The 57671-nt window shown below is 46.8% G+C and carries 48 protein-coding genes (2 of these 48 cut by a window edge); 27 read left to right on the top strand and 21 right to left on the bottom strand.

Features of this window, described 5'->3' with window-relative positions; translation table 11 throughout:
- The 6 genes from ACO08K_RS01315 to ACO08K_RS01290 form a co-directional block, all read left to right on the top strand.
- On the top strand, positions 1–683 hold the 3' end of the coding sequence (locus ACO08K_RS01315) for a VCBS repeat-containing protein (protein WP_421794581.1). Its footprint begins 2644 nt before the window's first position; only the last 683 of its 3327 coding nucleotides appear in the window; the start codon falls outside the window, past its left edge; its stop codon occupies positions 681–683.
- Between the two features lie 46 nt (positions 684–729).
- Positions 730–1353, top strand: coding sequence for a hypothetical protein (locus ACO08K_RS01310; protein WP_421794580.1), 624 nt, complete (start codon positions 730–732; stop codon positions 1351–1353).
- A gap of 1 nt (position 1354) precedes the next feature.
- Entirely contained in the window at positions 1355–4684 is a 3330-nt protein-coding gene (locus ACO08K_RS01305) for a VCBS repeat-containing protein (RefSeq protein WP_421794579.1), read from the top strand.
- A gap of 15 nt (positions 4685–4699) precedes the next feature.
- The gene (locus ACO08K_RS01300) at positions 4700–6664 is read left to right on the top strand and encodes a gliding motility-associated C-terminal domain-containing protein (protein ID WP_421794578.1); all 1965 of its coding nucleotides are present in this window, start codon (positions 4700–4702) and stop codon (positions 6662–6664) included.
- Positions 6665–6727: 63 nt separating this feature from the next.
- The gene (locus ACO08K_RS01295; protein ID WP_421794577.1) at positions 6728–7921 is read left to right on the top strand and encodes an outer membrane beta-barrel protein; all 1194 of its coding nucleotides are present in this window, start codon (positions 6728–6730) and stop codon (positions 7919–7921) included.
- 22 nt (positions 7922–7943) lie between these two features.
- Positions 7944–8381 carry an OsmC family protein gene (locus ACO08K_RS01290; protein ID WP_421794576.1) on the top strand — a complete coding sequence of 146 codons (438 nt, stop codon included), beginning with the start codon at positions 7944–7946 and terminating at the stop codon, positions 8379–8381.
- Positions 8382–8514: 133 nt separating this feature from the next.
- On the opposite strand, the gene ACO08K_RS01285 is transcribed toward ACO08K_RS01290, so the two are convergent.
- Positions 8515–9033, bottom strand: coding sequence for a DinB family protein (locus ACO08K_RS01285; RefSeq protein WP_421794575.1), 519 nt, complete (start codon positions 9031–9033; stop codon positions 8515–8517).
- Between the two features lie 81 nt (positions 9034–9114).
- Here ACO08K_RS01285 and ACO08K_RS01280 point away from each other — a divergent pair, with 81 nt between their 5' ends.
- Positions 9115–9972, top strand: coding sequence for a Cys-Gln thioester bond-forming surface protein (locus ACO08K_RS01280; protein ID WP_421794574.1), 858 nt, complete (start codon positions 9115–9117; stop codon positions 9970–9972).
- Here the strand turns inward: ACO08K_RS01280 and ACO08K_RS01275 are convergent.
- Positions 9969–10544 carry a thymidine kinase gene (locus ACO08K_RS01275; RefSeq protein WP_421794573.1) on the bottom strand — a complete coding sequence of 192 codons (576 nt, stop codon included), beginning with the start codon at positions 10542–10544 and terminating at the stop codon, positions 9969–9971. The genes ACO08K_RS01280 and ACO08K_RS01275 overlap by 4 nt on opposite strands.
- Positions 10545–10818: 274 nt before the next feature.
- Between ACO08K_RS01275 and ACO08K_RS01270 the strand changes: the two genes are divergently transcribed.
- From ACO08K_RS01270 to ACO08K_RS01260, 3 genes are all read left to right on the top strand, one after another.
- Positions 10819–11073 carry a hypothetical protein gene (locus ACO08K_RS01270; protein WP_421794572.1) on the top strand — a complete coding sequence of 85 codons (255 nt, stop codon included), beginning with the start codon at positions 10819–10821 and terminating at the stop codon, positions 11071–11073.
- Positions 11074–11259: 186 nt separating this feature from the next.
- Positions 11260–12831 (top strand): M20/M25/M40 family metallo-hydrolase, encoded by a 1572-nt coding sequence (locus tag ACO08K_RS01265; protein WP_421794571.1) that lies wholly within the window; start codon positions 11260–11262, stop codon positions 12829–12831.
- A 108-nt stretch (positions 12832–12939) separates the two neighbouring features.
- A complete protein-coding gene (locus tag ACO08K_RS01260; RefSeq protein WP_421794570.1) occupies positions 12940–13389 on the top strand; it encodes a hypothetical protein in 450 nt (149 codons plus the stop codon).
- 3 nt (positions 13390–13392) lie between these two features.
- On the opposite strand, the gene ACO08K_RS01255 is transcribed toward ACO08K_RS01260, so the two are convergent.
- From ACO08K_RS01255 to ACO08K_RS01235, 5 genes are all read right to left on the bottom strand, one after another.
- Complete coding sequence (locus tag ACO08K_RS01255) at positions 13393–14163, bottom strand: exodeoxyribonuclease III (RefSeq protein WP_421794569.1); 771 nt, start codon at positions 14161–14163, stop codon at positions 13393–13395.
- A gap of 231 nt (positions 14164–14394) precedes the next feature.
- The gene (locus ACO08K_RS01250) at positions 14395–15141 is read right to left on the bottom strand and encodes a ferredoxin--NADP reductase (RefSeq protein ID WP_421794568.1); all 747 of its coding nucleotides are present in this window, start codon (positions 15139–15141) and stop codon (positions 14395–14397) included.
- Positions 15142–15206: 65 nt separating this feature from the next.
- Positions 15207–16124 (bottom strand): GYDIA family GHMP kinase, encoded by a 918-nt coding sequence (locus tag ACO08K_RS01245; RefSeq protein ID WP_421794567.1) that lies wholly within the window; start codon positions 16122–16124, stop codon positions 15207–15209.
- Between the two features lie 6 nt (positions 16125–16130).
- Positions 16131–17483: a hydroxymethylglutaryl-CoA reductase, degradative gene (locus ACO08K_RS01240; RefSeq protein WP_421794566.1), complete on the bottom strand. Its 1353-nt coding sequence runs from the start codon at positions 17481–17483 to the stop codon at positions 16131–16133.
- Positions 17484–17490: 7 nt separating this feature from the next.
- Complete coding sequence (locus tag ACO08K_RS01235; protein ID WP_421794565.1) at positions 17491–18540, bottom strand: isopentenyl-diphosphate delta-isomerase; 1050 nt, start codon at positions 18538–18540, stop codon at positions 17491–17493.
- 530 nt (positions 18541–19070) lie between these two features.
- Between ACO08K_RS01235 and ACO08K_RS01230 the strand changes: the two genes are divergently transcribed.
- Positions 19071–19832, top strand: a complete 762-nt coding sequence (locus ACO08K_RS01230; protein WP_421794564.1) for an NUDIX hydrolase — start codon at positions 19071–19073, stop codon at positions 19830–19832.
- Here ACO08K_RS01230 and ACO08K_RS01225 read toward each other — a convergent pair whose 3' ends face one another.
- Positions 19833–20345: a hypothetical protein gene (locus ACO08K_RS01225; RefSeq protein WP_421794563.1), complete on the bottom strand. Its 513-nt coding sequence runs from the start codon at positions 20343–20345 to the stop codon at positions 19833–19835.
- 604 nt (positions 20346–20949) lie between these two features.
- On the opposite strand from ACO08K_RS01225, the gene ACO08K_RS01220 reads away from it, so the two are divergent.
- The 5 genes from ACO08K_RS01220 to ACO08K_RS01200 all read left to right on the top strand — a co-directional run bounded on the left by ACO08K_RS01220 (position 20950) and on the right by ACO08K_RS01200 (position 26148).
- Positions 20950–21534, top strand: coding sequence for a GNAT family N-acetyltransferase (locus tag ACO08K_RS01220; protein ID WP_421794562.1), 585 nt, complete (start codon positions 20950–20952; stop codon positions 21532–21534).
- Entirely contained in the window at positions 21527–22723 is a 1197-nt protein-coding gene (locus ACO08K_RS01215) for an argininosuccinate synthase (protein WP_421794561.1), read from the top strand. Before ACO08K_RS01220 ends, ACO08K_RS01215 begins: the two co-directional genes overlap by 8 nt.
- 105 nt (positions 22724–22828) lie before the next feature.
- Positions 22829–23785 (top strand): N-acetyl-gamma-glutamyl-phosphate reductase, encoded by a 957-nt coding sequence (argC, locus tag ACO08K_RS01210; RefSeq protein ID WP_421794560.1) that lies wholly within the window; start codon positions 22829–22831, stop codon positions 23783–23785.
- A gap of 207 nt (positions 23786–23992) precedes the next feature.
- Positions 23993–25138: an aspartate aminotransferase family protein gene (locus tag ACO08K_RS01205; RefSeq protein ID WP_421794559.1), complete on the top strand. Its 1146-nt coding sequence runs from the start codon at positions 23993–23995 to the stop codon at positions 25136–25138.
- A 62-nt stretch (positions 25139–25200) separates the two neighbouring features.
- The gene (locus tag ACO08K_RS01200) at positions 25201–26148 is read left to right on the top strand and encodes an N-acetylornithine carbamoyltransferase (protein ID WP_421794558.1); all 948 of its coding nucleotides are present in this window, start codon (positions 25201–25203) and stop codon (positions 26146–26148) included.
- Positions 26149–26337: 189 nt separating this feature from the next.
- Here ACO08K_RS01200 and ACO08K_RS01195 read toward each other — a convergent pair whose 3' ends face one another.
- From ACO08K_RS01195 to ACO08K_RS01180, 4 genes are all read right to left on the bottom strand, one after another.
- Entirely contained in the window at positions 26338–26931 is a 594-nt protein-coding gene (locus ACO08K_RS01195; RefSeq protein WP_421794557.1) for a YceI family protein, read from the bottom strand.
- 209 nt (positions 26932–27140) lie between these two features.
- Complete coding sequence (locus ACO08K_RS01190; RefSeq protein ID WP_421794556.1) at positions 27141–27713, bottom strand: YceI family protein; 573 nt, start codon at positions 27711–27713, stop codon at positions 27141–27143.
- 210 nt (positions 27714–27923) lie between these two features.
- Entirely contained in the window at positions 27924–30524 is a 2601-nt protein-coding gene (locus tag ACO08K_RS01185; protein ID WP_421794555.1) for a TonB-dependent receptor domain-containing protein, read from the bottom strand.
- A gap of 190 nt (positions 30525–30714) precedes the next feature.
- On the bottom strand, positions 30715–31005 hold the full coding sequence (locus ACO08K_RS01180; protein ID WP_421794554.1) for a TIGR03643 family protein: 291 nt from the start codon (positions 31003–31005) through the stop codon (positions 30715–30717).
- A gap of 87 nt (positions 31006–31092) precedes the next feature.
- Here ACO08K_RS01180 and ACO08K_RS01175 point away from each other — a divergent pair, with 87 nt between their 5' ends.
- Positions 31093–31620 (top strand): ferritin, encoded by a 528-nt coding sequence (locus ACO08K_RS01175; RefSeq protein WP_421794553.1) that lies wholly within the window; start codon positions 31093–31095, stop codon positions 31618–31620.
- A 209-nt stretch (positions 31621–31829) separates the two neighbouring features.
- Here ACO08K_RS01175 and ACO08K_RS01170 read toward each other — a convergent pair whose 3' ends face one another.
- Positions 31830–33410: a glucoamylase family protein gene (locus tag ACO08K_RS01170; RefSeq protein ID WP_421794552.1), complete on the bottom strand. Its 1581-nt coding sequence runs from the start codon at positions 33408–33410 to the stop codon at positions 31830–31832.
- Between the two features lie 69 nt (positions 33411–33479).
- Positions 33480–35906: a T9SS type A sorting domain-containing protein gene (locus ACO08K_RS01165; RefSeq protein WP_421794551.1), complete on the bottom strand. Its 2427-nt coding sequence runs from the start codon at positions 35904–35906 to the stop codon at positions 33480–33482.
- Between the two features lie 105 nt (positions 35907–36011).
- On the opposite strand from ACO08K_RS01165, the gene ACO08K_RS01160 reads away from it, so the two are divergent.
- From ACO08K_RS01160 to ACO08K_RS01150, 3 genes are all read left to right on the top strand, one after another.
- Positions 36012–37664, top strand: coding sequence for an Ig-like domain-containing protein (locus ACO08K_RS01160; RefSeq protein ID WP_421794550.1), 1653 nt, complete (start codon positions 36012–36014; stop codon positions 37662–37664).
- Positions 37665–37891: 227 nt separating this feature from the next.
- Positions 37892–38302: a hypothetical protein gene (locus tag ACO08K_RS01155; protein WP_421794549.1), complete on the top strand. Its 411-nt coding sequence runs from the start codon at positions 37892–37894 to the stop codon at positions 38300–38302.
- A gap of 207 nt (positions 38303–38509) precedes the next feature.
- Positions 38510–41680: a M43 family zinc metalloprotease gene (locus ACO08K_RS01150; RefSeq protein ID WP_421794548.1), complete on the top strand. Its 3171-nt coding sequence runs from the start codon at positions 38510–38512 to the stop codon at positions 41678–41680.
- A gap of 63 nt (positions 41681–41743) precedes the next feature.
- Here ACO08K_RS01150 and ACO08K_RS01145 read toward each other — a convergent pair whose 3' ends face one another.
- From ACO08K_RS01145 to ACO08K_RS01130, 4 genes are all read right to left on the bottom strand, one after another.
- The gene (locus tag ACO08K_RS01145; protein ID WP_421794547.1) at positions 41744–42160 is read right to left on the bottom strand and encodes an OsmC family protein; all 417 of its coding nucleotides are present in this window, start codon (positions 42158–42160) and stop codon (positions 41744–41746) included.
- Positions 42161–42375: 215 nt separating this feature from the next.
- A complete protein-coding gene (locus ACO08K_RS01140; protein WP_421794546.1) occupies positions 42376–43098 on the bottom strand; it encodes a TetR/AcrR family transcriptional regulator in 723 nt (240 codons plus the stop codon).
- Positions 43099–43268: 170 nt separating this feature from the next.
- Complete coding sequence (locus ACO08K_RS01135) at positions 43269–43865, bottom strand: 50S ribosomal protein L25 (RefSeq protein ID WP_421794545.1); 597 nt, start codon at positions 43863–43865, stop codon at positions 43269–43271.
- A gap of 271 nt (positions 43866–44136) precedes the next feature.
- A complete protein-coding gene (locus ACO08K_RS01130; protein WP_421794544.1) occupies positions 44137–45066 on the bottom strand; it encodes a ribose-phosphate pyrophosphokinase in 930 nt (309 codons plus the stop codon).
- 224 nt (positions 45067–45290) lie between these two features.
- Between ACO08K_RS01130 and mce the strand changes: the two genes are divergently transcribed.
- Complete coding sequence (gene mce, locus ACO08K_RS01125) at positions 45291–45695, top strand: methylmalonyl-CoA epimerase (RefSeq protein ID WP_421794543.1); 405 nt, start codon at positions 45291–45293, stop codon at positions 45693–45695.
- Here the strand turns inward: mce and ACO08K_RS01120 are convergent.
- The gene (locus ACO08K_RS01120) at positions 45685–45909 is read right to left on the bottom strand and encodes a hypothetical protein (protein ID WP_421794542.1); all 225 of its coding nucleotides are present in this window, start codon (positions 45907–45909) and stop codon (positions 45685–45687) included. The two genes, mce and ACO08K_RS01120, sit on opposite strands and share 11 nt — an antisense overlap.
- 151 nt (positions 45910–46060) lie before the next feature.
- On the opposite strand from ACO08K_RS01120, the gene ACO08K_RS01115 reads away from it, so the two are divergent.
- The 4 genes from ACO08K_RS01115 (at position 46061) to ACO08K_RS01100 (ending at position 52698) form a co-directional block, all read left to right on the top strand.
- Positions 46061–46333, top strand: coding sequence for an HU family DNA-binding protein (locus tag ACO08K_RS01115; RefSeq protein WP_013766546.1), 273 nt, complete (start codon positions 46061–46063; stop codon positions 46331–46333).
- A gap of 94 nt (positions 46334–46427) precedes the next feature.
- The gene (locus ACO08K_RS01110) at positions 46428–48371 is read left to right on the top strand and encodes an acetoacetate--CoA ligase (RefSeq protein WP_421794541.1); all 1944 of its coding nucleotides are present in this window, start codon (positions 46428–46430) and stop codon (positions 48369–48371) included.
- An 89-nt stretch (positions 48372–48460) separates the two neighbouring features.
- Positions 48461–50686 carry an FG-GAP repeat domain-containing protein gene (locus ACO08K_RS01105; RefSeq protein ID WP_421794540.1) on the top strand — a complete coding sequence of 742 codons (2226 nt, stop codon included), beginning with the start codon at positions 48461–48463 and terminating at the stop codon, positions 50684–50686.
- 188 nt (positions 50687–50874) lie between these two features.
- Positions 50875–52698 carry a T9SS type A sorting domain-containing protein gene (locus tag ACO08K_RS01100; protein ID WP_421794539.1) on the top strand — a complete coding sequence of 608 codons (1824 nt, stop codon included), beginning with the start codon at positions 50875–50877 and terminating at the stop codon, positions 52696–52698.
- A gap of 3 nt (positions 52699–52701) precedes the next feature.
- Here ACO08K_RS01100 and ACO08K_RS01095 read toward each other — a convergent pair whose 3' ends face one another.
- On the bottom strand, positions 52702–53322 hold the full coding sequence (locus tag ACO08K_RS01095; RefSeq protein WP_421794538.1) for a hypothetical protein: 621 nt from the start codon (positions 53320–53322) through the stop codon (positions 52702–52704).
- 118 nt (positions 53323–53440) lie between these two features.
- Positions 53441–55189 carry a family 43 glycosylhydrolase gene (locus tag ACO08K_RS01090; RefSeq protein ID WP_421794537.1) on the bottom strand — a complete coding sequence of 583 codons (1749 nt, stop codon included), beginning with the start codon at positions 55187–55189 and terminating at the stop codon, positions 53441–53443.
- Between the two features lie 134 nt (positions 55190–55323).
- Between ACO08K_RS01090 and ACO08K_RS01085 the strand changes: the two genes are divergently transcribed.
- On the top strand, positions 55324–57180 hold the full coding sequence (locus ACO08K_RS01085; RefSeq protein ID WP_421794536.1) for a gamma-glutamyltransferase family protein: 1857 nt from the start codon (positions 55324–55326) through the stop codon (positions 57178–57180).
- A 141-nt stretch (positions 57181–57321) separates the two neighbouring features.
- Positions 57322–57671, top strand: the 5' portion of a protein-coding gene (locus ACO08K_RS01080; RefSeq protein WP_421794535.1) for a DUF2157 domain-containing protein. It continues 934 nt past the right edge of the window; 350 of the gene's 1284 nt are visible here — the first part of the coding sequence; it begins with the start codon at positions 57322–57324; its stop codon lies off the right edge, out of view.

The raw sequence follows: 57671 nt of genomic DNA, 5'->3' as shown, positions 1-57671 counted from the left end.
AACCTGCGGATGTAGACGGTGACGGTGATCTGGATTTGTTGCTGGGTAATCTGGGCAGCAATACCCGACTCAAGGCAGATGCCAAACACCCACTGAACATGTACGTCAACGACTTTGATGGCAATGGTGCAGTGGAGCAGTTCATTACCATTTTTGAAGGTGAAAAAGCATATCCTTTTGCCTTGTTGCCCGATGTGGTCAAACAAATCCCTTCCTTGCGCAAAAAATACCTCAAACATGCCCAGTATCAGGGGCAAACCATAACTGATATTTTTCCACCCGAAGCCTTGTCCAATGCCATAAAATGGGAAGTGTACACGACCCAAACTTCCGTAGCCATCAATGACGGCAAAGGAAAATTCAGCTTGTTGCCCTTGCCCGTTGACGCTCAAATCTCTTCCACTTATGGCTTGATGGCGGATGATTTGGATCGGGATGGCATAGTAGATCTATTGCTGGCTGGCAATTTTTTTCAGGCCAAACCTGAACTAGGCATCAATGCCGGGAGTTATGGTTTGGTATTGAAAGGCCTCGGCAAAGGAAAATTTTCACCTTTGAACTCAAAACAGTCCGGACTTTTGCTGAAGGGCGCAGTACGGGATGTGGAACTGGTTAAATCGGGCCAACGCAAAATTTTGATCGTGGCCAAAAATGACGATTGGGTAGAAACCTTTGTATATTGATCATAAACCGATGTTTTTTGTTGAAAACTTACACAAATCAAAAGTTATGAAAAAGCGTGGATTGATGCTTTGGAGTTTGATGTTAGCAGGATCAATGTTGATCATGAGCAGCTGCCAATCCGAATACGACAAGATGCGCCGCCGGGAATTGGCCAGTGGAGTGCGCCAGGATAGCCTATTTTTTGGCATTTACATGGGTATGCCCAGCGAGGATTTTTTTGCCCGCTGTCTATCTTTGAACCGCCAGCGCATTTTGACCAATAACAGTGATGGCCGTCGGGTACAATGTTTCATCAAGGGAGAAGACCCGCAGATTGTTATGAATTTTTACCCCAATTTTAAGGAAAATCGAATCCGGGAAATGCCCGTGGATTTTCATTATGCCAGTTGGTCGCCCTGGAACAAACACCTCTGGGCGGATAAATTGCTCCCCAAAATGGTCTCCATTTTTGAACGTTGGTATGGCAAAGGTTTTATCAAAATGGAAGACGAAAAACGCGGGGTGATCTACGTAAAAATTGACGGCAATCGACAAATTGTGATTGGGGCTAAAGATGATCAGTACGTTAAAGCTAACTTTACCGACCTGACCCATCCGATTGAGGCTGAAGAAATTGAAAACGTTCCGGCCAGACCCCAACCCAAAACGACCTCGCAAACCGCGCGATAACATGAAGCAAAATATCCTTTTGGGCTGCATCCTTTTGGTGGGGATGAGCGCTTGTAAAAAAGAATTGCAACAGGCCTCGGAAGTCAAAACCGATACCTTGTTCTCCGAAATGCCTGGAACCGTAACAGGTATTGATTTTGTCAATCAACTGCATTTTGACAACGACTTCAACATCTACACCTACCGCAATTTTTACAACGGGGGCGGGGTGGCCTTGGGTGACATCAACAACGATGGCCTGATCGACATCTATTTTACCGCCAATATGGAAGAGGATCGCCTCTACCTCAATAAAGGCAATTGGCAATTCGAGGACGTCACCCAAAAAGCAGGAGTAAATGGCCGCAAAGCCTGGTCTACCGGTGTAAGTATGGCCGACGTCAATGGCGACGGCTGGCTGGACATCTACGTGTGCAATTCTGGGGATGTCAAAGGGGACAACCGGGAAAATGAACTCTTCATCAACCAAAAGGACGGCACTTTTAAAGAAATGGCCAAGACTTACGGCGTTGCCGACCCTGGCTATTCTACCCACGCGGCTTTTTTTGATTACGATAAAGATGGTGACCTCGATCTGTATTTGTTGAACAATTCCTTTCAGGCCATCGGCAGCTTCAACTTGCGCAAGCAGGTACGCAACACCCGCGATCCACTGGGTGGGCACAAGTTTTTTCGCAATGACGGAGAAAAATTTGTCGACATCAGCGAACAGGCTGGTATTTATGGCAGCATCATCGGTTTTGGTCTGGGCGTGACCGTGGGGGATGTGAACCAGGATGGCTGGCAAGATATATATGTTTCCAACGACTTTTTTGAGCGCGATTACCTCTACATCAACAACCAAAATGGCGGCTTTAGCGAAGTATTGGAGCAATCCATGCGCTCCATCAGCGCCGCTTCCATGGGGGCAGACATGGCCGATATCAACAACGATGCCTTGCCCGATATATTTGTAACCGATATGCTTCCGGGCACTGATCGACGGCTCAAAACCAAAACGACATTCGACAACTGGGACCACTACCGCTCCAACGTCGAAAATGGTTATTGGCATCAGTTTACCCGCAACATGCTGCAAATCAACAATGGCGACGGTACCTTCAGTGACGTAGGCCGTTTGGCAGGTGTGGAAGCAACCGACTGGAGCTGGGGGGCCTTGTTCATGGACATGGACAACGATGGGCTAAAGGATATTTTTGTCGCCAACGGCATCTATCAGGACCTGACCGATCAGGATTACGTTTCTTTTATTGCCGATGAACAAACCAAACTGTCCATCATTTCCCGACGTGGAGTGAATTTTAAAGCCCTAGTAGACTCCATTCCCGTGGAGCCCATTCCCAGTTATGCTTTCCAAAATAAAGGTGGCTTAAAATTTGAAAACCAGGCTGAGGCTTGGGGATTAGGTAAACCCAGTCATTCCAATGGCTCGGCTTACGGTGATTTGGACAATGACGGCGACCTGGACCTGGTGACCAATAATGTCAACATGCCCGCCTTCATTTACCGCAACAACACAGAAAAAATCCACCAGGATCACCATTACCTCAAGTTTGAATTGAGTGGTGAAGGAAAAAATACCTATGCACTGGGTACCAAAATTACCCTAAAGTACGCCGACCAACTACAATACCTGGAGCAAATGCCGATGCGGGGCTTTGAGTCCACGATGGACCCGCGTCCGAATTTTGGTTTGGGAAAAACCAAAACAGTAGATACTGTCCTGGTCGATTGGCCCAACGGCAAACGGACGCTTTTGACCCGGGTTAAAGCCGACCAAACCCTGAAGCTCAAACAAACTGAAGCAACCCTTCAGACCCCCGCCAAACCCACTCCTGGCCCCAAGTTGTTCCGCGAACTCAATGTACTCAATGGGGTAAATTATCGCCATATCGAAAACGATTTTATCGATTTTGACCGTGATCGTTTGTTGTACTTGATGCTCTCGACCGAAGGCCCCAAAATAGCCAAAGGAGACGCCAACGGCGATGGGCAGGAGGATTTTTACGTAGGTGGCGCCAAAGATCAGGCGGGTAAATTGTTTGTTCAAAAACCGGATGGCTCCTTTATTTCCACCAATGAAACCTTGTTTCAGGTCGATGCCATCTGCGAAGACCAGGAAGCCTTGTTTTTTGATGCAGATCGTGATGGAGATCAGGATTTGTATGTATGTAGTGGTGGTAACGAGTTTTCCTCAAGTTCGACGGCCTTGATTGACCGTTTGTACCTCAACAACGGCAGTGGTACCTTCAGCAAATCGCCCCAGGTTTTGCCTACTTTCCGCTTTGAGCCTTCCTCTTGTGTGGACGCGGCGGACTACGACCGCGATGGCGACCTCGACCTTTTTGTGGGTTCACGTTTAGCGCCAATGGTTTACGGAGTGCCCATGAACGGCTATATCCTCAACAACGATGGCAAAGGTAATTTCAGCGACGCCACCCCACAGGTGGCCTCCTTCTTGCAAAAAATCGGGATGATCAAAGATGTACAATGGACCGATTTTGACGGCGACGGGGATCCCGATTTGATCATTGTGGGTGAATGGATGCCGATAAAACTATTGCGCAACGATCGAGGTACTTTCACCGACATCAGCGAACAAGCCGGTTTGGCCAATACCCAGGGTTGGTGGAATTGTATCGAATCAGCCGATCTGGATGGGGACGGTGATTTGGATTACGTGCTGGGCAACCATGGCTTGAACTCCCGATTTAGGGGCAATGCCGAGCATCCAGTGGTCATGCAGGTCAACGATTTTGACCAAAATGGAACTGTGGAACAAATTATGAGTGTATTCAGCGGCAAAGGCACTTATCCGATGTTGCTGCGCCACGATTTGGTCGGGCAAATCCCACAACTCAAAAAGCGTTACCTCAAATACAAGGATTTTGCGGAGCAAACGGTTGAGAATATTTTTACGCCAATGCAATTGCAAAATACCTTGAAGTACGAAGCAAAAGAAATGCGTACCTGTGTGCTGATGAATGAAGGGAAGGGACGATTCAGCTTGAAACCTTTGCCCGTAGAGGCCCAATTGTCCCCCAATTTCGGCATCACCATCAAGGATTTTGATGGTGATAAAAAGCTGGACATCATTCTCGGTGGGAATTTTTATGGCGTGAAGCCAGAAATTGGTAGATTTGATTCCAGCTACGGACTCTTTTTAAAGGGTGACGGCAAGGGGAGCTTTTCATCCATCCCCGCCCGCCAGTCAGGGTTTCGCCTGGAAGGAGAAGTACGTGATTTTCAAGCCATCAAAATTAAAGGGAAAGAAGTGCTACTCGTAGCCAGGAACAATGAGCCTTTGCAATTGTTTGAATGGAATCCATAACCAAACCGTTCCGCCATGACAGCACTATTAAATGCCTCGGCGGCAAGGCTTTTTTTCAGCATTACACTCTTAATTCCTTTACTGGGCTTGGGCCAAAACACCTTTCCCTGCGACGGATCATTCTACCTCGTTAACTTTACCAGCGGTGGCAGCCAGTTGGAGCGCCTTATTCCAGACTCTGGCACTGGAAAATTGATTGCAAGCACCATTCCCCTCAGTGAGCCCCGGCGGAAAATCACCTGCCTGGGGTATAGTGTAAGGGATCAATACCTTTACGCACTGGACTTTGATACCTATGACTTGTTGCGCATCGACAGTCGAGGGCAAATAGAGGTGTTGGGTGTCCCTGCCAATCTGGATACCAAGCTAAAATACCATGCTGGTCACGTAACTCCTTTGGGTCGGAGTTTAAGCATCATCGGCCGAGATCCAGCTACGCAGTTTGATAAAATCATCTACAACATCAATATCCAGGGGCCACCTTATTTTGCTTCCAGTCAGGCTTTGATCAGTGCTTTGCCCGTTCGACTCAACGATTTGGCTACTCACCCTTCATTGGGTGTGACTTATAGTTTTGATGCCAAAGGAAAACGTTTGGTTGATGTGGGCGGAGGCTTGGTCAGCACCTTTAATTACCCTGTCACCAGTGAGTATTTGTCCGCACTGTACTTTGATAAAACAGGGAATCTTTACGCTTACGGGAACCCCATTGCTGAAGATGACGCCCAAACCCATTTTTATGTCGATCGCCGTACGGGCAAAATGCGGTCTTTGGGGAAAGGGTATCAAGGTCGGGAAAGTGATGGCTGTTCTTGCCCCTATTCTCTTGATTTTGGGATGAAAATCACCCCCACTCAAGTTTTACCTTGCTCCGAAATTACCATCGAGTACACCTTTTTTAATGCCACCGGGGCCAATTGGCAGGACTTGGTTTTTCGGGATTCATTCCCTGCGGGTGTGACCATCAAAGCCATCGAAAAAAACTCAGCCAACCTGAGTACCGTCATCGGTGGGGTAGGCAGTAGTGTTTTTAGGCTCATCAACATGAACCTCATTCTGGAGACCAATACGATCCGCCTGAAAGCCTGGGTGGACGACTTACCCCCCGGCAAATACAGTGCCCAGGCCGCCTTGCAGTTTTTGCCCGCTTTGTACGGAGAACCCCTGGTTTCGGACAATTTGTTGAGCATTCAAGCGCGTGATTCCGCTTTTTTCAACGTGATTGAACCCAAATCCTTAAAACTGAATAGCAATCTACGCTTTTCCTGCAATGGTGATACGGCCTACGTTGAAGCTCCCCTCCAAGCACTTAGTTATCAATGGAGCGATGGCAGTACCGGAAAAACCCTGGTGACTACCCGCAATGGCCGGTATTCCCTATTGGCCAAAACACCTTGCCTGGATTATGTGGACACCATCGAAATTGGGGCGCGGCCTGCTGCTTTAGGGGCGACCATCCAATCGCCAGACCGCCTAGAATCTGGCGATCAAAGCACACTCACTTACACCACAACCGGTAAAGGCCCACTTACCGAAAGCTGGTCCACATCCGCAGGGCTTGAGTTGAGTTGTAAAGATTGCGCCAGCCCCGGTTTAAGTGCACTCAGTTCGGGGACAGTCTACCTAAAAGTACGCAATGCACAGGGATGTGTCGCTCTTGACAGCGCCTTTATCGAGGTAGTGCCTGTGCGCAAAGTATACATCCCCAATGCCTTCAGCCCCAATGGCGACCAACTCAACGATCAGTTTTATCTACAAGGCCGGGATGGTGGCCAAATTGTGCAGTGGCACATCAAAGATCGTTGGGGCAACCTTGTTTTTGAAAAAAAAGACCTCGCCATCAATGATCCCAGCCAGGGTTGGGATGGCACTTTCCGCGGCCAACGCTGTGCTGCAGGTACTTTTTTGTATGAGCTAGAAATTGAATTCCCCGATGGGGTGAGGAAACAGTTTAAGGGGGAAGTGAAGTTGTTGCGTTGAAAAATAAATTGTAGCAGTATAAAAACATGAATTTGGATAAGGCGTTAATTATGACAAAACAACATGCGCTACGTTTTCTACACCCTGTTTAATTTTCTTCTGCTAAATTCCGCTTTTGCCCAGAGTAATAAATTCCAGGCTGGCGAAATTTTACTCAAAAACGGCATCCAAAAAACAGGCTATATCCTCGGGCAGTTCCACCTCGATGCACCCAAAGGCGTCTACTTCAAACCCGATGAAGTCACCAAGTCCGAATACCTCGAATTTAGCGACATCCAGGAAGTCCGTTTTGGGGAAACCTTGCGCTACATCACCCATTGCACCCAAAACACCGCCCAGGAGCGTTGCCATTGGTTAAAAACCTTGTTGATAGGCAAAGTCAGTTTGCACCAAAGTGTTGCCGACGAAGGATTGTACTTTATGGAGGAAGGGGGGATTTTTAATGGCATCCGCAGCCCCAGTTTTGAAGGAACGCTTACTTTGCTCAAACGCAAGTGTGAGGGCTTTGTAGCGCCAGCGAATGCCAGGTTTGGCACAGCGAGCCTGATTCAAGTGGTGGCCAATTACGCTAAATGTAAATACCCTCAGGAACAGGTACAATCTTTGCAAAATGCTGAAGAAACTCCTGCCAACTGGTTTCTTGGACCTAAGGTGGGCGTCAATTTCGGTAATGCGTCAATTTTTGAAAATCACTATTATGGTAGAGGGGCCTACCAAGCTTCACCTGCTTTAACCTCCGGTGTAGCCTTACAACTTCAAATTGCTCCAAATTGGTCAGCTTCTATTGAGGTGGTGTATTTTCAACGGAGTTTCAGTGCAGATTCAGTCAACGTATGGCCAGTTGTTTCTCCCAATTATTCAAAAGTAAACCTCGATCTCGCATTTTTGGAGATTCCATTTGCCGGGCAATATTATTTTTCAAAGGGAAAAATTGCTCCCTACATCCAAGCTGGCTTATATCTGGGCGTTCCGATCAAAAGATCACTGGCAGAGGAGCAGTTTAGGGCAAATGCCGATGAACTTGAAGATCAACCCAAGAATAGTTTTCTTGGTCCTGCTTTTGGTTATGGAGGAGGTTTGGGACTTAAACTACAATTGAGTGAAAAAATGACCCTCCAGTTCTCAGGGCAATTCACCAAATTTGCAACCACCCTTAGCTCGAGCTCTAGAGCTTTTGAGTCCAGTGGTTTCGAAGACCGTACACCTATTGACATGCCAAGAATACAGGCTGGAGGGGTGTTGTTTTTTAGATTGTAAACAAACCAAGAATTCCAAACCCATGTCAAAACCCACCATTCTTCATGCCAGCATTGGCCGTGATACCTACAAAACCAGCCTGCAAACCGATGATCACCAACTGATCGGCGACGAGCCACCTTCATCCGGTGGCACCAACCTGGGGCCCGACCCCTACGAATTCATCCTGGCAGGCCTGGCCACCTGCACCGCGGCAACTGTGCGCATGTACGCAGATCGGAAAGCCTGGGATTTGGAAAAAATAGACTTGAGCTTATCCCTTCAAGTTGAAAAACTAAGTGGGACCCAAATCACCCATATCCAGCGCGAGATTCAATTTTTCGGCAACTTGAGTGAAGAACAGACGCAACGCTTGTTGGAGATCGCCGACAAATGCCCAGTGCACCGCCTGCTGACCCACGATGTAAAAATCGTGACCAAAGAGGTGAAAGAGGAAAAAGACATTCCCACCAATTCTTAAAAACCAAAGCGACATGATTTTCACAAAGGAAGCACAAAGAAACACAAAGCGAAGCGTCGTCAACGTCTAACTTTGTGTCCTTTGAGTCCTCTTGTTTTTTCCTTTGTGATAAAAAAATGTCGCTTTAAGAAACCTAAAGAATTGGCCAATATCTTTCCTCCAAAACCCGGAAATGATGCCGCTGATGCCCAGCCACAATAAATCCCAGTGCCAGTGTGGACATGGATTTTCCACTGGTGGTACCAATCCGCAACAACATCGAATCACTAAAACTGCGGAACAGGTGCAGTGTAGCGGTGCGCAAAGCCAAAAATTCAGCCTTTAGGTCCTCCAAACTGCGTTGATTCCCCTGCGCATGGGCAGCATAATCGTCTTCCTCAAAACTGGGCAAATTGGCCAGCTCGCCACGGGAAATGCACAGTGCTCGATAGGTCAATATGCGCTCCGTATCAATCAGGTGTTGTAGCACATCGCCACCTGTCCATTTTCCTGGAGCGTATACCCGATCGCCAAGCGCTTCCAGTTTATCCCAGGCAAAGTTTTGTAGCTCCTCTTGAGCACGGTCCAACATGGTGAGTAAGGCCACATCATCGGTTTGGTTGATGTAGCGGTCAAAGTACTCGGGCATAAAGGGTAGAGCAGATTTAAGCATGGTTTTTATGTTTATTGAGGCCAATAATTTTAAGGGTAAAATAAAGCGATTTTCACGGACGTTTCAGGAAAAAAATAAGACATGCTGCGCCAACCCTTCATTTTTCTCCTCCTGATCAGTCCTTTATTCCTGAATGCACAGAGTAAAAGTTTGTCCCAAGCCCTTTCAGAAGGCCTGGTTACCCTGCAAGCTGAAGGTTTGGGCGGGTACAATGGTGAATCTTTGCAGGCCACCGTCACCAATGTCGGCAAACGCGCGCTGCGCATTGTACTGGGGCCGGGCATGGTGTTTCAGTCCCAGGATACCGCCTTGCAGGACTTGTTGGTCGTTGACAATGAGGAATACGTGCTGGCTGCTAACCAAAAACGCAGTTTTAAACTGGTGGGCTATTGTTGTGAAATGCACCGCAGCGGCCCTGGCGAGGGCGCTGTTTTTCAACTGGTCAACCAAAGCAATGAAAAACTCAGCCAGGTAGCCACCTACCTTTACCGCAATTTTTTGGATAAAAACCCGATGACCCAACAAGCCATTTGGAGTGTAAGTGACAATGCCGACCTATCTGCCGTTTGGGACCGCAACCAGCCCGAAAAATCAAAAAAACTCATCGAATTCCTGGCACAACTGACTGGCCGCCCAGTACCCTGGTACCGCTCTGAATACGCCAAAGCCGCCCCCGGCCCTCAAATGGCCAAACGCCCGATGATGATGATTGAAGCGGATTGGGAATTTACCCTGCCTGAAAATGATTCCTTGACCCTGGCCGTTTTTAACGACGCTGGCGAACAGGTGGACGTGCTGATGACGAACAAGTTGTACAGCTCGGGGATTTATACTTTTACGTTTTCCTACAAAACCAATCGGCTGCCGAAGGGGGTATATTGGTTTCGGATGAGAGGGAAGAAGTTGGGCTTGGTGAAAGAACGGAAGTTGGTGTTTTAAATCACCTTCCCCAAATGATAACAAGTCCGACACCGTGGCTCGTACACATTTTTTTCGCCCAACACCACGGTCGCTTCCTCTTCTGACAAGCGATAGGAGTGGGTGGCTAAATTTCCGCAATGTGGGCAAATCGCATGCACCTTGGTGATGTACTCCGCCATGGCCAATAAATCAGGCACAGGCCCAAAAGGCATTCCCCGGAAGTCCATGTCTAGCCCTGCCGCGATGACCCGGATGCCCCGCATGGCCAGTTTTTCACAATTGCGGGGCAAGTCCATGTCAAAAAACTGGGCTTCATCAATCCCTACCACACTCACTCTTTCCGACAAGGCCAGGAGCTGATCCGAATGTTCGATGGGGGTGGAATGAATGGAATTGGCATCGTGTGACACCACCTTGGTATCATCGTAGCGGGTATCCACTTTGGGCTTAAAAATTTCGACTTGTTGGTTGGCAATTTTTGCCCGGCGCAAACGCCGGATCAATTCTTCCGTTTTGCCAGAAAACATGGAGCCGCAAATGACTTCAATCCAACCGCTGCGGTGGCCTTTAAAATGTGGTTCGAGAAACATGGTGCACTTGTCTTGAGCTGGAAAGATAGGCCACCCGAATGAGACCCGGGAAATTTTTGGCAAAATTCTTAACGCAAAATTTTCGCGACTTTTTTTCTCAGTGAACGGCTATACGCCCTTGCAGTTTATTTTCATTTTTGACCAAGATCTTGTTGCCAAAACAGCCAACACAGGTTGCCTGGCGCATCTCCGAAACAATAGTTGTGCATAATTGCTTTTGTGGGAAATCAATTTTTTCGTTTTTTAGCCTTTCATTTACTAAAAACTTACGATCATGGCTACTGAAAAACCACTAAATGAATTAAGTCTTGAGGAACTCCAGGCAAAAGAAAAATCAATGAAATCCTCAGTTAACCTTTGGACTGCACTTCTGATTTTGATGGCTCTTGGAGCGATCGCCAACACGATTTTTGATGGCTTCAGTACAGCTACCTGTATGCCCTTAATATTTCTCGTATTTTTTACTTCGGCGCATGGTAATTGGAAAAAAGTAAAAGCAGAGATTGCCACCAGGAATGATCTAATTTAGCGTAAAGAGAAACAAACCTACCACTGGCGCTAATTTAGCCTACCTCTGAATTCATTTTATCCCCCTTAGTCTACAAACTGGTATTTACTGCCGGACTTGTGCTATTTTACAGCATTGAATCTAATTTTGATGCCCTTTATTTCACAAGCAATTGGGACATCACCATTTAAAACCTGAGTAAAGAACATGAAAAAGCTCTCCTTACTGTTGTTATTGGTCGCCGCGACCAGTTTCAGCCTCCTGGCACAGGATGCACCCAACCCTACCCTCAACACCGCCATCCGTAAACATGGTATGGAAAAAAGCCAGGTGATGGACATTGCCTCCTGGGTTTGTGATGTATACGGGCCACGCTTGACGGGCTCCCCCATGTTGGACAAAGCGACAGATTGGGCACAAAAAACGCTCAAAGATTGGGGCATGAGCAACGTTCACCTCGAAGCCTGGGGGCCATTTGGTCGGGGTTGGGAGTTCTCCCATTTCGAAATGCATGCAACCGCACCCAACTACTTCCCAATCATTGCTTATCCTAAGGCCTGGTCGCCCAGCACCAAAGGGCTCGTGAGTGGAGAAGTGATTTATCTGCAGGCTGATGACGAGGCTGATCTCGAAAAATACAAGGGCAAACTGAAAGGAAAATTCGTTTTTCTGGATACCATCCGCACCATCAACGAATGGTTCGAGGCACCAGCTAAACGCCTCGTTGCTGAAGACTTGTTGAACATGGCCAACGCACCGGCTCCCGGTCGCCGGCCCGACCGCGATTTCAACCGCCTAGGTGGTTTTTCTTTCAACCAAAAGTTATTCAAATTCATCGTGGCCGAAGACCCATTGGCCGTAATCGACCGTGGCTTTAAAGGTGATTTGGGTACTGTGTTTATTACAGGTGCACGTGCTGATGAAGGCCGGGTACAAGACCCCAAAGCCAAGGTAATTCCTCAAGCGACCATGGCAGTTGAGCATTACAACCGCATTTTCCGCTTGATGCAAAAGGGTATTCCGGTGACTTTGTCCATGGAATTGAAAGCCACCTACACCAACCCCGACGGGATGGAGCACAACATCATCGCCGAGATTCCTGGCTCTGACCTCAAGGACGAAGTGGTAATGCTGGGTGCTCACTTCGATTCCTGGCATACGGGCACGGGCGCAACCGACAACGGAGCTGGTTCTGCTGTGATGATGGAAGCTTCCCGGATCATTCTGGAAACGATCAAAGAGACCGGGATTAAACCTCGCCGTACCATTCGCCTGGCACTGTGGACAGGTGAAGAGCAAGGCCTGCTGGGTTCAAGAGGTTATGTAAAAGACCACTACGCCAACACCAGTCCTGAAGGCACTATTCAAAGCATCAAAGAGGCCGAGCAAAGCAAAATATCCGGCTATTTCAACCTGGACAACGGCACTGGCAAAGTGCGTGGGATTTACCTACAAGGCAATCCAGGGGTAATGCCGATCTTTAGGGCCTGGTTGGATCCATTCAAAGACCTGGGCGCAACAACCATAACCCTGCAAAACACCGGTGGCACCGACCACCAGTCTTTTGATGCAGCGGGTATCCCTGGCTTTCAGTTCATTCAGGAGCCTATCGCTTATTCCACCCGTACCCACCACTCCAACATGGACAACCTGGATCACCTGGTGGCAGATGACCTGAAACAGGCTGCTACGGTGATTGCTTCGTTTGTATTGCATACGGCGATGCGGGATGAGAAGTTGCCACGCAAGGCTACGGAGTTGAAGGCGGGAAGTAATTAAATATATGGTGGAACTTTTCGGACTTTAGTGCCATTAAATAGGAATCGGCTTGAGCTTTTAACTAAGTTCAAGCCGATTCCTGTTAATTGACCTTCAAACCTTAAACAAATGGACACCACTACCACTATTGCTGTATCTCCTGTAGAGATTGAAGAACTCGTCACAGGCTTTCAAAATCACAGCCTACCTGCCGAACGTTGGACCCACCAGGCGCACCTCATCGTCGGCACCTATTTCGCCTATCATTTTCCACTTGAACAAGCCATTTATTACCTGCGTTCGGGCATCATCACCTACAACGTGGCCACTGGTGGCAAAAACACCCACGAGCGGGGCTACCATGAAACCATCACCCAGCTTTGGGCCATTCTTTTGAAAGCTTTTGTGCAAAAGAAATGTGCAGGCCTTTCCCTTGCGGAATCTTGCACGGCACTCCTGAATAGTCCATATGCGGCACAGGAAATCATGTTCAGGTTTTATTCCAAAGAGCTCCTATTCTCTACCCAGGCCAGAGCCCTGTGGGTAGAGCCCGATTTGACTCCTATTGATTGTGAGTAATCCCTATAAGAGGTTCTCGAATTCTACCAGTACCGGACAATGATCGGAGTGCTCGGCTTCGTTCATTTGCCGGGCTGCACGCAAGTGGTCACGTAGGTTGTTGCTCACCGATTGGTAGTCGATGCGCCAGCCCTTGTTGTTTTTGCGGGCCCCAGCCCGGAAACTCCACCAGCTGTATTCAACCTTGTCGGGATTTAAAAAGCGGAAGGCATCGGTAAACCCGCTGTCGAACCATTTGCTGAGCCATTCTCTTTCTTCGGGCAAAAAACCGGAGGAGTTTTTGTTGCCTTTGGGATCGTGGATGTCGCGTTCGGTGTGGGCAATGTTGTAGTCGCCTACAATGATGAGTTTTTTGCGCTCTTGCTGCAATTCGTGTGCCCAGCGGAAAAAGTCTTCCAGAAAAATCATCTTGAAATCCTGGCGCACATCTCCCGTCGTGCCGGAGGGAAAATAACAGTTGAGCACAGTAAGGTCACCAAAGTCGCTGCGCAGAATTCGACCTTCGTCATCGTATTTGGAAATCCCACAACCCGTGATGACTTGATCGGGCTCGTGTTTGCTGAAGGTTGCTACGCCGCTGTAGCCTTTTTTTTGCGCTGAATGCCAGTGTACGTGGTAGCCCAGATCACCAATAGGGGAGAGGTCGACCTGATCTGGACTTGCTTTGGTTTCTTGTACACAGATGATGTCGAACTGGTGTTCGCGCAGCCATTCGGCCCAGCCCTTGGTGAGGGCGGCGCGGATGCCATTGAGGTTGTAGGAGACGAGTTTCATAGATGTTGGTGTTCCCACGGCTAAAGCCATGGGGTGGTTTTGTATGGTGGCCTCCCACGGATAAATCCGTGGGTTGGCTAGATTTTACAGGGATTTTAGGGTCAGCGCGACAACACACCCACACTATCACACGGTCACACCTACACCCTTTCTTGGTGGCCTCCCACGGATAAATCCGTGGGTTGGCTAAGTTTATGCAAGATTTTAGACAAGCCCAATTCGTATTCTTTCTTAGCCGTAAAGTTCGGTGATGATCTGGCGCTTGTCGTAACCGATTTTGTCGAACAGGTTAAGGACGGCTTCGTCCACCATATTCTGCCAGCCACAAAGGTAAAATTTTACGTCGGAACGTAAAGTGGCGTATTCATTTAGGTAAAAAGAATGTACATACCCAGATTGGGCTTCAAAGGGAAATTGGGTGGGATCAAGTTCCGGCTCACGCGAAAGGGCAACCGAGAAGCGGAAATTGGGCAATTGTTTTTGCAATTCAATAAACTCTTCCTGATAGAGGATACCTTCAGTATGACGAGTCCCAAAAATCAGGTGCAACTTGCGGTGGGGAATATTTTCCTGCTGAATGTACTGTAACATGCTGCGGAAGGGGGCAACACCCGTACCCGTACACACCATCACCATGTCGTGGTCAATGGTTTCGGGCAATACAAAACCTCCATCGGGGCCCTTGAAACGCAAAGTCGAACCTACCTGTACATCATCGAACAAATACTCGGTGGCCTTACCTCCGTCCAAACGCACAATACAAAACTCCAGCTGGTTGCTGTCTGCCGGAGCGCTGGCAATGGAGTAACTGCGCCATCGTTGCAGGCGTTTGTCGCCAATGGGCAAATCCATGGTGACGAATTGGCCAGGCTTGAAGTTAAAAGCTTCTACATTGGGAATTTCCACCCAAAAACGGCGGGTATTTGGGCTGGCGGTTTGGATGTTGATGACGTTGGCGTCGTACCAGGTGGTCGGCATTGCTTGGAGTATTTCTTACAAAACGGTGTAAAGATATGCTTTGTTTAGATTGTTTCTAAATAAAATCAGAGAATCATTTCTGCATAACTCAGAATTACCTCAAATCCTTTTTCCTGAAAGTAGCTTTTTGTGCTTGCTGCATCCCGATCACTGGTCACCAACACAAAATCTCCACCCCAGGCGCCCAAAGATTTCACTACACCCCAATAATCTGGAAAACAAAGGTCTTGTGCTCGTGGCAATTCCAGCATGCTACTGACGATTCTTTCATGCTGAATCATCAAATTTTCAAACGTTTTGAGCGAATCGCAAGCTACCATATCCAGCGTTAATTGATTGATTTCGGCTAAGGAAGCTTTTACCTTCTCGCCCAAAGCCCGATACCGCTGAATGCCCTCCCGGCTATTCTGCTTTTTCCCCAAATACACAAAGTAAAGCTGGTCAGCAAAAGCTGGATGAAAAGCCACGGGTCGCGCAACTTGATTTTGATAAACTATGGGCCCCTTTGCCAGCGCACAAGCCAAATCATAACCTGAACCTCCAAAGGTTTTGGCCAATAAATCATAAGGATTCACTTGGGCCAAATGCGCCACAAAACTGATGAGCGTAGAACTGCTGCCCAGGCCCCAATGCCGGGAAAAATCCAATTGGCTTGTAACAGCACATCCTGCGAGGTTATTCATAGGAATTTTGGATAATAAAAATGCCTGCTCCAAAACCTGAATCAGCCGTTGAACGGGCTCGGAGGGCTCAGCTGATACAATCCTAAGACTGGGAATTTCTAAAGTGATATTGAACCAGGAGGTACCATCGGCATCATAGCTCTGCCAGCTTAGTTCTCCCATTTTTCCAGGTTCAACTTTAAAATGTTGCCCCAAACGGGTAGGCAAGGCCAGTGCCATCGCTCCGTCCAGTACAAAGTACTCTCCGGTCAGCAGCAATTTGCCTTGTGCATGGTATACTTCTCCTAGGAATGGCGACATGGGCATCTACATTACATTCACTGCAGGTTTGGCTTTTTCTTCCTCCCGGCGATCTAAAAACTCGCGTACTGCCGAGAATGAAACCACTCGATCCTGGAAGTATTCTACCGCAGCCGTACAATCATCAGTATCACCTCCCAAATGATTGAGGATGTTCATCAGGTGCATTTTCATATGCCCTTTTTGAATACCAGTGGTCACCAGGGAGCGTACCGCGGCAAAATTTTGCGCCAAACCAGTAGCGGCTATAATGGACATCAATTCCGGTGCAGAAGGTTGGCCCAGAATTTCCAGAGACAGATTAGCCAATGGGTGCAATTTGGTCAATCCACCCACAGTGCCAAGTGCAATTGGTAAATCAATCCAAAATGTAAACATTCCGTTTTCAACCTGGCAATGGCTCAAACTCCGGTATTGCCCATCCCGGGCGGCATAGGTATGCCCACAGGCTTCAGTTGCCCTGAAATCGTTGCCAGTGGCGATGACCACGGCATCCACACCATTGTAAATGCCTTTGTTGTGGGTGGTAGCCCGATATGGGTCGATTTCGGCAATCCTGACTGCTTTGGCAAATTTTTCAGCAAAGCCGCGCCCATCCAAATTGATGCAAGCATCATCCAGTTGTTCAACCGGACAACTTACTTCGGCGCGTACGATACAATCGGGCGTATAGTTGGACAAGATGGCCATGATGACCTCTACTTCCCGTTCACTTGCGCTCAAACTGCTTTGGGAGCTGATAAAGTGCTGCAAACTGCGACCAAACTCCTCCAAAACCGAGTTGATAAAATTGGCGCCCATGGAGTCACAGGTTTGAAAACCTACCTTTAGTTGGTAATAATTGGCTTCCAAATGGCTCATATCCTGCAACTCAATCGATGAAATGCCACCACCCCGTTTTTCCATGTTGTTGGTGATGTGCCGAACATCGTTGAGCAGGGTATGGGAAAGTGCGGGCATCAAGGCCTGGAGTTTTGAGCTATCGCCTTTCCAGCTGAAGTGCAATTGCCCTAACTTGGTGGTGCCCAATACGCTGGTTTTGAAACCTCCTTTGTGCAACCAAAATTTGGCGGCACTGGCAGCCGCTGCGACCACCGAACTCTCCTCGATGACCATAGGAACAGCGTACATTTGCCCATCCACCAAAAAATTGGGGGCAATGCCGTATGGAAAGACAAAATTACTCAGGGTGTTTTCACTGAATCCGTCCAGAATGCGTTGTATTTCAGCGTCTTCATGCCAAAAACTGCGGAGTGACTCCAACGTACTCTCCTCATCGGCAGAAAAATTTTTAGCCAGCCATTGAATTTTTTCCGTTTTGCTCAGCTTATGGAGTCCTGATATTGATTTTTCCTGCATTCTTGTGTTATCTGACCTTTAAAAATGCTTGTGCCAGTTCTAGTCCTTCAATCTGTGCTGCAATATAAGTATGCAAAGTTGCATATTCACCTTGCGCGTATTTCAAAAAACCAGAAGCTTGCCCATAAATCGCAGGCATTTTTACCTTATTGATGAGGTAATACCCGTCTAAAAAATTTTGGATGCCACCGGAAATGATCACCGCTGGGCACTTGACCCGATCTCCCAATTCTGCAATCAATTGATTGACAAAACCTACCATTTCAACAGCGTTATGGCCTACATTGGCCAACTGCCCATAGATCAATTGCTTTTCCTCTGAGTCGCGCAGCAATTCCAGTTTGGCAAAATTGGTTCCTCCTGCGGCAGCAAAATCAACCGCGGCTAACGGAAGTTGCAAAAGCGCCTTCATACTCTCAAGTCCCATTCCTTGCCCTACTTCCTTGACGATGATTGGGGCCTTAAGGTATTCCAAAATAGTTTCAATGGTCTGTAAAGGGGGCTGAGAAAAGCGGTCGCCTTCGGGTTGGAGCCATTCCTGGAGCGGGTTTACGTGAATGATCAAGCCATCTGCTTCAAGTTTGTCGAGCAAAATATTGATTCGATACAATTCATTGTTTGTGATGAGTTGTTCCAATTGTGCTATGCCGAGGTTGGCGAATAGGGGCTGCCCCTTCATTAATGGTTTGACCGCAAAATCGGTTAATCTATCATCACTGTACAACAATTGACGACAAGAACCCAAGCCCATACCCATTCCAAATTCGCCACATGCTCTGGCCAGATTGTGATTGATGGTATTTGCCATGGCAGTTCCCCCGGTCATGCTGGATACCCATAAAGGTGCGCGGAAAGTATGCCCTAGAAAGTTGAAAGCTGGCCAGGAGCCTGCTTGTGGATGTGCACTAAACAATGGTTCGTAGTAGAATCGGGCATCTAACTCCCCTGAATTTACCTGTGAGCGGAAAGCCAGTTGGATGTGATCACGTTTGCGTTCTTCCGCAGTAGGATCTTCCTCCGGTTGGGCCAAAATGTCAGCTTTATTGGGCTTATTCATCAAAACGAGTATTCATCCCACAAAATTAAGCAATTAGGGCGATAAAAAAATAAGTGCTCGTTTTGGCAAAGGATTAGATGAGAAAACGCTTCATTTCAAGTGTCTTATCTAATCCTTTGGCTCAAGAAAAATGAGCACTTATTTTTGCCCCACTACTTATGCGGATGCAATGACGTAAAATCAATTTCGGGAGTGAAACAAGATGTGTGGTGGAAAGTTTTGCAGATAGAAAAGAAAGAAAAAAAGGAGAGGAAAATAATTTTTACCTAATTTTGACAAATACGAAAAAGTGGAAGACAAGTCCGAACAAATATCTTGCTTGAGTAGCTGTACGTTCGGACTTGGAGCTTCCTGCTCAAAATTAGAAACGCTTATTTACATAGAGGTAATCGCAATATTGGTGGTGGAACAACTGAAAGCGCCCCACAAAAAATAATCGCAAACACACCATTGTGTGATTGTGACACAATGATAAGAATAATTATCTTTGTGTCCAAATCACACTAAGTTTTTTTTCTAACTTTTTTCAAATGGAGAAATTAATTACGGTACTAAAAGAAATCAAGGCGCTATTTAATCGATCACTGACCGAATTGTCCATAGATTGTGTGGTTTTTGGCTTTCACGACGACCAGCTTAAAGTGCTCTTATTGAGGGCGAAAGGCGCTGATTCCTGGATGTTACCTGGAGGTTGGATTTTAAAAACCGAAAACCTTGAAGATGCTGCATATCGAATCTTGAAAGAAAGGACTGGACTGGATTCTATTTTTCTCCAACAGTTTTACACTTTTGGAGCCAACAACCGGTACAATGGCAGAGAAATTATGGCTCGTCTGGGGTTACCCCCCGAGGAGAATTTTTTTCCGGAAAGAGCGGTTTCAGTTGGCTATTATGCTTTGGTAGAGTATTCATTGGTAGAGCCCCAAACGGATATGATGACCGATGAATGTCGCTGGTGGGATGTCAATGAAATTCCAGAACTACTTTTTGATCACAACGAGATTGTGTCAAGGGCATTAAAAGCCTTGCGCAAGCAATTTGACCACGAAGCATTAGGTTTTAACTTATTGCCAGAAAAATTCACTTTAATAGAGCTGCAAAGGTTGTATGAAACCATTCTCGGTTTGGAAAAAGAAAAACTGGATCGGCGAAATTTCCAAAAAAAGATGCTGAGTTATGGTTTTCTGGAACGCCTGGAAGAACGCAAGACCGGAGGGGCCCACAAAGCACCTTATTTGTATCGTTTTGATCCGGAAAAATACGCTGAATATCTGCGTGAGAGCGAGAAATAATTAACCATTTTTTCGCCTTTGACGAATATAGTACATGCCTAAAAAGAACCCAATCAAAGTCAATAGCTCACTTTGATTGCTTTCTTCATACAACTCAATTGCTCCACTTTCCTGCACGAAGCGATGCAGATATTGGTAATCCACTGAGATCGGGTCATTGTCTGTACCGGGTAAATCATGAATAAGTTGCCAACGAGTTTGAAAAATATTTTTGTTTTTCCAAAAATAAACCTCGCCGCTATTCAGGTTTATGGTGGATTTTCCAAGTATCCCCAATTTAATGGTACCTAGGGGCTCATGGTCCTCGTCCGAGATCAGAACCTTTTGTATAAATACCCCCTGCAAGAGAAAATTGACCACTACTCCATTTAACTCGGACTGAATTTTTTTTCCAAAAGTGGAAAATTCCATTTTCCCCATATAATGGCCATTTTCATCTACAAACTGGTATCCTCTTTTAAAGGCATTGGCCATCCATTTTAAACGGGAAGGGAAAGGGTAATGGTACAACATTGGACTACTGAATTTGACCCTCGAATAACGCTGAGCCTTTTGCCAAAAAAAGAATCCCACCGGTTGGGTTAGGTTCATCCGGTGGGTTGGTCTCAAGTGTTTTTGAGGCGTATGTCAAAAAGAAAAATTCGTGTTTGAAGTTTTAAAGATAACATTTTTCACAAAACAAGGGAAAAAAGCTTGCGAAAATCCGCTACCTACAGTGATTGAGCACGTCTAAAGGTAGTATTTGGTTAATTTTTTCAAAAACCATCAAAAAAAAACCATTGGAAATTGCATTCCATGTTGCGAACTCCTACTTTTGCTCCCACAATGAACGAACTGACTTTACATATTACTTTTACGCCTTACCGTCGTCGTTTCGTACGTCGCCCTTAGGGGGCGCGACTATTTTTCTATACCCACCGGGGTAGGATGTACTTCCCTACCAAATACTACCAGAAATTTATCTGCCCAATTGAATGTGATTGATGATCAATTGCAGGGGTGTCACCAGCACTTTCACCAAAAGATCATCACCTCAATACACAGATTTGTGCGTGTTCTTTTGTTTTGTTCACCCAAATCCAGGCCTTAAAAACCTGTAAAACCATTAATGACTGAAATGGAATTTATCGTTGAGGTAGCCCAACCCGAGCATGAAAAGTATGCAGAAGCCATCTGCAATGAAATGCGTGAATCTGCCAAGGCCCGCGGTACTGGTATTGCTGAACGCAAGCCGGAGTACATCGTGAAAAAAATTCAGGAGGGCAAAGCAGTGATCGCCTTGCAAGGAGACACTTTTGCAGGCTTTTGCTACATCGAAACCTGGGATCACGGAAAATACGTGGCCAACTCGGGCTTGATCGTTGCTCCTGATTTCCGCCGCTACGGGCTGGCTACCCGCATCAAAGAGCGCATCTTCAAATTGTCGCGTGACAAATACCCGGATGCCCGCATTTTTGGGATTACAACCAGCCTGGCGGTTATGAAAATTAACTCTTCGCTGGGCTATGAGCCAGTTACTTTTTCGGAGCTGACTCAGGAAGAGGCCTTTTGGGCGGGCTGCAAAAGTTGCCCAAATTACGATATTTTGGAGCGCAACCAACGCCGCATGTGCCTGTGTACTGCTATGCTTGCGCCTTCCAAAAATGAATTGGAGCAAATGAAACACGATTTATCTGACCTAATTGTTGTTGCAAATGTCTAATCATAAAGTTGTGCTAGCCTACAGTGGTGGGCTGGACACCTCGTTTTGTATCCTGCACCTTACCAGAGACAAAGGATTGGAAGTGCATGCCCTGACTGTAGATACCGGGGGCTTTAGTGCCGAACAGTTGAAAACCATGGAAGAACGCGCCCTTGCTTTGGGTGCAAAAAGCTTCCGGGTAGCCAATGCACTGCAAGATTATTACGACCAATGTATCCGTTACATGGTATTTGGCAACGTTTTGCGCAATAACACCTACCCTTTGTCGGTGAGTGCTGAGCGGATGTTCCAGGCCATCGAAACTGCCAAATATGCCCAGGAAATCGGGGCAGCTGCAGTGGCGCATGGCAGTACCGGGGCGGGCAATGACCAGGTACGCTTTGATTTGGCTTTCAATGTATTGGGGCAAGACCTGGAAATCATCACCCCCATTCGCGATCTGCAACTATCTCGCCAGGCTGAGATTGATTACCTCATTGAGCACGGCTACAACTGGAATTGGGAAAAAGCCAAGTACTCCATCAATCAAGGCATCTGGGGAACTAGTGTGGGCGGAGCAGAAACCCTGACCTCACAAAAAGCCCTGCCAGAGGAGGCTTATCCTACTCAATTGAGTGAAAAAGAGCCCAGCGTAGTGGAGCTGCAATTTGAAAAAGGCGAGTTGCAAGCTGTTAATGGTCAAACGTTTGCCCATCCTACCCAGGCCATCCAGGCATTGAGCAAACTGGCTGGAGCATACGCCATTGGCCGCGACATCCACGTTGGTGATACCATAATTGGCATCAAAGGTCGAGTGGGATTTGAAGCCGCTGCACCACTGATCATCATTAAGGCTCACCACTTGTTGGAAAAACATACCCTCACCAAGTGGCAACAATATTGGAAGGACCAAATGGGCAACTGGTACGGCATGATGCTGCACGAAGCCCAATTCCTCGATCCAGTGATGCGCAACATCGAAACCTTTTTACTTGATACTCAGGAACACGTATCCGGCAAGGTTTGGGTAAAACTGATGCCCTACCGCTTCGAACTCCAGGGCATTGAATCGCCCAACGATTTGATGAACTCCGCCTTCGGTCACTACGGCGAAATGAATAAGGGCTGGAGCGGGGATGATGTGAAAGGGTTCACGAAGATTTTGGGCAACCAGACGAAGATATTTCATTCAATCCATAAAAAGGGTTGAGAAGTTGAGGAGTTGAGCAATTGAGCCCCCGGCCGCTGAGCGGAGCCGAAGCGTTGGGGACTCAATTGCTCAACTCCTCAACTTCTCAACCTGCCACAACCCACCATGCTAAAAGTAGGCATCATCGGCGGCGGCGGTTATACCGCAGGCGAGCTCATTCGCATTCTGCAATACCACCCAGAAGTAGAAATCAGCTTTGTACAAAGTGCCAGCCAGGCAGGCAAATATGTGCACGAAACCCACGACGACCTAGTGGGAGAATGCGACCTGAAATTCAGCGCAGAACTGTCTACGGATGTCGATGCTTTGTTTTTGTGCATGGGGCATGGGCAGTCGCCAGCTTTTATGGCGCAAAACAACATTCCTGATTGGGTTGCTGTGATCGATTTGGGCAATGATTACCGGCTTGAGGAGACTTGGGTGTATGGTTTGCCGGAGTTGAACCGGGCAGCCATTCAGCAAAGCAAACGCATCGCTAATCCGGGCTGTTTTGCCACTGCCATCCAGTTGGGCTTGTTGCCGCTTGCTCAGGTGGGATTATTAGGCACCGAGGTCCACATCAATGCTATAACGGGGTCGACGGGAGCCGGTCAGGCACCTAGTCCAAACACCCACTTTAGCTGGCGTGCCAACAACCTTTCGGTGTACAAGGCCTTTAATCATCAACACCTTGATGAAATCCGACGAAGTCTCGTTCAGGCACAGGCCAATTTTGTTGGCGATTTGAACTTTATCCCTTTGCGGGGAGACTTCACCCGGGGCATTTTTGCTACTATTTACCTCGATTGTGACCTGAACGAAACAGAATTGCAAGCGCTCTACAATCAAACCTATGCCGCAGAGCCTTTTACACATGTAACGGCAGCCAATCCACACCTCAAGCAGGTTGTCAATACCAATAAATGTTTGGTGCACGTAGAAAAACACGGCAACAAAGCCTTCATCATCAGTGCCATCGACAACCTCACCAAAGGTGCCTCCGGTCAGGCTGTACAAAACCTGAATCTGATTTTTGGTTTGCCGGAAAAAACTGGATTGAACTTGAAATCTTTGGCGTTTTAATCCATGGATCCCACAAGTCCCACGAATAAATTCGTGGGCTGGATCATGGTTACATATACCCACGGCTAAAGCCATGGGTTATCCACAAAACCTTCCTGTGCCAACCCACGGATTTATCCGTGGGAGGCTACCTACCGATCCACCCCACGAATTTATTCGTGGGATTATGGAGGCTAGCGAGCCGGCCAGGGCATATCCTTTAAAGCAATGAAACTCTTCGACGTATATCCACTCTACAACCTTAAGCCCGTCAAAGGACAGGGCAACTACGTATACGATGAAAAAGGCCAGGCTTACCTGGACCTATACGGCGGCCACGCAGTGATCTCCATCGGCCATGCCCATCCACATTACGTAGCGAAATTGACGGAGCAACTCAATTCCCTTGGGTTTTACTCCAATTCCATCCAGAACGACTTGCAAATTGAGCTGGCGCAAAAGCTGGGTGCCCTCTCTGGTTGTGACCAATACAACCTCTTTTTGTGCAATTCTGGAGCGGAAGCCAATGAGAATGCCCTCAAGATGGCCTCTTTTCACAATGGCCGTACCAAGGTGCTCGCTTTCAAAAAAGGCTTCCACGGGCGGACTTCTGCTGCAGTAAATGTAACCGACAGCCCCTACATCCAGGCACCGATCAACAAAACTTTTCCCGTTGAACTCGTAGCCTGGAATGATTTGGAGGCGGTGCAAAAAAGCCTTTCCAAAGGCGATGTGGCTGCGGTGATCATTGAAGGTATCCAGGGCATTGGTGGCATTCACGTGCCCGATCCTCATTTGTTGCAGGAGTTGCAGGCGCTGTGCCACCAATATGACACCGTGCTGATTCTGGATGAAATCCAGTCGGGCTATGGCCGTAGTGGCCAGTTTTTTGCCTTTCAACACGTGCCCGGGATCGAGCCCGATCTGATTACGATTGCCAAAGGTATGGGCAATGGTTTTCCGGTTGGGGGCGTACTACTTCACCCAAAATTCCAGGCCAAACACGGCATGTTAGGTACCACCTTTGGCGGTAGCCATTTGGCTTGTGCTGCTTCCATTGCGGTGCTGGACGTGATGTATCAGGAAAGGTTGGTACAAAATGCTGCTGAGGTAGGCAATTATTTGCTGGATGAGTTGGCAAAAGTGGAATTAATTAAAGAAATTCGTGGGGAAGGCTTGATGGTCGGTATAGAATTCGATTTCAACACGGCGACGCTGCGCAAGAATCTTTTGTTTGACGAAAAGGTTTTTGTGGGCTCAGCTTCCAATCCCAATGTCATTCGTTTGTTGCCAGCACTTTGCCTGGGCATCAAGGAAGTGGACTTATTTATGGAAAAACTGGATCAAGCCCTGAATAAACTGGAGCTGGATTAAGAACAGAAATAGAATAAGGTGCCATTCATCAACCTGAATAACCCAACGTATAAGCACACAGCATGAAAAACTTCACATCCGCAAAAGACGCAACTGACCTGACTGGATTGGTTCAACTGGCCCGCGACATCAAAGCTGATCCGTTCAAATACCGCGATGCAGGCAAGGACAAAACCATGGTTTTGCTGTTCTTTAACCCGAGTTTGCGCACCCGCCTGAGCACCGAAAAAGCAGCGCTCAACCTGGGCATGCAGGTGATCAGCATGAACGCAGATCAGGGTTGGACCCTGGAGTTTGAAGAGGGAGCCATCATGAACGCTGGCAGCGCCGAGCACGTCAAGGAGGCGGCAGCAGTGGTGAGCCAATACGCCGACATCATCGGTATCCGTACTTTTCCAGGTTTGAAAGACCGTGAGAAGGACTATTCGGAGCAGGTGATCGAAGCCTTCAAACGGTACGCCAGTGCGCCCATCATCAGTTTGGAATCGGCTACGCGCCACCCCTTGCAGTCTTTGGCGGATGTGATTACGATAGAGGAGTTTAAAAAGAAAGATCGCCCGAAAGTGGTGTTGAGTTGGGCTCCCCACGTGCGGGCGCTCCCGCAGGCTGTTCCCAATTCCTTTGTGGAGTGGATGAAAATCGCCAACGTCGACCTGGTTGTGACCAACCCTGAGGGTTATGACCTTGCTGATGAGTTTATGGAGGGTGTCCAGTTGGAACACGACCAAAAAAAGGCTTTTGAAGGAGCTGATTTTGTTTATGCCAAAAACTGGTCTTCCTACCGTGAATATGGCCAAATCTTGAATCAAGATCCCGCCTGGACGATTACGCAGGATAAACTGGTCAATTGGGCCAATGACGCCCGATTCATGCACTGTCTGCCTGTACGCCGTAATGTGGTAGTAGAGGATGCGGTGCTGGATGGGCCGAATTCGATTGTGATTTCGCAGGCGAATAATAGGACCTGGGCGGCGCAGGCGGTGGTGAAGAAGGTGTTGGAGGGGCTGTAAAACAAAAAAGCCAACCGAATTGCTCCGGTTGGCTCCCTTAACTTGTTTGCACAAGCAAGAATGTGTCTTAGCAGTGGGGCAAAAACAAGTGTTCATTTTTCTTGAGCCAGAGAATTAGGTAAAAAACTTGAAATGAACCGTTTATTTATCTAATTCTCTGGCAAAATGAACACTTGTTTTTTATCGCCCTTATTTGCTGGCTACCAGATTCACTTCCAGTTCAAATTCATCGTAGATCAGCTTGTCGCCCAAATCAGGGAAGAACTTGCCAGAACGGAACTTGATGTCGTAATCAGTACGGTCCAACTTAATGGTCGCTTTGCCAGTTGCTTTACCACTAGCTACAACTAGATTGGCATCAAAAGTGATTGACTTGGTCAAACCTTTGATGGTCATGTCACCTACAACTGTATAGTTGCCTGCTTTGTCTTTTGCAGTAACTTTAGTTGATTTAAAAGTAGCAGAAGGGTTCTTCTCAGTTGCAAAAAAGTCTGGACTGTTGAGGTGTTTGCGCAAATTCTCATTGCCTCCACCGTCTTCTACAGTAAGTGCAGCCATGTTGACTTCAAAGCTAGCCCCAACCAATTTGTTTTTGTTGATTTCCAGCGTTCCTACTTTGACCGGAACTTTACCAAAATGTTTGCCAGTAACTTTTGCCGCAGTCCATTTTACGGTACTTGCGCTAGTATCTACTTTGTAAACAACTACTGCGTTACTTGCTGGATTAGTAAAGGCTAGGCCCATAAAAGCCGCGCAGAGCAGGAGAAAAGTCAGATGCTTCATTGAAATCTGTTTTAATGAATGAGACAATAGTGTTTTATCGTACATAGTGCATGGGGAGTGTAGCCCCAATACAATACTTTCAAAACTAAGGTTGCCTGTGATCAGAAAAAAATAATCAGGCACTTTTTACAGATTATTAACACATTGAAAAGTTTAGTACTTACAAAATGCAAATACTAAACTGAAGATGTATGTGAATTATTGATGCATTAGTTGGCTGCCTTAAACTCACCACTCGCTCTCAATTCCACATCTTCACTTACCACCATGAATGGCATTCCTCCAACCCCAAAATCGGTACGTTTAATGGTTCCAGTTGCTTTAAAGCCAACCATTTTTTTCTGAGATCTTTGATCTACTGCAGTACCAATCAACGTAAGGTCCAGCGTAACTGGTTTTGTTACACCTTTCATTGTCAAATCTCCAGTCAATTTGAATTTTTTGTCCGCTACTTTAGAAATCCCCGTGCTTTTGAAAGTCATGGTTGGGTGTTTCTCAACGTCGAACATATCTGCTTTTTTCAAGTGGCCATCGCGCATTTCGTTGTTGGTGGTCACTTGGCTGAGGTCTGCCGTCAATTCAAAAGCTGCGTCAGAAAAATCTTCCTTTGAAGAAGTCAGCTTGGCATCAAAACTTTTAAAAACACCATCAACTTCGGAAATACCTAGGTGGGTAACGGTGAAAGTCATTTTGGCGTGGACTTTATCCAGCCCCCAAGCATTTTGTCCAAAACTAATAGAAGAGATCAAAAGAGCAAATGCAAAAAGGATTGCTTGTTTCATGTTAAAGATTTGTTTTGATTTGAAAATGAATTACTTATTGATGAATCAAATATAAGGAAGCCTGTAATTAAAATGAAACATGTTGAACCCTTTTGCAGATCGTTAACAAATTAGATCAAAGAACTAAGGTTTTATATATCCCTGAATTTAGGAAAGGGAGAGCGCAGCGCTCTCCCTACCTAAATTAACAATCATATTTAACCAAAACTATCATTTCTGACGATTGTTGCGACCACCGCCACCTTGCATGCCACCTCCGTTGGCGCCACCGCCATTGTTGCCACCGTTGTTGTCATCACCTGCTTTCAGGTCGTCGTTTTCAACTGATTTGGCTTTTTTACGTGGCGCATCGAAGCTCATTTTACCAATGCGATAGTTGAAGTTGACCTTGAATCCACGGTTCAACCTTTGTGTATCCATCAATTGAGTAAAGGTTGGTGAACTCAATTCTGTTTGCATGCGAATACCTTTGGTCAGGAAGTTTTCTGAACTAAAACCAATGCTTCCCTTTTTGTTTTTGAAGTCTTTGCGGATGCCCAGGGAGTACATGCCAAAGCCACCTTGACGTCCTTGTAATTGCACCTGAGAACCCCGCATGAAGCTAAAACCCTGGATACCCCAACCCTTAGGTAAAGTAACCTGAGTCATCAGTCGACCGTTGATGTTGATACCTTCGTTGGTAACTACTTCAGACAATCCGTTCAAACCCGTGGTACGGCCTTCCATAAAAGCATACACAATATCGATGCCCCCATTGATGGTCCATTTTGGAGTGATTTGGAAGTTACCAAACAAGTTGGTTCCCCATGCTCTTTGTACCCCTACGTTTTCAAAAGTAGTGATTACAGCACCAGTTGAATCGTATGGTTTGCGGATTTGTGAGATGGCATTATCAGTGATACGGCGGAAAATCGAGAAGTTTAAATAAGTCTTCTTGATGTTGCCACTCAATGCCAATTCAAAATTATCCGTCAATTCAGGGCTCAAGCCTGGGTTACCTACAGAGATGTTTTGAGGGTTAGCGTTGTTGAAGTTTGGGTTCAACTGCTGCAAACCTGGTCTTTGAATGCGGCGGTTGTAACCTGCTTTGACGATGAAGCCACTCTTGAGGTTTTTGGAAACATTCAAGCTAGGCACGAAGTTGCTGTAAGCAGGCAAATCAATGTTGCCATTTTCAACCGTTTGTGCATTGATATCTGTGTATTCATAACGGCCGCCTAACTTGAAGGTGTACTTGTTCTTGGTTTGTAGGGTATAAGCCAGGTAGCCCGCAGCTACATTTTGCTGATAATCCAGTGCACCAGCCGGGCGGTTTGGATCGATCGTATAATTGTCAGAAGCGTCTTTTGCCAGGAAGTAACTGTAGTCACTATCTACGTCCCTCAAGATGGTTTTGCCCCCAAATTCCACCAGTTGGCGATCCCCAATTGGGGTTTGATAATCAGTTTGGAAAGTCGTTTCCTGATTCAGGTTGCCGTTCAAGTTGCGGATTCTGCTGAGTAGGCTGATTTCATCTTCAGCGAAAACATCGGAATCGAAATTGTTGGTCAGATCGTTGCGGCTATATTGAGCAGAAATGCTCCACTCGCGACGAGGCTTGAAGGTACGCAGGTAGTCGATGTTGAAATCGATGGAACCTGAGTTGTTTTTGCTGTCTACTTTGCGGAACGAACTGGATTTCAACAGTTGATCTTGAAACAAAGAAATAGCGATGTCCTGCTCATTGCCGAAATTGCGTGCACCTAAGCGGGCGCTGGCAGAAAGGGATTGATTTTTGGAAATATCATAATCCCAGGACAAGTTATAGTTGCCAAAACCACCGCGGTCAAACGACTCTGTATTTTGCAGGGTACGAATGCTGGTGCTAGGGGTAATGGTGGTTTGTTCCAAAGTGGAGAGGGCCGGATTGTAAAACAAACGGCCGTGCCCTCCCAGATTAAAGCCCATTTTACCTTTTCTATAGCTGCCGTTCAAACCCAAATTGGAACCACGGTTGCCGGTGCCAATGTCTACATTGAGGGTCAAACCTTGCAGCGTATTTTTCTTTGTGACGATGTTGATGATCCCGCCTGATCCCTCTGCATCATAACGTGCAGATGGAGAAGTGATGACTTCTACCGTTTTGATCATATCGGCAGGAATTTGCTTGAGGGCATCTGCAACACTAGCCGCCATAATGGTGGATGGCTTGTTGTTGATCAGTACGCGCACATTAGAACTTCCGCGAAGTGAAACATTTCCGTCCAAGTCTACGGAGAGCATGGGTACTTTGCGCAATACCTCAGATGCATCACCACCTTTGGAAGTGACATCTTTCTCAGCGTTGTAAACGGTACGGTCTACCTTTTCTTCGATCAGAGCAGTAGTCCCTACAATTTCTACCTCTTTCAAGGTGCTAACACTTTGGGCAAAACTGATGTTACCCAAGTTTTTAACATCATTTTTGGTCAGGCGTAGATCATTAAGCGATTTGTCGCGGTAACCAATAAAGGAAATCACTAAACGATAATCACCTGTGGCGATGCCGCTGATTTCAAATTTTCCTTTGTCATCAGAGGTTGTACCATCTACAGGAGTATCTGAATTCTTCAGGTACAAAGCAATTGTAGCAAATTCTACAGGTTGTTTGCTTAAAGAATCGATTACCACGCCGAGGATTTTGTTATTGCCTTTGGGAGCAGTGTTCAGCGCAGGTGCTTCGGTGCTAGGCATTGGAGGGCGGTTGCCGCTAGGAGGTGTTTGTTGGCCTGTGGCCGTCACTGTCCAAAGTAAAGCTACGAACAGCGGTAAAAATGTGCTTAAATTTTTCATTTTGTGCCGGTTTGCAATCCGTTTTTTTGATTGCTTGATTTCATGGCACAAAGTAACGGTGAAAAAAACTGCCGTGTTGGAGCATTCGATGATTCGGCTGCTTCTTTCGGCAGGTCGGAGAGATGATCGACAAAAAGGCTCAGATTAAATGTGAATCAGTAATTTTATCCCACAACTCGGCAAAAATCGACTACCGTTTGCTCATTCGGTTACCTGAGATGGTTCGTTGTTGCTTGGATTTGAAGCGCAAAACACCTTCTTCTCGCTTGGCAGCATGCTTTGTTGCTCGTCCCTGCACCCTTGCCCGCCATTTTTTCCAATTATTTGGGTGCATTTCAAACTTCATTAGTTCGATAACTTCTTTTTCGCTCAAACCAAATTGGGCCGTAATGGCATCAAAAGGGGTACGGTCTTCCCAGGCCATTTCGATGATCCGGTCGATATCGGCACTTTGCAGTTGATATTTTTCGATGATTTTCATACCTTGAATTCAGCCAAATAATTGTCTGGTTTTATAACTTTCTGCCTCCAAGAAGGTTTACATTCTAGGGAAATAAAATGATGAAAGATGATTTCGAAAAAAATTGAAGCGGCATTGAACGAACAAATTGCGTTGGAAGCCTACGCCTCCTTTTTATACCTGGCAATGGCTTCGTGGTGCGACAGAGAAGGTTTGGAAGGTTGTGCTCAGTTTATGCATCGTCAATCTGACGAGGAGCGGGCCCACATGCTGCGGATTTATGGTTATTTGAGCGAAACGGATGGTTTTGCACTCACCCCAGCCATTGCACAAGCTCCGCATGAGTTTGAGTCGGTTCAGGTTATGTTCGAAAAAGTATATGCACACGAGCAAAAAGTGACCCAGTCCATCAACGATTTAGTTAATTTGAGCTACGCAGAAAAAGACCCATCTACGCTCAATTTTTTGCAGTGGTACGTAGCAGAACAACGGGAAGAAGAGGCGCTGATGCGCACTATTCTGAATAAAATCCGCTTGATTGGGGATGGGCCGCAAAGTTTGTACTATATCGATAAGGAGGTGGATAAATTCAATAAAGCAGCTTTGGCGGCGGAGGCCACGGAGGAAGAGCAATAAGTACATTGAATTTTTCCGATTGCTTCAAAAGCGGCATTTTATTAGCACAAAGGACACAAAGGGGCCACAAAGAACACAAAGCGAAGCGCTGTCAACGTCTAACTTTGTGTCCTTTGTGGCCCCTTTTTGTCCTTTGTGCTAAAAAACGTCGCTTTGGTACCTTTTTGAAAAGCTGAGATGACGGACTGTTTGAGGTGAAAATTTCACTTTTATCTCAAACCCAAATTGAGCTTAATTTCTTTTGCCCCCTGAGTCAAAACCACGGTGTAATCGCCATAATCTGACGAGAACCGCAATTGCTGCGGCCCAGGAGTGAATACCTTTTTATCTGCCAACACCTGCGTTTGGCCAGTTTTATTGTGAGTCAGGCTCACACTCACCGCTTCAGTTCCTTTTGTGTAAAAATCCAAAATGTACAAGCCTTCATCCGCGTGTTTCATGATGTGTACCATGCCGGATCGTACCTCTGGGGTGTACATGTAAAAACCAGTAGCGTAATCAGGCCGTTTGATGCCCATTTTGGGCAGTGCAGTTTGGATTTCCTGAATTTTTGCCCCCATTTTCCAGATCAACCCTGAACGGTAATTTTCAATCATAATCACGATTGGACCTTGATCAATGGCCAGGTATTGGTTGGAATACCAGTTTTCCTTGGCATTGTAGGCATCGTAAAAGCCCAGGTCGCCAAAAAGCCGATTGCCTTGTTGGCGATACAAATAAATCATGGCTTGATAAGAATAATAGGGCGTGTAGGGAAAAGAAGAAAGGGCCGCGGAGGGCGTGATGGTACCGTTGTCTTCAGTGGGCTGGTGTGCACCATAAAATTCGTGGTTGTCGCTGGCTGTCAAACCCCAGTTGCGCTCGGAATAACCATAAGCCTTGGGAGCCCGCTCGATACAATGCGCCCGGTTGATCATGGTCTGGTTCAGATTGAGGGTCCAATAGTTGGTGTGTTCGTCTTCCATCCAGCGCGGATCCAGACTCAGGTAGGAGTAGTGAGCAAAAAAGAGTGGGCCGCCCCAGTCAAATCCCAGGGGCAGGGTGTAGCCCAAATATTCCTTGCCATTGATGAAATGGCTGGCTTCCTTTTTTTTCCAGGTATCGTCGTACACCTGGCGCGTAATCGGGTGGGTAGGTGAGGCCATGGCCAGGATGTAAGTGATGAAGCACTCGTTGTAGCCTCCAATGGAGTGGTTCATTTTCCAACCATGATTGGCGCTCCAGTGCCAGAGCAGGAGGCCATTGTGAACGTACCAATCCCATTCTACACTCCTCCACAAGCTGTTGATGCGATTGCGCAATTCTATTTCAGCTTTACTGTTTTGGTCAAAATAGGAGCGGGCCACCAGCAAACCATTGATCAAATAAGCTGTTTCAACCAAATCGCCCCCATCGTCGTAGCGGCTAAAAGGAACTACTTTACCCGTAGTTCCATCGAGCCAGTGCGACCAGGCACCATGAAAACGTTCTGCTTTTTCCAAAAAACGGGTGATTTTTAACATGCGCTCTACCGCCTGGTTGCGGGAAATCCAGCCCCGGTAAGTACCCACTACAATAGCCATGATGCCAAAGCCACTACCCCCGCTGGTGACTACATTTGGGGTGGCGTTGCGCTCGGGAGCCAGGCCGGAAACCGGATGGGCAAAATCCCAGAAATACTTAAAGGTTTGGCGTTGAACGGTGCCGATGTACTCACTGGCTTCGGTGGGCGGAAGTTGTGGTGCCAGGGCTTGGGCCTGAGCAAAATGTACCACGCAGCAAAACAGCAGCGTGCTGATGCAGGTTCTCATGTCGTGCGAAATTTATGAAGGCTAAAGTAGGTTATTTGGGATAAAAAATGGATTAAACTTTTTACCTTGTTATTCAGCCTTGATAAACTTCAAAAGAGCCCATTCCCTCTCGTCTATTTTTTGCAAGCGCAATAAATACAAGCCATTGCTGAGCTTTTCTGTGTTGAATTCATTTTCGGCATTCAACCATTTTTTTTCAACATGAATCACTTTTCCGGTGCTGTTGATCCAGGTCAATTGGTATTGCCCAATCAGTGTACCAGGGAGTTTTAAATGAAGTTCGCGGTTACTGGGATTGGGATAATACTGGATTTGTTTAGAAAAATCAAACTGCCGAATGGCCGTACTGACCTGTACAGTATGACAACCCGAAGTATACACACAAGTATCGGTGTACAAGCGAACGGCATAACGACCATTGTTTTCGGGCAAAAAGAAAGGGCTTGACAGTGGAGAAACTACCTTTTGCGTAACACAATCCAGCCATTCATACCGTCGGATGTTGTTCGCAATGGAGGCGCTCAACAAAAGGCCACCTTGTTTTACTGTGGTATCAACGGGTTCCAAATCAAGCCGAAGGGTGACCACTGAATCACACCCTGCCCGGGAACGGAAGGTCTCGATATAGGTTCCAGTACGCGTCAGCACTTGCTTTCCAAAACGAATAACCCTGCCCTCGCAGGCCTGTTGGTTAAACTGCATTTGATACCGGGGATTGCTGGTGACCTGGATGTACAGGGTAGAATCACAGGCGTTGCGGTCGCGCAGGGCAATGGGGTACATCCCCGTTTGATGAAACTTCAGTCGGCCTAATCGAAAGGTGTCGCCCGCACACAGGGACACTGGAAAGGTATCACGCTGAATGGGGTAATGTACAATTTTGACCACCAAAATCGAATCACAACCATTTCGGGTATTGAATCGGATGGGGTAAGCACCCTCTTTGTATAGTTTGAGTTGCCCAAAACGGAAGGTATCCCCCACACAGATCGAAGTCCGCATGGTATCGCGATAAGTGGGCAATACACTGAGTTGTAACTGGATCGTAGAGTCACAGCCTTGGGCACTTTTGAGGACCTTGGTGAAAAAACCGGCTTTGGTGTAGAGACTAGATCCAATCTGGTAGTTGCTGCCTTGACAGATGCTCCCTTGTACACTCTGCTGAAAAATGGGATTTACCTTTAGGTGTAGTTCAAAAGCGACTGGACAATCGCCCGCACTACGCAAGGTATCCAAATAAACACCCGGATTGCGCAAACTCCTGTTGTCAAAGGAATAACTCTGCCCCTGGCAAATGGCGGCATTGATGACCTTACTTTCAAAAGAGGCCATTTCGAGATCCAGACGTACAATCGAATCACAACCCGTGATGCGGGAACTCAAGGTGTCAAAATAAATGCCCGGCTCATTCAACCTGCGTGCGCCAAAAAGATAAGTATCTCCGTTGCAAATTACTTCAGACAGGATAAATCGAATCCTGGAACGCAGTTTCAGATTTAGGTTGATGATGGAATCACAGCCTTCTTGAGTTTTTAGGCTAATGAGATAGGTGCCAGCACGGGAAATTTTTTCTGACCCAATTTTTAAGGTGTCTCCTTCACAGATTTCCTGGGTGAGGTTAATTTCCTGACGGGGCAGAATACGCAAATCCAGCAGTACGGTAGAATCGCAACGCCTTTGATTGGGTGGAAAAGTATACCGATATAGCCCAGGCGTATTTATCCGTAAAGGCCCCAATTGGCGGATTTGACCCTGACAAATTCGTTCGTTGACCCGGGTCAAAAAAGTATCACGCACCTGCAGTTTCAATTCAATCAGTGAATCACAGCGCAAATTGGTAGGGCCATAATTGTACAAGTAAGTACCGCTGGTGCTGGCAGCCAGTGTGTTGTTTCCCACCTTTACTTTTTCCCCTTTGCAGACCACTGCATTTAATCGGGTGCGAAAGGTATCCAACATTTGAATATCGTATTGCACCACAGAGTCGCAGCCATTTCGGGCGCTATAACGCAAGGTAGCCAGGGTGGGGTAGTAGTATTGTTCAGTGCCTAATCGCATGGTATCGCCTATACACAAGGGCACCCTCACTCGTTGGGTGTAGATGGGTAAAATGTACAAATTGAGTTGTACAATCGAATCACAGCGCCGTTTGTTGGCTGGAAAAACAATAGTATAGATTCCAGCGCTCGAAAATTGCCGGGTACCAATCACAAGTTGTTCGCCCAGACAAAGGGTATCAAATCGTTCTGTTTTGTAGCGAGGGCGCACCAACAAATTGATCACAATCACCGTGTCAAAGGTGGGTTTGATGGGAGGCTTTCTGTATCGATACTTTCCTGTCTGAGTATAAATTCGGCCAAAGAGTTTTAAGGTATCACCCTGACATAAGGTGTCATAGCGTTGGATAAAAACGGTATCTGCCAGAGTGTTGACCGTTTTGGCAAACCCCAAGGAGACAAACCCTAAAAAAAATGTTAGTAGTAATAATCGGTTCATGGGTCATTAGTTTGTTTCACTTGCGCTGCCAAAGTTAAGTAAAATATAAAAACGAAAGTTTTAGCTACTTACTTACTATTTTCGCGGCAAACAAACGTTGAGCGAATGATGGTACGACTAATCCGCATTTTGGGAATCCTTTGGGTCGTTTTGTACAGTTGTGCAACCCCTCAACCCCCTCTTGGTGGCCCCAAGGACGAAACACCTCCCCGAATCGACACCCCCCGCAGTACGCCCAACTATCAGGTGAATTTTAAAAAACAACCCATCGAAATTGTTTTTAACGAATGGATTCAACAGCCTCAGGATGTTGCCAAGCAGGTGGTGGTTTCCCCGCCCATTCGCTATATGGGAACCTTGTTGAAATTGAAAGGGAAAGTGCTGGTCATTGAATTTGACGACCGGGAAGAATTGCAGGAAAATGTGACCTATACCATCAACCTGGGTGAAGCCATTAAAGACCTCAGCGAAGGCAATGCGGCCAAAGACCTGCGCTTTGTGTTTTCGACTGGCCCTATCCTGGATTCACTGGGAATGCAAGGCGAAGTACGCGATTTTATCACTCAAAAGCCGCTTGAGAATATTCTGGTGATGGTGTACAGCAAGCTCAATGATTCGATAGTCAAAAAAGAACGCCCGCTGTATTTTGGCAAAACCAATAAGGAAGGAAGATTCAGCATCAAAAATATGCGTGAGGGTGAGTTCAAAGTATTTGCCCTTGAAGATGCAAACCAACCTTACCTGTACGATGCGGCTACTGAAAAAATCGCTTTTGCCGACTCGCTGGTTCGGACTGGGATAGATACCAACGCTCAGGTTAGCTTGCGGATTTTTTCAGAAATCCCTACTTTACGCTTGCTCAATACCGATGCCAAACGTTACGGCCTGGTGAATTTGCAATTCAATCAGCCGCCCAAAGATGTCCAAATTGCGGCGGCAACCCCCGGTTTTCAATTGCGTACGGAAATTATACGGGATACCCTCAAAGTGTGGTACGCCGGGACAAGCACTGCGGCCAATTGGTCGCTCGATGTACGCAAAGACAGTACCTTCAAAGATACCCTGCGCATCAAAACCTTTGCCCCGGAAACCTACCTGCGTACGGCAAAACTCACTTTGCAAAATGCCGATCTGAAAGAATTTCAAAAACTGAATCCTGAAAAGCCGCTGATCCTAACATTTAACCACCCCTTGATCAGTTTTGACATCAACAAATTGACTGTGGTGGAAGATAGCGTGCGGAAGATCAGCCCCTCGATGATCGAAATTGATAGCCTCAATTCCCGTAGATTGATTCTGCAATACCGCTGGGTCGAATCCAGCAAATATCAATTGCGTTTTGCTCCCGGAGCAGTACGCGATATTTATGCCCTGGGTTTTCGCGATACGGTGCGGTACAATTTCCAAGCCATGCCGCGCAAAAACTACGGCAACATCGACCTCAAAGTTGAAAATCTGGACTCTACCCGCCACTACGTGATGGAGCTGATGCTGGGCGAGAATACGGAACCTGTGCAACGTGAGCGGATTGACCTAAAAACCAATGCCCGCTTTATTTACAAAGTAATGGAACCCTCAACGTATAAAATTCGCCTCTTCGAAGACCTCAATCGCAATGGAGAATGGGATACTGGCAACTATTTTAAACACCAGCAGCCAGAACCCATCTACATTCGAGACCTGGAAGCTTTGCGCCCCAACTGGGACCTGGAAGTGACGGCGGATTGGGAGGAAAGGAAGAAATTGCCGAAGAATTAGGAAGTTGTAATTATTGTAGTCTGTTGGGAAGGTAAAAAGGTTCAAGCAATGAGCATTTTCAGGTATTGGCATGTCAAATATCAAATTGAGCTCATCTCATTCTGATTAAATTAGGGTATAAAAACAATGTATTATTTTTTGCATTCGAGCCTACTGAATATTTTTTCTTTTAAACGGAATGCAGGAGAAAATGCTATTGTATTGTTAAAAGCCAAATTTAAACCAAAATGAGAAAACATGCATGGGGAACTACCCTCTTGATGCTGATTGGCTTATCGCTTACCAGCCTGCTCTCTGGACAAAATGTGTCTGGAATACGAACCAATACAGTGGTTGTTGACGACATTGACGGACCGAACGTAGATATGATACTTTATGAAGTTGAGGGAGATGAATTTGATCTGACAATTACTTCACTCACCCATCACTTCAATTTTGCTCGTGTTGAGGTAATTGATAAGTCGATAGGTTTATTTCCCTTATCAATTAACTATTTCAAGCCTTACGACGGGGATGTGCGCACAGATTTTTTTACGGGTAATTTAGAATCCAACAAAATCTACGAGGTTAAAATTACCTTTTTGATTTATGACGCACCTCAAATGGTCAAAAGGTTTCAAATAGCCAAGATCGAGTAACCATAAATTAATGGGCTGTTTGAAGAATTAGCGTTAAGTTAGCAAAACAGGGAAAGATATTTGTGGTTTTGTGCAAATGACTTTCTCTGTTTTTAAATAAACACTATATTTACCTTTGTTAATCCAGCACTGGAACAATATCATCTTTGCACACAATCAGGCCGAATGGATCGCCTGAAATCGGTATAATCATACAATCCCGTAAAGATGAACATGTTCTCCCAAACCATTGTCAAGTCAATCTGCTTGATCACCTTTTTTCTTTTTTTTCAACGGGCATTGCTCGCCCAGCAAGAAACCTACCCCTGCGCAGCTTCGGAAATGCAGCGCCTCCTTTTTGAAAAAGACCCCTCCCTATTGCAACGACAACTTACCCTTGATGGAGTCATTCAACAACATATTCAACGGCAACAAAACCAGGCTGACTTGCGCAATGCTGCCGTGTTTACCATTCCGGTGGTAGTGCACATCATCCATCAAAATGGCAGCGAAAACATCAGTGATGCGCAAGTGCAAAGCGCCATTCAACACCTCAATGACGCCTTTGCCCACCAGGGGTATTATGGGGCAGCGGGTAAAGGCACCAATATTCCCATCCAATTTTGTTTGGCACAACGGACGCCCAATAACCAGGCTACCAATGGCATTACCAGGGATGTGTCAAGTTTGACCACCATGGGCATGGAAACCGATGACTCCGCGCTTAAAAACCTCAATCGCTGGGACCCTCGCCAATATGTCAACATTTGGGTGGTGCGTGACATCAACAGCAAAGCCCACGGTTCAGGAGTAGCGGGCTACGCCTATTTTGCATCCGCACATGGTGCCTCATTCGATGGCATTGTGTGTGAGGCGCGTTATTTTGGCAACAGCCCAGCCAATGATGTAGTGTTGATTCACGAAGTGGGGCATTACCTCAATTTGTACCATACTTTTGAAGGCGGCTGCACGAACAACAATTGTGAACTGGAAGGCGACCGGGTCTGTGATACTCCACCTGATCAAGCCAAACATACGGGCTGTGTATACAATTCCTGCAACACGGATACTGACGATACCCGAGCAGTCAACCCGTTTAAAACAGACGCCAATGACCTCACCGAAAATTACCTGGATTATTCCCCTTTTTCCTGTCAGCATGCCTTCACACCCGGGCAGTCAGCCCGTATGTTGGCCGCCTTACAAACGGTAAGAGCCAGTTTGCTGGATTCACCTGGTTGTTTGCCTCCCTGTACTCAGCCTATTGCTGCGGATATTGTTCTACCTCCAAATCTGATGGTGGGAACTCCCTTTACTTTTACCTTTAATGGTTCGGGGGCGACGCGGTATGAATGGAAATTGAATGGTACGGTTTTTTCTAGGCAACAAAACCCCAGCTATACCTTCACTCAAGCGGGGATTTTTACACTGGAAGTGATTGCACGCAATGGAGATTTGAATTGTTGGTCAAAAAAACAAATCCCGATCAATGTATTGTGCAATGCTATGGCTGATTTCACCCCCAAACTAATGGCGGCTCAACGTGGCAGCTCGCTTACTTTCACCAGCACCAGCACTGGGGCTAACCAATACGAATGGTCGGTGAATGGGGCTGTAGTAGGTGCCGGAACTACCTACACCCATACTTTTGGCACAGATGGAGATTATACCATTCAATTAAAAGCATCAAATGCCAGTTGCAGCAGTATCAGCATTGGCCGGGTGGTAGTGAATCGGCCTTGCCGGGGAGACACAGCCGGGCAGGATTTTCCCTGCCCCGAAATCTGCGACAATGACATCGACGATAATGGGGACGGCCTCATTGATTGTGCTGATCCGACCTGTAAATGTGAGGAATGTCGCCAACTTCCGGATGGGGTGATCAGTGCGGTAGATAGTGTCCTCTGCCTGGGCGACAGTCTCAAGGTATACCTCAAAATTTGCAACCAGGGGCAAGGTGTGTTGCGCACCACTATGCCAATCGCTTTTTACAAAACAGATCCCACCAATAGCAATGCCACACCTTTGGCAGGGCTAAAAACCTTGGGCATCAACCTGCTGCCAGACTCCTGCACCAGCCGGAGTTTTGTGATCAAAGCTCCAGGCAGTAACCCCATTTTTGTGGTATTAAACGATGATTACCGTCGCCCACGGCCTTATGTTCTGGAACGTTACCTGAGCGAACAACATCCCGAATGCAATTACCTCAATAACAAGTTTCAGTTTACCTACAATTCACCGCCAACACCCAAGCTCGATCTTGGCCCCGACCAGTTAGTCTGCGCCAACAGTGTGACGCTGCTCCGAGTCCCTGCCGGGTTTGCTCGTTACCGCTGGTTTGATGGCAGTACGGATAGCACTTTCACTGCTTTTTCGCCAGGGCTGTATTGGATAGATGCTTGGGATGCCTGCGGAAATTTGCACAGTGATTCCATTCGGTTGACTTTGCAACCTTTGGGGGATGTGGAGCTGGGCCCAGATCGCAACATTTGTGTGGGAGATACGCTGCACCTTTCGATAGCAGGCTTTACCCAACTAAAGTGGTGGCCAGCAACCGGTTTGAATTGTGATACTTGTAAAAGCATCATCGCCAAGCCGGATACAAGCACCCGTTATTATGTGACGGCGCGGCGCGGCAATTGTTTTGCCGGAGATTCCGTGCTGATCAATGTAAATGCTCAGCCTAAAGTAGATTTAGGCCCGGATCGTACTTTTTGTAGCGATACCTCTTGGCAACTCATCGGGCCATTGGTGCCAGGCTTGAGTTACCGTTGGAACACGGGGGCAACAACCCCTTCCATCAATGTAAACCAAACTGGAGCCTATGCTTTAGAGATCAGGAATGCTGCGGGATGTGTAGCCGGGGATACTACCAAATTAACTTTTACCCCCACTTTTACTTTTGATTTGGGAATGGATACCACGCTTTGTATCGGAAAATCCATTCGCCTTCCTTTTAAAAACATCGATGCAACTGCTTACCGCTGGTCTACTGGTGAACAAAGCGCTTCAATCGAAGTAAGGGAAGCAGGTTTGTACATGCTGGAAGGCACTAAGAACAATTGTAGTTGGCGGGATTCGATCAACGTCACTTTGCAAGACTGCAATCGCTTTGCTGTTTATGTGCCCAATGTCATGTCGACCACTAGCAAGGTGAATGCGCAGTTTCACCCCTTCTTTTCAACTCAAACTGAGCTGCTTACTTATCAATTCGACATTTTTGATCGTTGGGGAGAAATGGTATTTCGCAGTCAGGATGTCCAACAAAGTTGGGATGGAACCAAAAATGGCCAATGGTGCAATCAAGGTGTGTATGTATGGACTTTACGGGTGCGGTACCGGGAGGATGGAGATGAAAAAGAGGCATTTAAGTTTGGGGAAGTGCTCTTACTCCGTTGAATGAATGAAACAGGCGTTGAGCGCAATTTGCCGACTCAACGCCTGTTTTATGGACAAAGACTATTATAATAAAGTAGTCGTCAGCGTGATTTCAGCATTCAACAACTTCGATACCGGACAGTTCGCCTTGGCATCCGCAGTGAATTCTTCCAATTGGGCCTGACTTACTCCCGCTACTTTCACCGAAGTCTCCAATTGCACTGTGGTGATGGCACCCGCTTCAAGGATGACCGTTGCTTTGGTGTCAATGCTGTCAGCAGTGAATCCAGCAGCCTGGAGTACAAACGCCAATTTCATGGAAAAGCAGCCGGCGTGCGCTGCGCCAATTAGCTCTTCAGGGTTGGTGCCAATACCGTCTTCAAACCGGGTATTGTAGCTGTACTGGGTATCGTGCAGTACGGTACTCTGGGTGGCCATGGTGCCATTGCCGGTTTTGCCGGAGCCTTCCCAATGGGCAGTAGCTGATCTTTTGATTTGCATGGTGATGCAGGAATTTTATGGTTGTATCGAACAATCAGAATGATTCATTCATGCGCAAAGATAAGTGTTTCTTGAAAAAGGCAATTCAAAGTGTTGCTGAGTAACGCAGAAAAATTAACTTCCCGATTTGGATTTTGAATAGGAAGTCGAACGCTTCATTTCAAGTGGGCTTCCTATTCAAAATCCTCAAAAAAATCGGGAAGTAATTTTTTGCGTCATACTGAGTAGCCATTTTCTTTTTGCTCCACAAATCGCTTGCTCTCCAACAGGCCGAAGGCAAAATCGACCAACAATTTTTTCACCTGTTCTTCACTGTTTCCTGCTTTAAAATTGATGTCAGTCAGGGAAGGCAGGTGTTCAGAGAAATAAACGTGGCTTTTGGCCATTTCCAGCAGTGTACTTGCCAGAGCACGTGGATAAGGAAACTGAGGGTTGATCTCCTCGATGATGGCTTGTATCGTTTTGCACAAGGCTTTATACGTCAAAAACAAGCCTTGTTGGTTTTCTTCATCGACCTGTTTGGTGTAGTACCCTTTGGCGGACTCGGCAATAACAATGCGGTGCAATACCGCTTCATTGACGTGTTCGGTGTTGGGATCATCGCGGTGTGAGGCTTCCACCAAGGTCTCGAGGGCAATTTTTAGCCTGCGCTTTGGGTCGTCAATGTTGAGAATTTTGAGGTCAATACAATACTTTAACCATTCCCAATACCAGCTCAACAAAAAGAGCAGAAGGCGGTGTTTGTTCTCAAAATAGCGATAAATTGAAGCTTCGGTAGACTCAATTCGCTCCGCCAGTTTTTTGAAGGTAAAGTCTTCAAAGCCCATTGCGTTGATCATCATAATACTGTGTTGGATGATGTTTCGCCCCAACTTGGTTTCTTGAGGATCACGCAAATAAAGCTTCTCGTTTAATTTCATTTTGATTGCAACAGCCATATACCACTTTTTCCAAAAACTATAGTTATTGTTCACATTGCTTCCAGAAGAAGCAAAAATACATCTCTTTTCTTAACGCCTAATGGTCTTTTTCGTTCTTGAAGAAATAAAAAAAGGGTTGTTCAACTTGATTAAAGTTGAACAACCCCCTAAATAAGAAGGATTCCTTCTTATTTTTTCTTCTTGGTATCTTTTGCTTCGGCTGCAGCAGCAGAACGCAATGCACGTGGAATTTCGATGGTAACCACCGGAATACTTGGTGAGTTCAGCAACTCAATTCCCGCTGGAACCTGGATATCGCGAACCCGCAAGGATTGGCCCAGATCCAAAGGAGAAATGTCGATGAAAAGCTCGGTAACCATTTCCTCTGGTAAGGTTTTTACTTTTACCCGGCGCAGTTTTTGCTGCAATTTACCCCCCAGTTTTACACCAGGAGAAACCCCTTTGGTACGTACTGGTACTTCCAGCTTCACCTTTTGACCATCCACCAGACTCAGGAAGTCGATGTGAGTCAATGCACTGGTCAGTGGGTGCAATTGGTAATCTTTTACGATGCAACGGTAAGTAGTACCGTCAACAGTCAGATTTGCAACGCGGAAATCTGGTGTATAGATGAGGTTTTTGACGTCGTTCAGTGTAACTGAAAAATGAACTACGTCCTGCCCTCCGTACAATACACACGGGATTCGGCCATCGTTCCGCAAATCTTTGGATGGCTTCTTGCCCAAGCCAGCTCTTGACTGACCAGTGATAGCAATTGTTTCCATGATTTGAGACAAATGTATGGTTAATAATACGTTAGATTCCCTAGCCTTCGCTTAGGGCACGCAAAGATAAAAATTTTCTGAAAGTTCTTATCCGAACCGATAAATAAAACTACGCCAACCCACAAGAATGGGTGTGGGAGTGTGAAAGTGTGGGTGTGTTGGCCTTTCATTCCCCTAAGACATAACGCCAACCCACGGATTCATCCGTGGGAGGCCACCCCACTGCCCCAACCCACGACTTCAGTCGTGGGGAGTAGACTAAGCCACCGGCCTAGTCTACGAAGAGGGCCGAGATCGACCGATGCTCATGCGTATTCCGAATCGCCCGCGCAAACAACTTCGCAGTCGACAGTACCTTAATCTTCGGTGAACTTTGTTTTAGCGGAATCGTATCGCACACAATCAACTCGGTCAATGCCGAATTTTCTATATTGTCATAAGCCTTCCCTGAAAGGATAGGGTGGGTACAAATCGCCCGCACACTGGTAGCCCCTTTTTCCATAATGATATCCGCAGCCCGGCAGAGTGTTCCAGCGGTATCCACCATATCATCCACCAAAATGACATCGCGGCCTTCCACATTTCCAATCACCGTCATGCCCGCAATTTGATTGGCTTTTTCGCGGTATTTGTCACAAATGACCAAATCGGTGCGGAAATGTTTGGAGTAAGATCGGGTTCTTTTGACCCCACCTACATCGGGCGATGCAAAAATGATGTTGTCCATTCCTTGCTCTTGCAGATAAGGAATATATATGGCTTCACTTTTGAGGTGATCCACCGGGATGTCAAAAAAGCCCTGGATTTGATCGGCGTGAAAATCCATTGTCATGATCCGGTTGGCACCAGCCGCCTGCAACAAATTGGCAATCAATTTGGCCGAAATGGGCACCCGTGGCTGATCCTTGCGGTCTTGGCGGGCATAACCAAAATAGGGAATAACCGCCGTGATGTAACCCGCTGAAGCCCGCTTGGCCGCATCAATCAGCAGCAACAGCTCCATCAGGTTTTCAGCAGGGGGAAAAGTAGACTGGATAAAGAAGACGTAAGCGCCCCGCACCGATTCATTGATAACCGGCTGCATTTCGCCGTCGCTAAAGCGGTTCATTTTTACGTCGCAGAGTGGGTTGCCGTAATAATCGGCAATTTTTTCCGCCAAATAACTGGAATTGGTTCCTGCAAGAATTTTTACTTCAACCATTGTATGTGTATTGCACCAGGTGTTGAAATGAAAACAAAAACGCCAACCCGGGAAGATTCTTTTCTACCGGGAACAGTTTTTTTGATCAGCTTTAAAATTTTGCTGCGAAGGTACATGCATTTTAATTGCTACCCAAGCTCAGGATCACCTAAAACAATGACGCTTGTCAATAAATTAGCTGCGCATAATGCTGTACCTTTACCACCTAATAACTCCGAAAGCTTATGATCTTGCGCCTCGAACACATTGGCATTGCCGTAAAAAGCCTCGAAGACAGCAACACTCTTTTTGAAAAACTCCTGGGTATTGCACCTTATAAAGAGGAAGAAGTGGTTTCGGAGCACGTGAAAACTTCTTTTTTGCAAACCGGCGAAGCAAAAATTGAATTGCTGGAGGCCACCCACCCGGATAGTGCCATTGCCAAATACCTGGAAAAAAAGCCCGAAGGTTTGCACCACATCGCTTTTGAAGTCGACGACATTTATGCCGAAATGGAACGCCTGCGCAAAGAAGGCTTTCAACTCCTCAATGCGGAACCCAAGCGTGGTGCCGACAATAAGCTGGTCTGTTTCGTTCATCCAAGGTCGGCCAATGGCGTACTCCTGGAACTTTGCCAAACTATCGTTTGAACCCTTTGGGAAAAAGCCCACTATTCTTTGAGCGTTTGGCTTTGGGCATTTCTTTGCCTCCAGCCATGCGGGAACTGACCGTGTCTACTGCCGGGCAACCCGATTTTCGGCTGCAACTAAAACTGCCCGCGCTGCCCATTACACAGAAAAGGCAAAGCAAAAGAAGCGCCAAATTAGATGGCAAAGCAAAAGTTTTTCCAAATTTAGGTAACATAACCACTGTTTTTTTGCGTTAATGAGGGTATAACGCTCGAAAGCCCTTGTAAAATCTAGGTTTTTCGGGTTTTTTACCAAAAATAACTTGGTTTTAAAAATGAGAGCCCCTAAATTTGACACCAATTATTTTTTAATCAAAACCCTTTGAGATGAATAAAGGAGATCTGATTAACAAAATTGCTGAAGGCGCGAAGATCACCAAAGCCCAAGCAACTGACGCGCTGAATGCCGTTTTGGACAGTATTGCTGCCGAATTGAAAGGCGACGGAAAAGTAACCCTAATCGGTTTCGGTACTTTTTCTGTTTCCAAACGTGACGCTCGCTCTGGCCGCAACCCACAAACTGGTCAAACCATCACAATTGATGCCAAAAAAGTGGTAAAATTCAAGCCTGGCAAAGAACTTTCTGACTCGGTTAACTAATCGATCGGACTATTCTACGTTAAATTTATTGCTTGAATCAAAAGGGCAATCCGGGTTTCGATCAGGGTTGCCCTTCTGTTTTTAAAAAAAATTCATGGACAACCGCCTGCGCTGGACTCCCTCCCCCGAGTGGATCGCTCAAAGCAACCTGACCCATTACCTGAACTGGCTGGAAAAAGAATCGGGCCTCGGCATTCCTGCCGATTACTCTTCTGCCTGGGAATGGTCGGTTGCCGATCCTGCCGCATTCTGGACTTCTTTGCTTCGGTACTTTAAACTGGATTGGACTTATTCCGCAGCGATGCAAGGAGAGATGCCCCATACTCGCTGGTTTGAAGGGGCAAGGCTCAACTATGCCGAAGAGGTATTTCGCCGTGCAGACGATCGTTTCCCCGCAATTATTTTTCAGGCGGAACACATTGCGCGGCAAGAAATAAGCTGGGCGGAATTGAGAAACCAGGTTGCGGCCTTGCGGGCATACCTATTATATGTGGGGGTAAAACCAGGAGATCGGGTGGTGGGTTATTTGCCCAACATTCCACAGGCAACGGTGGCTTTGCTGGCAAGTCTGTCCATTGGGGCGGTTTGGTCTTGCTGTTCGCCCGATTTTGGGGCCAGCAGTGTACTCGAACGGTTTATTCAAATCGAGCCCAAAGTGTTGATCGCGGTGAATGCCTACTATTATGGTGGGAAAAAATTTGACCGCCGCTCGGAAATCCAACAGTTGCAGCAACAACTCCCCACTTTGCTGGATACGGTGGTAATTCCTTACGTGGAGGAGTTTGATATAGATTTACCCAACAGTAGCGCTTGGCCGAGCATCCTGCAGAACGAAAGTGCAGAACTGGCCTTCATCAAAGTACCTTTTGACCACCCCATTTGGATTTTGTATTCTTCGGGCACCACGGGTTTACCCAAAGCCATTACCCATAGCCAGGGCGGGATGCTGCTGGAGCACCTCAAATACCTGCATTTTCACAACGACGTCAAACCTGGGGAGCGTTTTTTCTGGTATTCCACCACGGGCTGGATGATGTGGAATTTTGTGCAGGCGGCCCTTTTGGCCAAGGCGACGATTGTCCTGTACGATGGTAGCCCGGGGTATCCCGACATGAATGTGTTGTGGAAAATGGCTGCAGACTTGCGCATCAGCCATTTTGGTACCAGCGCCGCTTATATCTTGTCTTGTATCAAAGGGGAGGTTCATCCTGCCAGTTTTGGACTGGAGCACTTGCGCTCGATCGGAGTGACCGGTTCGCCGCTGCCCCCGGAAGGTTTTGCCTGGGTATACGAGCAAGTGAAATCGGATCTTTGGTTGTGTTCCATCAGCGGTGGCACGGATGTGTGTACGGCTTTTGTAGGCGGCAACCCGCTTTGGCCCGTTTACGAAGGGGAAATTCAGTGCCGCACCCTTGGTTGCGCCATGGAATCCTGGGATGAAGCCGGGCATCCGCTTATCGATGAGGTGGGCGAAATGGTCATCACCCAACCCATGCCCTGTATGCCCGTGAAATTTTGGAATGACCCCGATTTTAGCCGCTACACTTCCAGCTACTTCGATACTTACCCCGGCGTATGGCGTCATGGCGACTGGTTGCAAATCACGCCCCGCGAAAGCCTGATTATCCTCGGTCGCTCAGATGCTACGCTCAATCGTCAGGGGATTCGGATTGGCACCAGCGAAATTTACCGCTCGGTGGAAAAACTGCCGGAAATCCGCGATAGCCTGATCGTTAACCTGGAGCAGGAAAATGGGGACTCGATCATGCCTTTGTTTGTGGTACTGGCGGAAGGAGCAGTGTTGGATGAGGCTTTGTTGAAAAAAATTGCCAACACCTTAAGGACTGATTTTTCCCCACGCCACGTGCCAGATCGGGTGATTGCGGTGCCGGAAATACCGTATACCCTAAGTGGTAAAAAGATGGAACTTCCAGTGAAGAAAATCTTGTTGGGGAAGTCGATAGAGGCCTCGGTGAATCGGGATGCGATGCGGAATCCGGAGGCGCTTGAGGTGTTTAAAGGGATAAAAATTGGGTGAGGGTAAAGATTTAACAGTAAAAACACTGAGGGATTTGCTTTGAATTGAGTGGATGTATTATTTTTGTTGGAAAATTACTAAACCAAAAAATGGATGCTGTAATGGAGAAATGGAGATGGACCCTGGTTGTGGTGGGAATGTTTTACTTCGGGAGTGTTTGGGGGCAGTTTGGGCCAGTACAAGTGATTAATGATTGTGCACTTATATGTGACCCAGTAGATGCTCAGCATTACGATTTTGATCAAGACGGGGATTCTGACCTTTTTTTTTCTTTCTATGGTTTAGATGTAGTTTGGTTTAAAAATGATGGCAAGGGGAATTTCAGTAAGCAAATCATCAGTAAAGACAGCATCTATGGCTTGCGTAGGGTTCTGGCTTTTGACCTAGATAAAGATAAACGAAATGATATAATCCTCTCCCATCCAAATGGCAAGATAATCTGGTATCAAAATCTGGGGAATAACCGGTTTGTAGAACAAATATTACTAAAGCTTGATGAAAACGACAGCAAAGTAATCGCAGATAATGATTATACGGCATTGCTACAAATCTCGGATGTAGACAATGACGCCGTGTTTGACTTAGTTCTGTATTCAAAACAGAGCACACAACTCATGTGGAGCAAAGGCATGGGTAAGGGTAAGTTTTCGTCTCCATCTATCATCGCAGAAAAACTAAAAGAGGTCAAATCACTGATAATACAAGACTTGAATCGAGATCGCCTGATGGATATTATGCCCGTATTTTATATCCATAAGGCCTCAAAAATCCCTTGGTATAAAAACAATGGACAAGGCACTTTTACGGAGAGTAAGGATATAAAAATCCCAGAAGGAGTTTATATAAACCAGGTGAGCTTATCGGACTTGGATCAAGATAAAGACCTGGATATCTGTTATGTTTCAAGAAATAAGACGACCTACGAAAACCTAGTGGTTTGGTTGGAAAACGATGGCAAAGGTCAGTTTTCTCAAAAATCAATCCTTTTGGAAAAAACTTTCCTTGAGACATTTATTCTTGTTGATTTTGATAAAGACGGCGATCAGGACCTTTTTTTTAAAGGGATCATGAATGATTATTTGTATAAAAATGAAAAAAACACTTTTAACACCTTCCAAAAACTCTCTTCTAGAACCCCGACCGTAGATTTTTCTATCACTACAGACTTGGATAACAATGGCTACATGGATATCCTAATAGGCAGTTATCGAGAAAATCTCATCGCTCTTTGTCTTAATGACGGAAAAAACATTCAGGATGAAAAAATTGTAAGCGAATCTCCAGGCACACCCATGTGTATTGAAGCCAAGGATTTGGATGGCGATAGTTTAAAAGACCTTATTGGTGCAACGGCTAAATGGAGTAAGGTTTTTTGGAAAAAAAATGATTTAAAAATTTTTACGCCATATCAAGATGTCACCTATGCCATTGCTGGGCCATTAGCACTGGCAGTAGCTGACTTGGATGGCGATGGATTCAATGATGTAGTATCTGGTACAAGAGGGCAGAAAAAAATAGCTTGGCACAAAAACAATGGGCAAGGCCAGTTTAAAGACATGTCTATCCTGTCAACCAATATATATGAAGTTTCGCAGATCATGGCAGCGGATATAGACGCAGATCAGGATTTTGATGTAGTGGTAGTTAGCCCTTGGGATCGGAAAATCTCTTGGTTTGAAAATGATGGTCACGGGAATTTTTGCCCTGAACTTATACTAGCAGATTCAAGAGAATTTCTAAAACTGGATATTGCTGATTTGGATGGAGATGGGGATTTAGACGTGCTGACTTTGCTTAAAGATGCACCTAAAATGCTTTGGTTTAAAAACGATGGACTAAAGCACTTTCAGGAGCAACAGTTTGCTTCAATCAGTAATAGCTCCCAAGATCGGATGCCATTTAAAATCATCGACTTCGATAATGATGGTGACAAAGATGTCCTGGGTGGCATTGATCATTATGGTCACGAAACTAGAATAGTTGTATTTGAAAATTTAGGTTCAGGTGAGTTTGTACCTGAAAAAATATTATTAAAATTGGACAAAGCAATATCATTTCTTGCTTTTGAAGATATCGACTCGGATGGGGATAAAGATTTTGTTTGCGGGTTTAACAGAACCACTATCGTTAGATGGTATGAAAACAATGGACAAGGTCAATTTTTAACCTGGCGAACAATTTCATATCAAATTCCGGAGCCAACCATGCTTGTTTTAGCAGATTTAGACAAAGATGGAGACCTTGATTTCATTGCGGGTAGTGCAATAAGCAAGCAGATTTTATGGCATGAAAATCTTACAGTTAAGAAAAAATAATGGTAAAAATGCCCCCTTTGCAGCTTTAATAAAAACTCAAAAAACTTTTAAGAGTTGTCCAGAAAAAACCTCAATCTTGATCCAATATTTACAGGTTCCTCGAAAAGGAATTCAATAAAAACCTTCAACCCTGTTAGATACCTCCAACTAATTCCCCATTTTTGCCCAAAACCATTACCCAAAACCAAATGAGTAAATTCCTCTGCCTCCTATTCTGTTGCGTTTGTACTACACTGCTAGCCCAAACGCCCAAGCCCGCTGGCATCAACCTCTCCGGGGTAGTTGACTGGTCGACCGAACTCGTCTTCACCGATGCCTTCAAACAAAGCCGGGAATGGACCGTCCACGAAGCCCGCGATGGTGCCCCCTGGGACAGCGGTGTCTCCATCCCGCTGCAAGCCAATGGTTTCCCGCTGCAAATTCCCTATTCCAATGGCGTGCAGCCACCCCAGGCAGTGCGGGCTTTGATGCTGTGGGACTTGCAAGGTCATTACCCCGGCGGGCGCTACCGCCTGATTGTGCAGGGTAGCGGGCAGGTGCGTTTGTGGGGTGCTACATTCGGCACTTTTCAGTGCCCAGTGGACACCTTGGTCACGGTAAATGCAAACAATGGCGGGGTGGTACTTGAAATTGAACGCTCTTTGGCCATCAACCCGATTCGGGATGTGAAATTCATTTTCCCCCAGTACGTCAATTCTTTTCAAAATCAAACCTTCACCACCGAATTCCTCAATTTTATCAAAGACTTTCAGTCCATCCGCTTTATGGATTGGTTGCGCACCAATGACTCGCCCGTCAAAACCTGGAGCGAGCGCAGCCTCCCCTCGCATTACACCCAAACCAAAAACAGTGGCGTCGCCTGGGAGTACATCATCGAATTGTGCAACACCGCTCAAAAAGACGCCTGGATCAACATTCCCCATCAAGCCAACGACGATTACATCCAACAATTGGCAAAACTGCTGAAAGAAAAATTGAACCCCAACCTGAAAATCTACCTGGAGTACAGCAACGAAGTTTGGAACGGACAATTCGCCCAACATGCCTACGCGGGCAACGTCGGTCAAACCCTGGGCTACAGCGGCGAACCCTGGGGCCGCGCTTGGAAGTACACCGCCAAACGTTCGGCGGATATTTTTTACAGCTTTGAAAACGTCTTCGGCAGCAACAGTACCCGGCTGGTCAAAGTAGTACCCTGCTGGGCAGGCAACGACTGGGTGAGCAATGAAATCATGGGCTATTTTAACGACCCTTTGTACAATCCCAAACAGGTCAAAGCCGATGCCATGGCCATCGCGCCTTATTTTGGTGGGGCGGTAGGGGATCAGATTGGGCGCAACAATGAGGTGGGCAGCATTAGCATCGCCGAAATTGTGCGGCGCATCCGTGCCTCCCTACCCGAAACCTTCGCCTGGATGGACGCCCATAAAATTGTGGCCGATCGTTACAAGGTCAAATTGCTGGCCTACGAAGGTGGTTCACATATCGTAGCTACCTGGCCGCTGGTTGACAATAATGCCCTGACCGAAAAACTGATCGCCGCCAATCGCGATCCCGAGTTACAAAGCCTTTACTGCGAATACACTCAGTATTGGTACAATACCACCAAAGCTGACCTGTTCAGCTTCTTTTCCTCCCACGGCTTACCTTCCAAGTGGGGCAGTTGGGGCATGAAGGAGTACATGAGCCATACCCAGGCACCCAAGTACAAGGCTTTGCAGGAATGTGTATTTGCAAAAACCACGGGTACACGGGATCAACCGTTGGAGCCAGTGGCAGCGCAGGTGTTTCCCAATCCCAGTTATGATGGAAGTTTTCGCATTCAGCATGGATTGAATAAGCCTAGTTTGGCGTTGTACGATGTTTTGGGAAGGCGCATTCAAGCTTCAGTAAGGGAAATCAATGCGCAGGAGCTGCAGGTGGTTTTGCAAGGGACGGCTGGGGGCGTGGTGTTTGGGGTGTTGCAAGATGGGCGAAGTGCGGCGACATTTAAAGTGGTAATCGAGCGCTAAAGCTCAATAGAACCTCCGTACATTAAGTGAATCCAAAGCCATGAACTCCTCGCAGATCTTTAGGAATTTCGATGATTTTGGAGAATTCCGAAGGACTACATGAAACTTAGAGCCTGTGCAAAAATTATTTTGCTTTTGCCCTTCAAGGGCCCAACTCGAACCATCCAGGTAGCCATCGTCCGTTTTTATATCAACAGGCATTGTCCAGAAGCAATTTTCTTCAAAAGAATGGGAAATATTTGACCATTGAGTTTTGGAAATCGCCTTTGAAAAACTACTCACCAGAGAATCTTCTCGGAACCTTGCTGTGGTACTTACTGCATATTCTTTTACATAGAGCTTGTATTGCTGATTCTTGTGCTCAACCCTATAGATCTTGCAATAATCGTATAATAGACCAACTATAGAAAATCGGTATGACTCAGCTGCTTGGTCATAAAGCATAGGTTCTTGAAATCGATCCCAGTATTTTTTCAATCCATTTTCTGGTTGATTTAGAATTGATTTAACAATACTGTCGGTTCGTATGATTTGTTTCTCGGTAGATTCACAGTTGCATTTTTGCTTTTGGCAACTGAGGTGTATAAGAGTGATTAGAAGGAATAAAAAGGAATTTTTTTTCATTTTTTGGGCTGTTTAACGATTCTAAATCTTTGATAATCAAAATTAATGGTCTATAAAGCAATATGCATTTTTTGCATATTGCTTTATAGACCATTAATTCATCTTCTCATATTGTAGCTCACTCCACCTTACTCACCGCCGACCTTTCCGACACCCCATTTTCATTCACACTTTCAATACAGAAATAATAAGTCTTCTGATTGTCCAAGGTTTTGAGCCAGTACTCATTGGCATCGTGAACCATGATGCAGGTATACAGCTTATCCGGTGCAGTGCCGTAATAAATGTTGTAAGCGTATGCATTGTCGACGGGCGACCACTTGATCCAGGCGGAGCGTTTGTCCAGTTCGGTGCGGAGCACGAAGAACTGTTTGGGGGCAGGAGCAATACTACCTTTCCCTTTCCCGAAAACCCGCAAACCACTCAGCGCAAATTTGCCACTTGGCACCTTGCGGTTTTCAATTTTCACATAACGCGCTTCGATGGGTTGCACCAGTTCAAGGTACTCGTGCGGCACATCCGTTTGATTCTGGCTTTTATCGGCCAGAATTTCCCATTTTTTCCCGTCTTTGGAGTGATAAAGGATGTACTGGTGCGCTACATTGCTGCTTTTACCCAGGTATTGTGCGTCCTGATCGGCGTAGTTGATCTGGATGGCCCGGATGGTAGAAACCTCGCCCAAATCACTTTCCAGCCATTCCCCCGCCGCGTCGCTAGCCGCTGACCAGTAGGTTTTGATGCTTTCATCCACCGCAAAATTGGCAGAATGGCCCCCTAGTGAAGAGGATACCCGCACCGGCTTTTGGTAATTGAGCAACATCCAGCCCGTGAAGCGACTCTGGAGGTGATCGGCTTTCCCAGCCGGAATGTAGTGTGGGTAATCCCCAAAAGCGGTACTGCAATACATCACATCGTCCTTGTCAAATCCTGCGGGCCAGATGCCAATGCGGCGCTCGAAGTTGTTTTTTACCGCCACCACGATGGTCGATACATGCCAGTAGTTCTGCCAATTGTCCTGAAAAGTAGCCCCGTGCCCGGCACCACGCGCAAAACCGCCCGCTTTGAAAGAAAGGGGATCACTTTGGTGAGTCCAGTTGTCGGTAAGTGGAGTGCTAGAAACCGCCACCCCATCAGCGTAGCCGCTGAATTCGGTGCCCGGTGCACCGTATTGCAGGTAATATTTGCCATTGTGTTTCGTCATGTGGGCACCTTCCATGAACGGATTGAGGAAGGTATTGTCCATGTGTTCGCCAAAACGTTGCCAGCCGAAGCGCTCGGGGCGGAGCACAAAGAGTTCGGTGCGGGTACCCAAGGGTTGTAGTGTTTTGCGATCGAGCTCTACTCCTTTCAAGGGGAAAGCATTGCTGGAACCATTGTACATGTACAAACGGCCATCATCATCGGTGAAAAATCCGGGATCCCAGCCACCGATATCAAATTTATGGACTGCTTCGCTCCACTTATTGTTTTTCGGATCAGTGCTCATCCAAATCGGAAAATCGCGACCATAAGTGGAACCAAAGACCAGCATGGTATCCCCAATAATGCCCACCGCCGGGGCGCACAAATCGTCGTAAACCTTGTGTTCGGGGCGCAAAAAATGGCGAGGCACAAAGTTCCATTTGAGCATGTCGCTGCTCCACCAATATCCCCACTGGTTGGTGGAAAAGAGGTAATAATCACCTTTGTAGTTGACAATCACCGGGTCGGCAGTAGCCCGGTGGCGGCCCCATTCCGAAAAATTGGGGATGGGGGTATAGCCGTAATCGATGTTGATGGGGTTGCAATAGGTGCGTTGGGCGGATAGGGTAGGAGTAAGGCTCAAAAAAAGAACCAAAGCATAGCAGATACGATACTGGATTTTCATCTTGGTGTAGGTTTATGGACTGCGAAGGATAAAAATAGACTTTTGTGGAAATAATCGTAAGGGTCTGTTCTACTTTATTGGAAAATCCGGGGATTCTTCCGACCTTGATTAGATCAAACATTAGCACAAGGACCATGAGAACCAAATTAATTCTAGGCTTTTTATTTCTGGCTACGGCTCTGAGCCTCCACGCTCAACCTACCCAAAAACCCGTCCTCCACGGCCGCCACTGGATGGCCATCACGGGCAAACCACTGGCCGCAACGGCGGGGTCGATGATTTTTCAAAAAGGAGGCAACGCCATTGACGCTACTTGCGCCATGTTGGCCGCCACCTGCACGATGTGGGATGTACTGAGCTGGGGTGGAGAAACCCAGGCCCTGATTTACAATCCCAAGACCAAAAAGGTCATTGCCATCAATGCGCTTGGTGTAGCCCCAACGGGAGCCACCGCGGATTTTTTCAAAAACAAAGGTCTGAAATACCCTCCCGGAGATGGCCCTTTAGCAGCCGTGACTCCTGGTACCCCCGGTGGCTTGATGACCATGCTGGCCGAATACGGCACCATGAGTCTGAAAGAAGTTTTTGCTCCCGCTATGCAACTCGCCGAAGGGTATCCCATTGAGAAACAAACGGCCGACATGATGGAGCGCAACAAAAATAAACTGAAGGATTGGCCTTATTCCAAGAAGGTGTTTCTACCTCATCTAGGAGAAGCCCGGGAGGCGCCTCATGCAGGTGAAATATTTAAACAAAGCGACTTGTTGGCAACCCTGCAAAAACTGGTCGATACCGAACAAGCCGCCCTCAAAGCAGGCAAGTCCCGCAAAGAGGCCATCTATGCCGCCAATGAACGTTTTTACAAAGGGGACATCGCCCAGGAATTTGTACGCGGCTGTCAGGAGCAAGGTGGTTTGATTACTACCCAGGATCTGGCCAAGTGGAAAGTACTCATCGAAGAACCTACTGTGGTTGATTACCGGGGCATCCAGGTATACAAATTGAGCCAATGGACCCAAGGCCCCGCCATGCAACAAGCCCTCAACATCCTCGAAAATTTCGACCTCAAAAGTATGGGCTTCAACACCGCCAAGTACATCCACACGGTGTACCAGGCAATGAATATGGCCTTTGCCGATCGGGATTTTTACTACGGTGATCCATACACAGGCCCGGAAGAACCCATCAAAGGCCTGTTGTCCAAAGAATATGCCAAGCAGCGCTTCAAGGCGATTAATTTGGAAAAAAACGATCCTAAGGTCAAACCGGGAGATCCATATCCTTTTGAAGGTAAAACCAACCCATTTTTGCCCGTATTGGAAAAATGGAGCGCCAGCCCAGCGACTTCAGCGCTTGAAAATCCTCGTGGCAGTGCACTGAATGATCCCAATTACCTGGCGGGTTTTTATGCCGGAACAACCTCCATCCAGGCCGCCGACAAAGAAGGTTGGGTGGTTTCTGTAACCCCCAGTGGTGGCTGGTTGCCCGCCGTGATTGCCGGAAAAACGGGCGTAGGGATGAGCCAGAGGATGCAAGCCTTTGTACTGGACCCAGCCGAAAACCCATTTAACGTGGTTGAACCCGGCAAACGCCCCCGGGTAACCCTCACGCCGAGTTTGGCCATGAAGGATGGTAAGCCATTTTTGTCCTTTGCCGTACAAGGTGGCGACTCACAGGACCAAAACCTCCTGCAATTTTTCTTGAATGTGGTGGAGTTCGGCATGAACGTGCAAGAAGCCTGCGAAGCCCCCAACATTAACAGCTTCCAGATGCGCAGCTCTTTTGACAACCACGATACCAAACCGGGGGAAATCCTGCTGAATGAAAACACCCCCCCCTGGACCCGCAAAGCTTTGCAGGAAATGGGCTATAAAATGAGTTTTGAAGCCCGTACCTCCGGCCCCATCAATGCCATCTTTTTTGACTGGAAGCACGGCAGTTTTTGGGGTGGCTCGAGCAATCACGGGGAGGATTATGGAATTGGATGGTGAGTTAGTTGAGAAGGTTGAGATGGTTGAGGCTACCGCAGCAACTTAGACGTGATCGCATTCAAATTGCTGCGGCAGTCTCAACCATCTCAACCATCTCAACCTTCCTCAACCCTTCCCTATTTTTAACCTACAAACCCTGTTATGCCTAAAAACCTAATCTCCGATCTTGCCGAGCTCATCGAAGCCGGAATCATCACCGTTGAGACGGCTGATGCCATTGAAGCCTATTTCAAAAAGAAGAGAGAATCACGACCCAACTGGATTCTGATTGCTTTCGGCATCCTGGGGGCCTTGCTGACGGGTTTGGGCATTATCCTGATTGTGGCACACAACTGGGACAATTTCAACCAACTCACCAAAACCATTATTGCCTTTTTGCCACTGCTGATTGGGCAATTGTTTGCCGGGTTTACCATTTTGCGCAAGCCGGGCAATGTAGTTTGGCAGGAAGCCAGTGCGGTGTTTCTGATTTTTGCCCTGGGGGCCTGTAT

The organism is Haliscomenobacter sp. (genome assembly GCF_965225875.1).
GTDB lineage: Bacteria > Bacteroidota > Bacteroidia > Chitinophagales > Saprospiraceae > Haliscomenobacter.
Note: the sequence above shows the minus strand (reverse complement) of the source record. Positions and strands in the feature narration are given on the sequence as shown.

What these genes read in the sequence shown, in the direction of transcription:
- ACO08K_RS01180 (WP_421794554.1), bottom strand. Translation starts at nt 31,005, where the DNA reads ATGAAAATCATCGAAAAATATCAACTGCAAAGTGCCGATATCGACCGG.
- mce (WP_421794543.1), top strand. Translation starts at nt 45,291, where the DNA reads ATGATCTTGCGCCTCGAACACATTGGCATTGCCGTAAAAAGCCTCGAA.
- ACO08K_RS01170 (WP_421794552.1), bottom strand. Translation starts at nt 33,410, where the DNA reads ATGAGAACCTGCATCAGCACGCTGCTGTTTTGCTGCGTGGTACATTTT.
- ACO08K_RS01255 (WP_421794569.1), bottom strand. Translation starts at nt 14,163, where the DNA reads ATGAAACTCGTCTCCTACAACCTCAATGGCATCCGCGCCGCCCTCACC.
- ACO08K_RS01220 (WP_421794562.1), top strand. Translation starts at nt 20,950, where the DNA reads ATGGAATTTATCGTTGAGGTAGCCCAACCCGAGCATGAAAAGTATGCA.
- ACO08K_RS01275 (WP_421794573.1), bottom strand. Translation starts at nt 10,544, where the DNA reads ATGTTTCTCGAACCACATTTTAAAGGCCACCGCAGCGGTTGGATTGAA.
- ACO08K_RS01260 (WP_421794570.1), top strand. Translation starts at nt 12,940, where the DNA reads ATGGACACCACTACCACTATTGCTGTATCTCCTGTAGAGATTGAAGAA.
- ACO08K_RS01110 (WP_421794541.1), top strand. Translation starts at nt 46,428, where the DNA reads ATGGACAACCGCCTGCGCTGGACTCCCTCCCCCGAGTGGATCGCTCAA.
- ACO08K_RS01135 (WP_421794545.1), bottom strand. Translation starts at nt 43,865, where the DNA reads ATGGAAACAATTGCTATCACTGGTCAGTCAAGAGCTGGCTTGGGCAAG.
- ACO08K_RS01205 (WP_421794559.1), top strand. Translation starts at nt 23,993, where the DNA reads ATGAAACTCTTCGACGTATATCCACTCTACAACCTTAAGCCCGTCAAA.
- ACO08K_RS01280 (WP_421794574.1), top strand. Translation starts at nt 9,115, where the DNA reads ATGCTGCGCCAACCCTTCATTTTTCTCCTCCTGATCAGTCCTTTATTC.
- ACO08K_RS01305 (WP_421794579.1), top strand. Translation starts at nt 1,355, where the DNA reads ATGAAGCAAAATATCCTTTTGGGCTGCATCCTTTTGGTGGGGATGAGC.
- ACO08K_RS01285 (WP_421794575.1), bottom strand. Translation starts at nt 9,033, where the DNA reads ATGCTTAAATCTGCTCTACCCTTTATGCCCGAGTACTTTGACCGCTAC.
- ACO08K_RS01230 (WP_421794564.1), top strand. Translation starts at nt 19,071, where the DNA reads ATGGAGAAATTAATTACGGTACTAAAAGAAATCAAGGCGCTATTTAAT.
- ACO08K_RS01195 (WP_421794557.1), bottom strand. Translation starts at nt 26,931, where the DNA reads ATGAAGCATCTGACTTTTCTCCTGCTCTGCGCGGCTTTTATGGGCCTA.
- ACO08K_RS01295 (WP_421794577.1), top strand. Translation starts at nt 6,728, where the DNA reads ATGCGCTACGTTTTCTACACCCTGTTTAATTTTCTTCTGCTAAATTCC.
- ACO08K_RS01310 (WP_421794580.1), top strand. Translation starts at nt 730, where the DNA reads ATGAAAAAGCGTGGATTGATGCTTTGGAGTTTGATGTTAGCAGGATCA.
- ACO08K_RS01165 (WP_421794551.1), bottom strand. Translation starts at nt 35,906, where the DNA reads ATGAACCGATTATTACTACTAACATTTTTTTTAGGGTTTGTCTCCTTG.
- ACO08K_RS01300 (WP_421794578.1), top strand. Translation starts at nt 4,700, where the DNA reads ATGACAGCACTATTAAATGCCTCGGCGGCAAGGCTTTTTTTCAGCATT.
- ACO08K_RS01115 (WP_013766546.1), top strand. Translation starts at nt 46,061, where the DNA reads ATGAATAAAGGAGATCTGATTAACAAAATTGCTGAAGGCGCGAAGATC.
- ACO08K_RS01095 (WP_421794538.1), bottom strand. Translation starts at nt 53,322, where the DNA reads ATGAAAAAAAATTCCTTTTTATTCCTTCTAATCACTCTTATACACCTC.
- ACO08K_RS01145 (WP_421794547.1), bottom strand. Translation starts at nt 42,160, where the DNA reads ATGCAAATCAAAAGATCAGCTACTGCCCATTGGGAAGGCTCCGGCAAA.
- ACO08K_RS01155 (WP_421794549.1), top strand. Translation starts at nt 37,892, where the DNA reads ATGAGAAAACATGCATGGGGAACTACCCTCTTGATGCTGATTGGCTTA.
- ACO08K_RS01140 (WP_421794546.1), bottom strand. Translation starts at nt 43,098, where the DNA reads ATGGCTGTTGCAATCAAAATGAAATTAAACGAGAAGCTTTATTTGCGT.
- ACO08K_RS01085 (WP_421794536.1), top strand. Translation starts at nt 55,324, where the DNA reads ATGAGAACCAAATTAATTCTAGGCTTTTTATTTCTGGCTACGGCTCTG.
- ACO08K_RS01175 (WP_421794553.1), top strand. Translation starts at nt 31,093, where the DNA reads ATGATTTCGAAAAAAATTGAAGCGGCATTGAACGAACAAATTGCGTTG.
- ACO08K_RS01150 (WP_421794548.1), top strand. Translation starts at nt 38,510, where the DNA reads ATGAACATGTTCTCCCAAACCATTGTCAAGTCAATCTGCTTGATCACC.
- ACO08K_RS01265 (WP_421794571.1), top strand. Translation starts at nt 11,260, where the DNA reads ATGAAAAAGCTCTCCTTACTGTTGTTATTGGTCGCCGCGACCAGTTTC.
- ACO08K_RS01270 (WP_421794572.1), top strand. Translation starts at nt 10,819, where the DNA reads ATGGCTACTGAAAAACCACTAAATGAATTAAGTCTTGAGGAACTCCAG.
- ACO08K_RS01245 (WP_421794567.1), bottom strand. Translation starts at nt 16,124, where the DNA reads ATGTCGCCATTCCTAGGAGAAGTATACCATGCACAAGGCAAATTGCTG.
- ACO08K_RS01200 (WP_421794558.1), top strand. Translation starts at nt 25,201, where the DNA reads ATGAAAAACTTCACATCCGCAAAAGACGCAACTGACCTGACTGGATTG.
- ACO08K_RS01190 (WP_421794556.1), bottom strand. Translation starts at nt 27,713, where the DNA reads ATGAAACAAGCAATCCTTTTTGCATTTGCTCTTTTGATCTCTTCTATT.
- ACO08K_RS01130 (WP_421794544.1), bottom strand. Translation starts at nt 45,066, where the DNA reads ATGGTTGAAGTAAAAATTCTTGCAGGAACCAATTCCAGTTATTTGGCG.
- ACO08K_RS01225 (WP_421794563.1), bottom strand. Translation starts at nt 20,345, where the DNA reads ATGTTGTACCATTACCCTTTCCCTTCCCGTTTAAAATGGATGGCCAAT.
- ACO08K_RS01250 (WP_421794568.1), bottom strand. Translation starts at nt 15,141, where the DNA reads ATGCCGACCACCTGGTACGACGCCAACGTCATCAACATCCAAACCGCC.
- ACO08K_RS01185 (WP_421794555.1), bottom strand. Translation starts at nt 30,524, where the DNA reads ATGAAAAATTTAAGCACATTTTTACCGCTGTTCGTAGCTTTACTTTGG.
- ACO08K_RS01090 (WP_421794537.1), bottom strand. Translation starts at nt 55,189, where the DNA reads ATGAAAATCCAGTATCGTATCTGCTATGCTTTGGTTCTTTTTTTGAGC.
- ACO08K_RS01215 (WP_421794561.1), top strand. Translation starts at nt 21,527, where the DNA reads ATGTCTAATCATAAAGTTGTGCTAGCCTACAGTGGTGGGCTGGACACC.
- ACO08K_RS01240 (WP_421794566.1), bottom strand. Translation starts at nt 17,483, where the DNA reads ATGCAGGAAAAATCAATATCAGGACTCCATAAGCTGAGCAAAACGGAA.
- ACO08K_RS01235 (WP_421794565.1), bottom strand. Translation starts at nt 18,540, where the DNA reads ATGAATAAGCCCAATAAAGCTGACATTTTGGCCCAACCGGAGGAAGAT.
- ACO08K_RS01100 (WP_421794539.1), top strand. Translation starts at nt 50,875, where the DNA reads ATGAGTAAATTCCTCTGCCTCCTATTCTGTTGCGTTTGTACTACACTG.
- ACO08K_RS01290 (WP_421794576.1), top strand. Translation starts at nt 7,944, where the DNA reads ATGTCAAAACCCACCATTCTTCATGCCAGCATTGGCCGTGATACCTAC.
- ACO08K_RS01105 (WP_421794540.1), top strand. Translation starts at nt 48,461, where the DNA reads ATGGATGCTGTAATGGAGAAATGGAGATGGACCCTGGTTGTGGTGGGA.
- argC (WP_421794560.1), top strand. Translation starts at nt 22,829, where the DNA reads ATGCTAAAAGTAGGCATCATCGGCGGCGGCGGTTATACCGCAGGCGAG.
- ACO08K_RS01120 (WP_421794542.1), bottom strand. Translation starts at nt 45,909, where the DNA reads ATGTTACCTAAATTTGGAAAAACTTTTGCTTTGCCATCTAATTTGGCG.
- ACO08K_RS01160 (WP_421794550.1), top strand. Translation starts at nt 36,012, where the DNA reads ATGATGGTACGACTAATCCGCATTTTGGGAATCCTTTGGGTCGTTTTG.